Source organism: Mycobacterium sp. ABE4_509 (assembly GCF_056160785.1).
On the sequence record NZ_JBSWXU010000027.1, the window covers coordinates 1 to 46,292 of the forward strand.

The following is a 46,292-nucleotide window of genomic DNA, read 5'->3' on the forward strand; positions in this document are numbered from 1 at the left end:
GCCGGGAGCCGCGAACGAGCCGGCCCCCCATCTTGCCGCCGCCAACCTGGCTGCCGCCACGCTGGCCGCACCCGCCACAGCGGTCTCGCGCGCTTTCACCGAGGCGGCCCAGCTGGTGACCCCGTTTCTGCACGACATCGGTGTCGAACTGCTGGGCGTGCCGGCGCTACGCAGCGCGATCGCCGAAAGATACTGTGCGCGAGGCCTTCCCACCGAACCCGATGAGATCATGGTGACCAGCGGCGCACTGCAGGCCATCGGGTTGGTCCTGGCGACCTACACCCAGCCCGACGACCGGGTGCTCGTGGAACAGCCCACCTACCACGGCGCCCTGTCCCCCATGGCCACCCGGGGACTGCGCCCCGTACCGGTGGCGATGACCGCCGAAGGCTGGGAGATCGACACGCTGGAGGCTGCTGCCCGCCAACTGGCCCCCGGCCTGGCCTATCTGATCCCCGACAATCACAACCCGACCGGCCTGACGATGCCCGAGAGCGACCGCAGGCGCCTGGCGCGCGTCATCACCGAGACCCGCACCCGCACGATCGTCGACGAGACGATCACCGACATGTGGCTCGACGAACCGGTGCCGGCACCCTTCGCCACCGCGATGACCCGCCGCCATGACCTGGTACTCACCGTGGGCTCGATGTCGAAATCGTTCTGGGGCGGCCTGCGGATCGGCTGGATCCGGGCCGAGCGCAGCACCCTGGCCACCATGGCGGCCATGCGCCCGGCGATCGACATGGGCACCGCCATCCTCGAACAGGTGGCCGCGGCAAGGCTGCTCGCAGCCGAGTCAGAGCTCCTGCCGGAGCGTCGGGAGATCCTGCGGGCCCGGCGGGCACTGCTGCTCGAGCTGCTCGCCGAACAACTGCCGGACTGGCAACCCAGCCCCGGAAAGGGCGGCCTGTCGCTGTGGGTGCGGCTCCCGGCGCCGATGAGCTCCGCACTGTCAGCGGCCGCATCCCGGATCGGTCTGGAGATCCCGCCCGGGCCACGCTTCGGAGTCGACGGCACTCTGGAGCGGTTCATCCGGGTGCCGTTCACGCTGCCGGAACCACAGCTCGTCGAAGCGGTCGCACTGCTGACGCGCGCCTGGCGCAGCGTCACCGGACTGGCTGGACCGGAGCCCACGACCGTCGTCGTGTGACGGCTACTCGGGGATCTCCACCCGGCGCACCACCCCGTCGAGGGCGTCGGCGGCCTCGATCTCACCGCGGGTCACCCCCAGCACGAACAGCACGGTGTCCAGGTAGGGATGGCTCAGCGACGCGTCGGCCACCTCACGCAGCGCGGGCTTGGCGTTGAACGCCACCCCCAGGCCCGCGGCCGCAAGCATGTCGATGTCGTTGGCGCCGTCTCCGACGGCCACGGTCTGCTCCATCGGCACACCGGCCTGCTGGGCGAAGTCGCGCAACGCCTTGGCCTTGCCCGGCCGGTCCACGACGGCCCCGATCACCCGGCCGGTGAGCTTGCCGTCGACGATCTCCAGTTCGTTGGCCGCGACGAAGTCCATCATCAACTCATGCGCGAGCGGCTCGATGACCTGGCGGAACCCGCCCGAGACGATGCCGCAGTGGTAGCCCAGTCGCCGCAGGGTGCGCAGCGTGGTCCGCGCTCCGGGGGTGAGCTCGATCTGGTCGGCCACCTCGTCGAGCACCTCGGCCGGCAGACCGGCGAGCGTTTCCACCCGCCGGTGCAGGGACTCGGCGAAGTCGATCTCGCCCCGCATCGCGGCCTCGGTCACCTGTGCCACCGCCGCCTCCGCGCCGGCGTGCGCGGCGAGCATCTCGATGACCTCACCCTGGATCAACGTGGAGTCCACGTCGAAGACGATGAGCCGCTTGGCGCGTCGGGACAGGCTGTAGTCCTCGACCGCGATGTCGACGCTTTCGTCGACCGCGACCCGGGCCAGCACCGCCTGCAACCGGTCGTAGACGCCGGGCGGCACCGACACCCGCAGCTCGAGCCCGGTCACCGGATAGTCCGACACCCCCCGGATGAAGTCGATGTTCACCCCGAGAGCGGCCGCTTCGCGGGCGACCACGCCGAACGACTCCGCGGTGATCGGCCGTCCCAGGACCACGATGGTGTGGGTGGAGGGCTCCTGCATCACCGGCAGGCCGTCGCTGCGCTCGATGCTGACGTCGAGCCCCACCCCGTGGATCGCCGCCTCGACCTCGGCGGGGAATTCGGCGCCGGACGCGACCTCGTCGGCCGCGGCCACCAGGACACCGAGAGTCAGCCGCCCCCGGATGACGACCTGCTCGACGTTCAGCAGCTCGACCCGGTGCCGGGACAGCACCCCGAACAGTGCCGAGGTGACGCCCGGTTGATCATGGCCGGTGACCGTGATCAGTAGCGACGAGCGCTGGCGCGAGGAGCCGAACAGATCGGCTGAGTGCTCGCGCGCGGAGTCACCATTCCACTCTTGCGATGTGCTCACCTCTCCGGTGCCGCCGCGACGTCTACGCTGCGGCGGCTGCGTCGGGTGCGGACTAGGTACGGACGTTCTCTTCGTCGAGCCGGGTCACGTCGCCGTCATCGGGTCCGTGCGAACGCCCGACGTGGGCCTCGCGGCGCATCCGCTCGACCATGTGCGGGTAGTGCAGCTCGAAGGCCGGACGCTCGGAACGGATCCGCGGCAGCTCGGTGAAGTTGTGCCGCGGCGGCGGGCAGCTGGTGGCCCACTCCAGCGAGTTGCCGTAACCCCACGGGTCATCGACGGTCACCGGCTCGCCGTAACGCCAGCTCTTGAAGATGTTCCACAGGAACGGCAACGTCGAGGCGCCCAGGATGAACGCGCCGATCGTCGACACGATGTTCAGCGTCGTGAAGCCGTCGGTGGGCAGGTAGTCGGCGTAGCGGCGCGGCATGCCCTCGTTGCCCAGCCAGTGCTGCACCAGGAACGTGGTGTGGAACCCGATGAACGTCAGCCAGAAGTGCAGCTTGCCCAGGCGCTCGTCGAGCAACCGGCCGGTCATCTTCGGGAACCAGAAGTAGATCCCGGCATAGGTCGCGAACACGATAGTGCCGAACAGCACGTAATGGAAGTGCGCGATGACGAAGTAGCTGTCGGTGACGTGGAAGTCCAGCGGCGGGCTGGCCAGCAGCACGCCCGAGAGGCCGCCGAGCAGGAACGTCACGATGAAGCCCACGCTGAACAGCATCGGTGTCTCGAAGGTCAACTGCCCCTTCCACATGGTGCCTATCCAGTTGAAGAACTTGATCCCGGTCGGTACCGCGATCAGGAACGTCATGAACGAGAAGAACGGCAGCAGCACCGCACCGGTGGCGTACATGTGGTGGGCCCACACCGCCACCGACAGCGCGGCGATGCCCAGCGTCGCGTAGATCAGCGTGGTGTAGCCGAAGATCGGTTTGCGGCTGAACACCGGGAAGATCTCGCTGACGATGCCGAAGAACGGCAACGCGATGATGTACACCTCGGGGTGGCCGAAGAACCAGAACAGGTGCTGCCACAACAACACTCCGCCGTTGGCCGGGTCGTAGACGTGGGCGCCGAGGTGACGGTCGGCGGCCAGGCCGAACAGGGCGGCGGTCAGCAGCGGGAAGGCCAGCAGCACCAGGATCGAGGTCACCAGGATGTTCCAGGTGAAGATCGGCATCCGGAACATCGTCATGCCCGGCGCGCGCATGCAGACCACCGTGGTGATCATGTTGACGCCGCCCAGGATGGTGCCCAGACCGCCGACCGCCAGACCCATGATCCACAGGTCACCGCCGGCGCCCGGAGAATGGATGGCATCGGTCAGCGGCGAGTAGGCCGTCCAGCCGAAGTCGGCAGCACCGCCGGGGGTGATGAAGCCGGCGGTGGCGATCAGCGCGCCGAACAGGAACAGCCAGAACGAGAAGGCGTTGAGCCGGGGGAAGGCCACGTCCGGGGCGCCGATCTGCAGCGGCAGCACCAGGTTGGCGAACCCGAACACGATCGGAGTGGCGTAGAACAGCAGCATCACCGTGCCGTGCATGGTGAACAGCTGGTTGTACTGCTCGTTGGACAGGAACTGCAGGCCGGGCACCGCCAGCTCGGTGCGGATGAACAGCGCCATCAGCCCGCCGATGAGGAAGAAGGCGAAGCACGCGACGCAGTACATGATGCCGATCAGCTTGTGATCGGTGGTGGTGACCAGCTTGTAGATCAGGTTGCCCTTGGGACCCAGCCGCGCCGGGAACGGACGCCGCGACTCAAGTTCTCCGATTGGGGGCGCTTCGGCTACCAACAGATCCTCCAACCTTGCCGTGTAGTCCCGGGGCGGCATGACGGGCCAGCCGCCGGATCCCGGTGTTCGGTATGAATCCTAGCTCCCGAACCCCGGCGGGGTCGGGGTGGTCCTACAAACTGTCGTATTCGCCTCCCGTCCACTGCCGCGTCGCCCCGGCCGACAGCTCCGCACAGCGCCTGAGCTGTGTCGAATCCGCAGGGTGTTACCGTCGGCGACGTGCTGTTCAACCGAGCGCGGGCGGGCAGGCGGGTGGCGCTGTTCACGCTCGGGGCCCTCGCCGGTGTGTCGGTGCTGTCCGGTTGTGGTAGCGACGGGCCGCCGCCGGACGATTCCATCATCACCAGCACCACCAGGATCGCCGGCGCGGGTGTCCTGGGCAACGATCGCAGGCCCGACGAGTCGTGTGCCCCCGATCCGGCGCCACTCGACGAAGGCCCACCGGAACGCGAGGTCCGCAATGCGACCGCCCACGCCGTGGAGCCGCCGGTGCCGGAGACCACCCTGGTGCCGGCCGATCCGCAACGCATCGTGGTGCTCTCCGGGCCCGAACTCGACGGGCTGTGCGCCCTCGGGCTGCAGTCGCGGATCGTGGCCGCGGCGCTTCCGGACGGCTCGGCGGCGCAGCCGTCCTATCTGGGCACCGTCATCCACGAGCTGCCCGGGGCCGGCAGCCGCACCGACCCCGACTTCACGGCGATCCGGGACGCCGATCCCGACATGATCCTCGGTTCGTCGGCGCTGACCCCCTCCGACCATCCCGAATTGGCCGAGATCGCGCCGACGGTGTTCACCGGACCCGCCGGGGCGGCCTGGCAGGACACCCTGCGCACGGCGGGCGCCGCGACCGGGCGGCCCGGCGCAGCCGACGCGCTGATCGAGGACTTCGCCCGGGCGGCCGAGACCACCGGAGCCGAAAGCGACGCCCAGCACTTCCAGGCGTCGATCGTGCAGTTCACCGACTCCACGCTGCGGGTGTTCGGGGTGGACAACTTCGCCGGCAGCGTGCTCGCCCAGGTCGGTGTGGACCGGCCCGCGAGCCAGCGTTTCACCGACAAGCCCTACGAGGAGATCGGGATCTCCGAGGCCGACATGGCCGACGGTGCGGACCTGTCCAGCGTCGACGGTGACCTGGTGTACGTGTCGTTCGCCTCCGAGGAGGCCAAACAGCGCGGCGCCAAGGTCATGCGCAGCGACGCCTGGAAGCGGTTGTCGGCCGCCCAGGACGACCGGGTGTTCGCGGTGAACAACGCGGTGTGGCAGTCGGGCCAGGGCATCGTGGCGGCCCGCGGGATCCTCGCCGACCTGAAGTTGGTCAACGCACCGATCAACTGACGCGTCGAGCGTCACACCGCACTTCGGGACTAACCCCGCCCTCTCCTTCGTTGGCTCTGCATTGGGCCGCACCGTCGCGGCATCTTCCGTGCAACCGTGAGACGACAAGAGGACTTGATGAGCACCGTTTCCGCCTACGCCGCGACCTCTGCCACCGAACCGCTGACCAAGACGACCATCACCCGCCGCGCGGTGGGGCCGCACGACGTGGCCTTCGACATCCACTTCGCCGGGATCTGCCACTCCGACATCCACACCGTGCGCGGCGAGTGGGGCAAGGTGAGCTATCCCATGGTGCCGGGGCACGAGATCGCCGGTGTCGTGACCGAGGTCGGCTCCGAGGTGACGAAGTTCAGCGTCGGTGACCGTGTCGGGGTCGGCTGCTTCGTCGACTCGTGCCGCGAGTGTGAGTTCTGCCTGGCCGGCGAGGAGCAGTACTGCAACAACCCGGGCATGGTCGGCACCTACAACGGCGTCGGCGCCGACGGACAGCCCACCCAGGGCGGCTACAGCGGCGCCATCGTCGTCGACGAGAACTATGTGCTGCGCGTCCCCGACGCCATCGGCCTCGATGCGGCCGCTCCCCTGCTGTGCGCGGGCATCACCACCTACTCGCCGCTGCGGCACTGGAACGCCGGGCCGGGCACCCGCGTCGCCGTCATCGGTCTGGGCGGCCTGGGCCATCTCGCGGTCAAACTGGCCGTCGCGATGGGCGCCGAGGTCACCGTGCTCAGCCAATCGCTCAAGAAAATGGAGGACGGCCTGCGCCTCGGCGCCTCCGCGTACTACGCCACCAGCGACCGGAGCACCTTCAAGAAGCTCAGGGGCTCGTTCGATCTGATCGTCAACACCGTGTCGGCCAACCTCGACATGGGCGACTACCTCGGTCTGCTGACACTCGACGGCACGCTCGTCGAGCTCGGCATGCCCGAACGGCCGATGGAGGTGCCGCCGGGCGCGCTGATCTTCGGGCGGCGCCGGCTGGCCGGATCGTTGATCGGCGGTATCGCCGAAACCCAGGAGATGCTGGACTTCTGCGCCGAGCACGACGTCGCCCCCGAGATCGAGGTGATCGAGCCGGACTACGTCAACGAGGCCTACGAGCGGGTGATCGCCAGCGACGTGCGCTACCGGTTCGTCATCGACACGGCTTCGCTGCGGTAGCCGAACCTCGGGCCGGCGAGCCGACCCAGCGAGACATTTTGATCATGAAGAATGACGGTCTCAGTGTGCTCAGGGCCTGGGGTTGAGTAGGCCGGGGATGACGAACTCCCCAAGGACTGTCCTCCGATCGGCGGCCGTATCGTTCGCGCCTGTCATGTTTTCCATCAGCAGCATCTGCGCGATGCGCACCAACCAGTCAGCGGCGGCGTCGGGGTCGAGTTCTTCGCGTAGTTCGCCATTTTTCTTGGCGGTAATGGCATGTGGTCGCAACACGTCGCGGATTTGGTCTCGGAAGACACTCGATGCTGCTGCAGAGAACGTCATCTGCAGGCTTTCCGTAGAGAACAACACGCTCAGCCAACGAGACTGCTCGACCGTGTCCAGTGTGTCATCGAGAGCGTTGAGGAGTCGTTCACCGAATGGGCCGCTTTGAGCCAGTGCGGTTTCGGCGATGTCGATCACTGCGGTCGTTTCCCGCAGCATCACGAAGGCCAAGACGTCGTCGCGTGTTCCGAAGTAGCGGTACACCGTTGTTCGATGCACCATGGCTTCTTTGGCGATGTCGTCGACGGTGGTGCCCGCGACGCCGCGGCGCTCGTAGCACCTTTCAGCAGCATCGAGTAGACGTGTTCTCGCTTCATCGTCGTCGCGGGGCGGACGCTCACCCCACGGGGTTGGTCGCGATGGATTGTCGGTGAGCCGCGCCTTGCGTTGCGTCATTGCCACTGGCCCGGGGTGAATGTCACGTGGAGGGCAGTGGGTCCACGCAGGGTGGTACCGACTTGGCTGGTAATCATCGACAGATCAACGTGTTCGGGGTCCAAGGCGAGGTCGGGCAGCCGCGTGATCAGCGAATCGAGCGCAACAAGGAGTTCGGTATTGGCCAGCCAGTTGCCGATGCAGCTGTGAGGCCCCTGTCCGAACGAGAGCGGTGGCATCAGGTTTCGGGTGATGTCGAATTCGTCGGGCCTCGGGTATATCGCCGGGTCGCGGTGAGCGGCGTTGATGGCGAATATCATTGGTGTGAGAGCTGGGATGTGGATGCCGTGCCACGTGGTTTCGGTGGGGCACGCGCGTGGCAACAGTCCCACAGCTGGTTCCCAGCGGGCGCCCTCCCAGATGGCGGCCTGCAGGTATCGCTGTGGATCTGATTGCAGCAGCCTGAGTTGACCGGGATGGTTCAGCAGTGCCGACAGTACGTTGCCCAGAGCGTAGGTCGTCGTGTCCGCCCCGAGCGGGAAGAGCATGCGCAAGAACGTGAGAATCTCTTCGTCGTTGAGGAATTCACCGTCGTCGCCCAACTCGGTGACGAGCATCGAGATCATGTCACCACCTGGTTCGCGTCGCCGCTCGGCCAGCAGCGGCCTGACATACTCAGTGAACTCTTGTGCGCTGTCGATCGCCGCCGCCGGATTGAAGGCGTACTCGATCATTGCCTTGGCCCAGTGTTGGATTCGCGTTTCGTCGTCGACCGGAATGCCCAGCAGGCGGCTGATGATCAACAGTGAAAACCGTTGGGTGAATTCGACTACCAGATCAGCCGACCCTCGAGAGACAAACGCATCGATGAGCTCAGTGACCACCGGCTCGATCACCGGTTCCACACAAGCCTGCACCCGCCCACGGCGCAAAGGGGCCGATACCAACGCGCGGCTGGCCCGGTGCCGACTACCCGACATGTTCAGCACCGTCGTACCGAACACCGGCTCCGTCGTCATCGCGTAAACAGGCGCAGCGGGAAACGTCGTTTCGTCGCGGAATGCTGCACGAACCAGTTCATCGGTCAAGAGCAGGACGGCGCGAGTGCCGGCGAACGGCACTATCGCATACGGCTTACGTTCGCGAAGCCGGGCCAGCACAGCATGCAGATCCGGCAGATCGTCGAACGCGAAGTCGATTCCCTCGATATCCAACGAGCCCAGGGTCGTCATGCAGCCCGACGCTACGCCGCGGCACAACAAACTTCCAATATTGTCCTATGTTGCATCTGCTGCCATGTCAGCGCCCCGGCAGTCGATGTGGGCAGAAGTCTCAGTGAGCCTGCGACGGTCCCGACGGGATCGCTCGCGGTATCTGAGTCGTGGTTGTGCACACGGGTGCGGTCACTAGCGTAAAAAGGTGCGTGGGCTGGAATTTTTCAAAGCTGTTGATGCCCCTGGTGACTCCAAATACTCAGTACATTGTCGGCAAGAATGTGGGCACGATCGAGCCAGCCCCCTACGCGAGTGCCGCCGGCAGTTTCAGAAGTCCCAGTCCTCGTCTTCGGTGTTGACGGCCTTGCCGATGACGTAGCTCGACCCCGAGCCGGAGAAGAAGTCGTGGTTCTCGTCGGCGTTGGGGCTCAACGCCGACAGGATCGCCGGGTTGACGTCGGTCTCGTCGCGCGGGAACAGCGCCTCGTAGCCGAGGTTCATCAACGCCTTGTTGGCGTTGTAGCGCAGGAACTTCTTGACGTCCTCGGTCAGGCCGACCCCGTCGTAGAGGTCCTGGGTGTACTCGACCTCGTTGTCGTAGAGCTCGAAGAGCAGCTCGTAGGTGTAGTCCTTGAGTTCCTGGCGGGTCGCCTCGTCCGCCATCGCCAATCCGCGCTGATACTTGTAGCCGATGTAGTAGCCGTGCACCGCCTCGTCACGGATGATCAGCCGGATCACGTCGGCGGTGTTGGTCAGCTTGGCCCGGCTGCTCCAGTACATCGGCAGGTAGAACCCCGAGTAGAACAGGAAACTCTCCAGCAGCGTGGAGGCCACCTTGCGCTTGAGCGGTTCGTCGCCCTTGTAGTAGCGCATCACGATCTCGGCCTTGCGCTGCAGGTTCGGATTCTCCTCCGACCAGCGGAACGCCTCGTCGATCTCGACGGTGGAACACAGCGTCGAGAAGATCGAGCTGTAGCTCTTGGCGTGCACGGACTCCATGAACGCGATGTTGGTGTACACCGCCTCCTCGTGCGGGGTCAGCGCATCGGGAATCAGGCTGACCGCACCGACCGTGCCCTGGATGGTGTCCAACAGTGTGAGCCCGGTGAACACCCGCATCGTGAGTTCCTTCTCATGCGGAGTCAGCGTGTTCCAGGACGGGATGTCGTTGGACACCGGCACCTTCTCGGGCAGCCAGAAGTTACCGGTGAGGCGATCCCAGACCTCGCCGTCCTTGTCGTCCTGGAGGCGGTTCCAGTTGATCGCAGAGACGCGGTCGATCAGCTTAATTCCCTCGGACACCAGGACCTCATTTCGCCGGATTTTCGCCTGCTCTAGCTGTTGTACAGGCCGCCACCGACACTACAACTTGTGGTGGCTCACTAGGCATCACCACGCAACATCTTGTGTTGGCGTGTCGCGCGAGTTTTTCAGTCGAAGGCGTACTCGGAAGCCTTGAACCGCCGGGTCGCCAACCAGTACTGCCACGTCATCCCGCTCCACAGGGTCCGGTTGACACCGTGCTCGTCGAGATACCAGCTACGGCAGCCGCCGGTGCTCCACACTGTGCCACGCAGGTCGTGCTGAAGTTCGTCGTTGTAGCGGTCCTGAGCCTGGCGCGTCGGGGCCAGCGCCTGAGCACCGGCCCGGTCCACCGCCGCGATCGCCGCGGCGGCGTAGCGGATCTGCGATTCGATCATGAACACCACCGAGTTGTGCCCCAGCGCCGTGTTGGGACCGAGCAGGAAGAACAGGTTGGGCATGCCCGCCACGGTGATGCCCCGCAGCGCCTCGATCCCCTCGGAGTTCCAGCGGTCGACCAGGTCTTCACCGCCGGGACCCTTGATGTCGACGTAGGTGTAGGAGTCGGTGACGTGGAAGCCGGTCGCGAACACCACCACGTCGACGGGTCGCTCGCGGCCGTCGGCGGTGACGATGCCGGTCGGGGTGAACCGGGCGATGCCCTCGGTGATGACCTCGGTCCTCGGGTCGGCGATTCCGCGGTAGTAGGTGTCGGAGTTGAGGATTCGCTTGCAGCCGGCCCGGTAGTCCGGGGTGAGCTTGCGGCGCAGTTCGCGGTCCTTGATCGAGTGCCGGATGTTCCACCTTCCGAGCAGTTCGCCGATCTTGAGCAGCCGCGGCTGTTTGGTCATCGCGAACCCGACCACCTCGTGCACCCAGTAGATTCCGGCGCGCATCGCCGCGCGGGTGCCGGGCACGTTGCTGAACACCCGGCGCAGACCCTCGGGGATGGGATTGTTGGGCCGCGGCATCACCCACGCCGGGGTGCGCTGGTAGAGCTGCAGCGCGGCCACGTCGCCGACGATCTCGGGGACGATCTGGATGGCGCTGGCACCGGTGCCGATGACCGCGACCCGTTTCCCGGCGATGTCGACGCCGTGATCCCAACGCGCGGAGTGGAACGCCGCACCGTCGCCGGCGAGGTAGTCGTCGAGACCGTCGAACTCCGGGATCAGCGGGATATGCAGGCCACCGGCCCCTGAGATGAGGAACTGCGCGACGTACTCGCCGCCGTCGGTGGTGTAGACGTGCCAGCGCTGTTCGTCGTCGTCCCACTGGGCGCGTTCGACACAGGCGCCGAAACGGATGTGGTCGCGCAGACCGTACTTGTCGGTGACGCCGAGCAGGTAGTCCTGGATCTCGGGCTGGAAGGACCACATGTGGGTCCAGTCGGGCTTGGGCTCGAAGGAGAATGAGTACATGTGCGACGGGATGTCGCATGCGCATCCGGGATAGGTGTTATCGCGCCACGTGCCGCCGATCTCGTCGGCCTTCTCCAGGATCAGGAACTCCACGCCGCGACGCTGCAGCTCGATGCCCATCCCCAGCCCGGAGAACCCGGACCCGATGATCAGCGCGCGGGTCCGCACCGGGGTGCGGTCCCCGGCGTCGTGGGTCGCCGCAGCGTCGGCGGCCTGGTCAGCGAGGGTCATGCCTCCGACTGTACCTGGGAACGCCGGTACCGTTTAGTCCCGATTCCCGCCGAAACGGCATTCCAGCAGGCCCGCTCTCGCACTCCTGCTGCTGGAATGCGAGTTCGGCGCAAACGGGTCAGGCGACGTGCTCGTGCCGCCGGACGCCCTCGTGCAATGGCAGATCCGGGTCGATCTGGACACCGAGCACCTCACTGGTGCCGTTGATCGAGCCCATCATGATGGTCGTCAGATACTCGACGAACTTCTCCGACGGAAGCCGTCGCGGACTGTCCTGCTCGGAGCCCAGCCACCAGTCGGTCGCCGAGGCCGCCGCGCCGAACGTGGCGAACGCCGCCATCTCGAACGCCGCGCCGTCCAGCTCCATCTCCCGAAGCTCGTTGTTGAACATGTCCGCCATGGCCAGGGTGATGTCACGGCCCTCGTTCAGCGCCCGCATCGTGGACTCGCTCTGCTCGGCGAAGCGGCCCTGCATCAGGAAGCGCACCACGTTGGGGTGCTCGTCGACCAGCCGGACGTACTGCTCGACGGCGCGGTGGATGATCGCGCGGGCGGGGTCGTTGGCAACGTCGATCGCCGGGAAGATGGCGCTCCACAGCATGTCACGCATCCGCTGGCCGATCGCCTGGAACAGGTCCGACTTGTCGGTGAAGTGCCGGTAGATCTTCGGTTTGGCGGTACCCGCCTCCTCGGCGATCTCGCGCAGCGACACCTCGGGCCCCAGCCGGTCGATGGCCCGGAACGCGGCGTCGACGATCTCCGAACGCACCTTCTTGCGATGCTCGCGCCAGCGCTCGCTGCGGGCATCCACCTTGACACCCGATTCCTCCGCAGAGCCTCGACGCACCCGGCCACTGTACCTGTTCGGGCGCCGCTGACCTGGCCAGACCGCACCGGCGGGGCCCAACCCAGGGCCCTGAGCAGGCACGTTCGCCCACCGCGATGCCGTCGTGCACTTTGGGTACTATCTGCAGCGACAACCGCTCAAATGAGACGAGAGTTATGACGCAGCGATACGACCTGGTCATCGCAGGCGGCGGGCCTTCGGGTTCGGCCGCGGCATGGCAGGCCGCCCAGACCGGCGCCAAAGTGGTGGTCCTGGACAAAGCGCAGTTCCCCCGCGCCAAGCCGTGCGGAGACGGCCTGACCGCCCGCGCGGTCAGCTATCTGCAGAAGATGGGCCTGGCCGACGAGGTGGCCACCTTCCACCGGGTCGACCGGGTCACGGTGTTCAGCCCCAGCCGGTGGGAGTTGTCGTTCCCCAAGCGTCCGGGCATGCCCGACCACGGCCACACCGTCAGCCGTGAGCACCTGGACACCCTGCTGCTCAAACACGCCGAGTCCGCGGGCGCGGAAATCCGGCAGGGCGCCGAGGTCGCCGGACCGGAGCTCGACGCTGACGGTCGCGTGATCGGTGTGGTGCTCAAGAGCGGCGAGAAGGTCTACGGCGATGCGGTGATCGCCGCCGACGGCGCCTACTCCCCCATCAAGCGCGCCCTGAAGGTCGACTCGGAGTACAACGGCTACTCCGCGATCGCGATCCGATCGGAGATGCCGGCCAACCGCCCGGACTCCGACAGCCTGGACATCTACCTCAAGCTCGTCTTCGAAGGCGACCAACTGCCCGGATACGGCTGGGTTTTCCCGATGGGCAACGGCATCTTCAACATCGGGCTCGGCTACGTCAACAGCTACAAGAACTGGCAGTCGATCAACGCCACCCAGTTCCTGGGTGACTTCCTGCGCACGCTGCCGCGCGAGTGGGAACTGCCGGCGATCGAGGAACTCAAGAAGAACAAGAGCGTGCGGGCCTGGCGCCTGCCGATGGGTTTCACCGCGTGGCCGCCGTGGCGCCCGGGCGTGCTGTTCACCGGTGACTCGCTGGGCGCCGGAAAGCCCGCTTCCGGGGCCGGCATCTCCAAGGCGCTGGAGTCCGGCCTGGCCGCGGGCGAGTGCGCGATCGCCGCCCTCACCAACGGCGGGCCCGACGACTTCACCAACTACGCCCAGCGCATGGAGGCAGCCTGGGGTCGCGAGTACCAGCGCGGCCGCTACATGCACAAGCTGATCGGCCAGCCGAAGCTGGCCAACGCCGGCGTCAAGCTGATCGACAACGCCGCGTTCCGCGACCGGATGCTCAAGGCGCTGTACAAGAAGGCGCAGGGCCCACAGCACACCTTCTGAGCGCGACCGGCACTCAGGTCAGGGTGCGCCCCTGGTCGGCCCAGCGCCGCCCGGGGGCGGTGCGGCTCCGCCGCCGCTCGTACATCGCCAGGTCGGCGCGTTCGAGGACGGCGTCCACGCTTCGGCCGTCCCCGGGCCGGTGCGCGGCGAAGCCGATCGTCAGCGCGACCGGCACCTCGGCACCGTCGGTCAGCGTGATCGGGGTGCTGTCGAACTGACTGGTGATCCGGTTGGCCAGTTGCGCCAGCCCGTGGTCTTCCACCGATGTGGTGACCACCAGGAATTCGTCGCCGCCCCACCGGGAGACGAGGTCCTCCTTGCCGACGGCGGCCAGCAGACGCTCGGCCACCTCGACCAGAATGTGATCGCCGGCGTGGTGACCACGCCGGTCGTTGACGGATTTGAACCGCTCGATGTCGCAGAACAGGACGCCGTAGCCGTTGCCGTCGGCGTCGAGCTGTTCGAGCCGGCTCCACGCGGTCGACCGGTTGGCGATCGCGGTCAACGGGTCGGTGGCGGCCCGGCGCACCAGGTCGGCCTCACGCATGCGGTCCTCGGTCACATCCATGATCTGCGAGACGAAGCAGTGCGGCCGATCGTAGGGGGCACGCACCAGCACCACGGTGAGGGCGGCCCACACCACGCGGCCGTCGGCGGCGATGTAGCGCTTGTCGATCCGATAGGACCGGCGGCGCCCGTCGAGGCACTCTTGGAGCAACGCCACGTCGGCGTCCAGGTCTTCGGGATGGGTGATCTCCTGGAAGGTGAGCTCGGCCATCTCCAGCCTGCTGTAGCCGAGCATCGCCCGCAGCGCCCGATTGGTGCGCAGGAACCTGCCGTCGAGACCGACGACCGCCATGCCGATCGGCGAATGTGACAGCGCCAGCTCGAACCGGCGCTCCCCCAGTACGTCGAAGGCGCCGGCCAGCGGATCGGTCGGCGCCGCGGTGGCGGCGGCGCCGGCGAAACCGTGTTCGTGCGCCTTGGGGCGGCCGAGATAATAGCCCTGCGCCCAGGCGATCCCGGCAGCACCGACGGCGTCGAGTTCGCCCTGGGTCTCCACCCCCTCGGCGATCGCCGTCGCCCCGATCTGGCCGGCGAACTCCGCGATGGCCTGAGCAAGCCTGCGCCGGGCGTCGTCGCTGTCGATGTGCCGGATGATCGACTGGTCGATCTTGACGAAATCGGGGCCCAGTTCGAGCACGTGGGAGAACGACGAGAAACCCGCGCCGACGTCATCGACGGCCACCCGCATACCGCTGGCCCGGCAGCCCTCCAAGGCCTCCTCCAGCGCCCCGTAGTTCTGCACGGCGTCGTGCTCGGTGATCTCCAGCACGATGCGCGACGGGTCGACGTCGGCGAGCAACTCGGCCCACGGGGCGAGCAGCACCGCCGCCGGGGAGAGGTTGACCGACACGAACACGTCGCCGGGCAACTGCGGCACCAACGACAGCACCCGGGCGAGGATCGCCGTCTCCAGCTCGGTGTCCAGGCCCAGCGCTGCCGCCTGTTGGAAGAACGCGTCCGGCCGGAAGGGTTCGCAGGGGAAGCGCGCGAGCGCCTCGACGCCCATAACCCGTCCGGTTTCCACATCGTGGATCGCCTGGAAGACCACCTCGAAGTCCCGTTCGGCCACCACCCGCCGGATCGCCGAGCGCTGACCGGCCGGGCCGCCATCGCCGTGCTCCGGCGACTCGATGAGCACACCGATCAGGCCGGCGACGCGTTCGACGATGCGCAGGTCGACGTCGACGAGTTCGGGTCTGGCCTGCCTGCTGACCGCGCAGACCATGCCGACCGTGGTCCCGTCCACCCCGAGAACCGGCACGCCGACGTAGGCGCCCAGGCCCAGTTCACCGGTGACGGGCATCGCCGCGGTCGTCTCGTTGGCCGCGGTGTCGGGGATGACGGGAGGCAGGCGCCCATCGATGACCCGCACGCAGTACGAGCCCGGAAGCGATGCGGCGTCTCCGCAGGCCAGGCCCAACGCCTCGGGGTCACCGTCGAACACCTCGAACACCTGCACATCGTCGCCGAACGACGACAGCCATGCCGTGTCGAGTCCGAGCCGGTGCCGAAGTTCACTCAGCAGCGTGCGGACCAGGTCGACGGGCATTCCCGGATCGGTTGGAGCGGGGTCCACCTGGACCTCCTCGACCTGCATGGCAAACATGGTAGACGTGGCGATCGGTGAATGGCCACAAACTCCGATACCAGCCGGGGTACCGGCGATCGGCCCGCGCCGGCGCCCGCCATATGGGGTATCCGCCTGCGACAAGCTTGCGACGGATACTGCGCAGCCCTACCAGAACGCACCAGCCGGTGCCCATCCCCAGCCGACCAGGCGGCAAACATCCACCCGGGTTGTCACCGGTCGCACGTAGCCTCACCGCCATGGAGCAACGGGGATCGCGCTTGCGCTGTTCGGCCGCGACGACCTCGCCGCGGACGCCCGCCACCCGATCGACGGCCGGTTCAGCGGCATCACCGTCGCGATCAATCAACGCACCGAAGCCGACGTCGATGCGGTGCTCGGCCAAGCCGCTGCGGCCGGCGCCACCATCCTCAAGCCGGCCGAAAAGGTCTTCTGGGGCGGCTATTCGGGTTACTTCGCCGACCTCGACGGCCACGTGTGGGAGGTCGCGATGAACCCGTTCTGGACGATCAACGAGGACGGGACGCTGACGATTTGATCAGCTTCGTGCCACCACGGTGAGCAGCACCACCGAATCCGTCAGGGCTTGCAGATTGTGCCGTTCGTCGGGAATCGGCAGGTAATCACCTTCCGCGGCGGTCACCGCGCCAGCGGCACTGCCCAGCTCGACCTTACCGATGAGCACCAATAGCGTTGCTTCACCTGGGCTGTCGTGATCATCGAGCCGGTTGCCGGCGGCCAGCGCCAACACCGTCTGGCGCAGCGTGCGTCCGCGGCCGCCGTACACGGTCTGCGCAGACCGCCCAGCCGCCGCGCTGCGCGCGGCAGCCAACTGATCTTCACCCACGGTTCTCAACGACACCGGGTTCACATCAACCATCCTCTCCGAGGGTCTGAGACCTGCCATTCGGGCGCAGTACCACACCGACTTCGCAGGATCCCGCCACCGGGTCCGGAGTCACCGACACGTGATAGGTCTGGCCGAGCGATTTGGCGTTGCCGTCGATGACCTCCTGGATGAGGCCGCGCTGAATCCCACGGACCACTTCGGGGGCCGTCGCCGCCACTTCGGCGAGTGGACACGTGCACAACTGCACAGTCAGCTCTCCGAAGGACATCAGCACTGTGCGCACCTGAAAGCCCAGCGCGGTCAGCGTTTCCACGACCAGGTCGGCCACCGAGATCTCGGCACGCGGCCCGACGAGCCGCACCCGGTGCGCCAGATCCGCGCCGATGCGCTGGGCGCGTTCTTCGCGCTCCTGCGGTGTGCCACCGAGATGCACCGCGAACAGCGACACGATATCGGCGTAGTCGAGTCTGGGCGCCAGTTCGTAGGTGAGCCTGGGCCGACCCGCTCGCGGCGACCGGATGCTGCCCCGCCGGATGTAGCCCTGCTCCTCCAGTGTGCTCAGGTGGAACCGTGCGGTGGTGACGTGGACTGCAAGCGTGTCGGCCACGGATTGGACGTCGAGCGGCCCGGGGGCTTCCCGCAGGAGATCGAGCACCCTCTGCCGCTGCTGCCCGGCGACCCGTTGCGACCGGGATTGAAGGTCGTGGCGCTGCACAGGCACCTTCTGAGTCTGTCACGGCACGACGCCGACCAAGGCGACGGCGGTGAGCGAATGGCGATATCGGTGGAAAGTGCGGCGCATGCCGAGAACGCGGCGACGTGCCGCTGGACGCCTGATGAGGTTGCCAAGGATGCGCAGCGCACCGACGACGCCTTCATCGGCCAGCACGCGCGCCGGGTTGAGCAGGGCCATCGGCGCATGGTCGACGCCGACCACTTCGAACCCGGCGTCGTCGAGGAGTGCGGTCCACTCGGCGGTCGTCAACGGCCGTGCATTGACCTTGATCGCGCGGGCCATGTCCCGGCGGATCTCATCCTTGGCCTCCTGTGGCATGGTGTCGGGCTCGAGACCCAGTTCGTGGATCGCGTAGCGGCCGCCCGAGCGCAGCATCCGGAAGGCCTCGGCCACGATCGCACGTTTGGCTTTGTCTGACTGCATGGTCAGCATCGCCTCACCGACGACCACATCGGCGCAGCCGCTGGGTAATCCGGTCTGCGCCGCGTCCGCGACGACGACCGCGCCGTCAACCGGGGACACGATCGATCGAACCGCGTCGGTCGCCGCGGCCGTGTCATCGACGCCGACGTAGGAGCGCGGCGCGAGCGCGACGATGTCGCTGGCCGTGCGCCCCAGTCCAGGTCCGAGTTCGACGACATCCGCAGCGGCGATGCGCGCCGAGGACAACAGCCGACTTGTCAGCTCGAGACCGCCGGGCCGCAGCACCCGCTTGCCCAGCCTGGCCAACAACCAATGGCCGGGCAGGTCAGCCTCCGAACGATCCGGCAACGGAAGTGACTCGGCGCCTGTCGGTTTGGCATCAGCCATGTCGGAATGTCCTTTCGATTGTGGCAATCACGAAGATCACGCTGAACAGTGCGCAGACATAGATCAGCGCCGTGTTCTCGTTCCACGGCGGAACCAGGATCGCGTCCTGGCCGGTGGCATACACCGCGTTCATCGTCGGCATGAAGCGCTGCAGCCACGCCCCGCTCGGCAGATATCCGGCCGCGGACTCGAATGCGTACACCCAGAGCAGGATCAGACCGGCCGCGGCCAGTGGAGACTCGACGAGCGCGCCGATACCTGTCCCGGCACCAGCTGCGAAGAACGTCAGCACCGCCAGGCTCCAGACCAGGCGGATAGCCACCGCGTCGGTGGCCGACACCGCGCCGTAAACGTGTGGCGACACAACGGGAAGCGCGGCAAGCACCACCACCAACGTGGCGACGGCGACCGCCGTTCCCACCACCCCGTAGAAGATCCATCGACCGAGCAACACAGGCCAGGTCCGCGGCACCGACAGTCGCACGTGTTCGGCTGCGCAGTAGCGCTTTTCGGATCCCTGACCGTCAGCTGCAGCGACGGCCGTCACGACGACGGCGATGGTGATGACCCAGTAGCCGGCATTCGAGGTCGATACCTGCAGAACCGAGATCTGACCCGGAATGCGGGCGAATGACTCGGCCACCCCGGCAATCCCCAAGGTGATGACCGTCGGCAACACGACCGCGGCAGGCATCATCACGGTCCAGAGTCTGCTGAGCCCTCCGGCGCGGATCCGCTCGGCACGCACACTGCGAACCACGGCCTGCGCACTCACGCGCACTCCAGCAGCATCGATTCCAGCCAGGCGCGGGTGTCGGCGCCGGACGGTACAACGTCGGCGAGCGCACCCGCGGTGTTCAGCCTGCCACCCTGCAACACCATGATGCGATCTGCGCTCAGCGATACCTCGGCGAGCATGTGCGTGGCGACCACGACGGTGTTCCCCTCGGCGGCGAGCTTCCTGAGCAGGCCGCGGAACCAGACGATGCCGGGGACGTCGAGGCCGTTGAGTGGCTCGTCGAACAGCATCGCATGGGGTCGGCACAGAAGTGCTGCGGCGATCGCGACCCGTTGCCGCGCCCCCAGGGACAGTCCACCGATGCGTTCGTGCCGTTGTGGGCGCAACCCGGTTTCATCGAGCGCCGCACCGACCTCGGCGTCGTCGACGCCGGCCAGTGCTGCCAGCCAGCGCAGTTGGCGCCACACCGTGTGGCCGGGGTCCAGCGCCGACGGGCCCAGGTGGGCGCCGAGCAGCCGCGGGTCACCCGACGGGCGGCGGCCGAAGACGAGGACCTCGCCACGATCTGCGGAGTCGAGTCCGGCGATCATCCTCAGCAGCGTGGTCTTACCTGCCCCGTTGAGACCCAGCAGTGCCGTCACCGAGCCGGCGGGGAACGTCGTCGTCACGTCGTCGATCGCGGGGCTGGCGCCGAAGGTCTTCGTCAGACCATTGATCTCGATCATTCGAAATTGCACGGGATCGGCAGGCCAAGGGTCTTGATCCCGTTGCACAGCGACTTGCTGGCCAGCTTCCACTGCCCGTCGATGCGGCGCCATTCGGCGACGATCTGGACGGTCGGTGCGCCCTGGCGGCTGGCGTTGATCACTGCGGTGTGACGATCACCGTCGTGCGTCTCGGGGCCCGTGACCAGACTGGAGCCGCGCGGCGGCCGGAAGAAACCGATGCGGTAGACCATCTTCGGCACGACGACCGCCCGGTCGCCGCCCTCGAGTTGGGCCGCCTTGACCTCGTCCGGCGCCGGGGTTCCGACGAGGAGCCTGATCTGCGCGTCGAGTTCGGGCAGCGTGGGCACCTCGGAGGTGATCGCGAAGTTCTGCAGCTCGGCATGGGTTTCGGGATCGGCGTGGGCTGCCGGCGCTACCCCGCTGAGCATCGCGGCGACGAGTGCCATCACCGTTGCGGCCACAATTCGCGTCATCGACTTCCACCCTAAATAAACAGGAGAACTTTCCGGTTAATGTAGGAGTCGTTGGTCGATCAGGCAAGGCTTACCTCAATACAGCCGCGATGGCTGATAAGTCTCCTAGCTTGCTGACATGGGAGCCCGTCGGTGTCGGGTAGCGTCAAGGAGACGGGGTTTTGTCTGCTGGGGGGCGTGATGGCCAAGAATCTGGATGTCGACACCGGCGGTCTGAAGATTGCTGCGGCGAGTAGTGCTCAGTGCGCTGCTGAGGTGCTCGCCGGCGGTTCGGTCGGGCGCGTTGTGGGTGGGCGGCCCAGCGAGGCCGGTGTCGCAGCGCTCGACGCAGCAGCTGCGGCGCTGCGGGTCCGCCAGGCCGACCGCATCGCCGGTCAGGCCGGTGACATGTCGGCGGCCAGCGTCGGCTATGACGACACCGACGGGAGCAGCGCCGACGACATCTCGGTGACCATGTGAGCCCAGCCGCCGCAGCATCGGCGGTGCCGACCCGCTCGCAGGTGCAGAGCTGGGACACCACCGCCCTCGACGACGCCGCGCCGCGGTGGCGCGGGGCGGCCACTGCGGCGGAGACGGCTTTCGAGCAGCATCGGCAGAACATCGCCGCGCCCGGCGGCACCGAGTGGGAGGGCGACGCCAAAGACGCCGCACTGGACCGGGTGGCCGTCGACCTGGGTGTGGCGCGCCGCCAAGGCGATGTGCAGCGGGCCGCCGCCGATGTCGCCGCGCGGGGAAGCGCGGACATTCGTCTGCTCGGCGTGCCGTACTCGACGCCATCGCCGAGGCCGAGGCCGACGACTTCGCAGTCGGTGAGGACCTCTCGGTGACCGACACCCGCGACTACGACCCGGCCACGGCCGCCGCGCGGGCGACCGCGGCAGTCGAGCACGCCGAGTACATTCGTTGGCGCGCTGAACAACTCGTCGCCACCGATTCCCTGATCGGCCAACAACTGCAGGCCAAGGCGCTCGAATTGCAGGGGATCCAGTTCGAGGGCGAGGGCCGCGACGAGTCGATCCGGCTGGTGGACCACACGACCGACAGCGAGGGCGACAAATCCTGGCAGGACATGCTGCGCCCGCCGGGAACCTCGACCGACCAGGCTGGTGGCGCCGACACCGGCGAGACCGCCGAGGGTGTCGGTGGGGCACCGTCTTCTGCGTTGGACGACATGCTGGTCCCGGGGAAGGCGACCGACCCGGAACAACCTGCGAACCTCGACGACGCGCTGGACGAGGTCGCCGGAGAGCCGGTTCCCGCCGCCGCAGCGGCGCCGCGCCTGGATCCCGCCAAGGTCGACAAGTTCAAGGACCTGGCACGCAAGCTCATGCAGCAGGACGGCGTTCCGGCCGACCAGATCGAGCAGCGCCTCGACGACATCATCGCTGCGGCCCAGCAGCCGCTGGGCCCCTACACCCCGCCACAGGACCCGCCGCTGCCCCAACCCGGGTTCGGTGAAGGGTTCGGTGACGCGTGGCGCAGCATGGAAGACACCGTTCACCGGCTGACCGGACAAGACGGGCTGGAGAGCTTCAAAGACGCCTGGAGAGACCTCGGCGCCGGAGTCGTCGAGACGGTCAAGGATCCCTACACCGCCGCGGTCGGCGGTATCGGAGACGAGATCCAAGGCGCTGCCGACAACCCGGCCTACTGGGCCGGGCAGAGAGCATTCGACGCCACCGCCGGGGCCGCGACCCTCCCGTGGGGAGCAGAAGGAGCCTTCGCGCGCGGCGCACTCGACGACGTTGCCCGGCCGGGTGTCCCGCAGGAAGTTATCGACACCGCAGGCGCAGGACATACCCCCGCCCCTGTCGTCGATCAGCCCCTAGGCCTCCCTGACATGCCCGGCGAAAGCCTCACACCAGACCTGGTCGCCGCCCAGATCGGTGACGAAGTCGCGGCGATCCCACCCGGTGGCCCCTCCCAAACCCAAACATTGGCCGATCGGATCACGGCGCTGAACCTGAGCCAGCCCGAAGCTGCACAGGCAACCGACGTAGCATCCAAAACAGCCTTTGGCGCGACAGCCGGGATCATCGAGTTGCCCGACGGCTCCAAAATGGTCATGCCGGCCGACTACACAATGAGGATCGCGATGCAGGTCTCGGTGGACGGCTCGGTGTCCGTCTATCGAGGTGACCTAAGCCAGTTCTGGAAGTACCTACATCGATGAAGGAGCCGAGATGAACCCCGCCCCGAGCGCCTCCGTACTGGAATTCGAGGTCTACCTCCTGGCGACCATGAAATACGGAATGCTAGCTCGCGAAGCCGAACGCGAGGCCAAGCTTGCCGACTACGGGCTTTCGTTCGGCGACTCGGAGCGGATCCACCACCGGGTAGCCGAGTTGTTGGCGGACCGCTGCACCCAGTTCGATAACCTGCGAAGGCTAGTCGGAGCAGGATCACCCGGGAGTGATTCGATCGTGTTCAGCGGAATCCTCTGGCCGGAGTTCGATTTCACCGCATTCTCCGACTCCAGCGGGGCAATCAGCTCTGCACGCTACCGGCGCGCCAGGGGCCATGTATCGGGTGCGGTCTCTCCGCCCCAGCAGCCGCCCTGGAGCATGGATGTCCACGACTTCACCCGCCACTTTGGTCCGACCACGATTGGGTACCGCTCCGATTTGTTCGACGAAGTGCTCCCAGCCCACGAGGGACACGATTTCGACTGGGACGGAAGACCCTACCGTGCCGGGTTCAGCTGGGGACTATTCCTGTTCGCTTCACTGATGTGGACATGAAAACTGTGCCCGGCCAGCCCAAGCGCGACGCTCGAACCACATCCATTCCTACCTTTGCAGGCAGACTGCTACATTTGCCCGATCGTCGAAGCGGCCGCCAAAGCGATGGAGGCGCCGGGTGTTAATTGTGCTGCAAGGATTTCCGAGGCCATGAACGACAGTTCAATCTCTAGGGACTTGCACCGATTTTTCGTTGCATACTTTCACCAGGATTGGGATCTAGAAGCCGATGACTGGCGCGGCATTGTCGATGGCTATGCCGCCGACCACCCTTCGGTAGAACTTCTGCGTCGGCTAGCCCAGGAGATTGACAACCTGCGGCAGGCTCGACCCGAAGATGATCTAGAACAGTTCCTGGTATACACCGTCGGCGCCTACTACGAACCCAGCCCACTGACCTACAAGCAGTGGTTGAGACAGATCGCGGATCGGTTGCGTCAGGAAGCTAATTCAATCGATAGCAGCGGGGCGTCGTCATCGTGACACAGTCGACGCAGCGGAGGCGATCGACATGAGCGGTCGAGTCTCGTACGCAATGGAGCAGTTCTTCGGCGGAAACTTTCACCCGGATTGGGATCTCGAAGCATCGGACTGGCGTCAAATCGTGGATGGTTTCGCCGTCGGTGAGCAACCCGATCAATTGGAGGCTCTGGCCCGGGACATCGACGAGTTTCGTGAGAGCCGGTCAGACACCGACCTTCACGTTTCGGTGGTGAAGATGGGCGGTTCTTATGACCCGTGGCCGGAAAACACCTATTGCGACTGGCTGGGGCTGATCACCGACCGACTCCGTATGCACGCTGGTGCGAAGAACGACAGCTCTATCTCCTGGGATCTGGACCAATTCTTCGGCTCATACTTCCACCAAGACTGGGATCTCGAAGCCGATGACTGGGAAGGCGTCGTCGATGGCTATGCGGCCCGCCATCCCGTTGCCGACTTTCTGCGGACTCTCGCCGATGAGATCGACCGGCTGAGCGCGTCTCGCCAGGAACAGGTGCTCAAACACTTCCTCGAGCACACCGTGGGGGTCGACTACCTCCCTAACCCGCTGACCTACAAGCAGTGGTTGGGCCAGATCGCGGATCGGTTGCGCCAGCGAGCCAATGCGATCGACACCGGCTCGTCTTCGTTGTGAGCCCGCACGACCCGGCCCTTTTCTCCGACGCCTCATCGTCGCCATCCCGAGCGGTATCGACTCAGCGCCGTCCACGCCCCGGCCGGCGGGCGACCTTGCCCGCCGCGGCGCGGGCCGCCTGCTTGGCAAGCGTCTTCTCGCGCGCGGTGCGTTTCGGTGCAGGCTCGGCCTGACCCCGCGACGAGCTGGCTTTGCGGCCGCGCACGATCCCGACGAACTCCTCGACCAACTCGGCCTGCTCCCCCTGCGGGAATGCCAGCGCCACGGGGCAGGTGGGCGCATCGGTGATCGGGCGATAGGTGAGATCCTTGCGGTGGTGGAGCCGCGCCAGGGACTGCGGAACGATCAGCACACCGACGCCGGCGGCGACGAGTTCGATTGCATCCTGGGTAGTTTCGGGTCGGTGACCGACCAGGGCACCAGGCGCGTCCGCCCAGCCGACGACGTCGTCGAACGGGAGCAGTGTCGGTTCGTCGTCGAGGTCGGCAGCGGTGATCTCGTCGGCGGCGCTGAGGATGTGATCGGTCGGCACCACGGCCACCGTGGTCTCTTCGTAGAGCGGGATGACCGCCAGCCCGGAAGTGTCGGCGGGCGGTCGCAGGATCGCGATGTCGACGGCGCGGGCCCGCACGTCGGCGGCCGCGTCCGCCGCGGTGACGGCCCGCAACTCCAGCGGCACCTCCGGGTGACGCTGCGCCCAGGTCCGGGCCCACTTCGCCGGCGTCGCTCCCGGGACGTATCCCAGGGTGAGCGAGGTCCGGGTCACCACGCCAGGCTACCGATAGGCTCACACCATGAGCAGGCCCAACGCGCAGTCCATGAAGCCCGCGACAGCGGCCAAGAAGCTGGACGTGTACTTGCCCGCCACACCGCCGGAGTTTCAGCAGAACCCGATCACCCGCGACGAACTCGCCGCCCTGCAGGCGGATCCGCCGCAGTGGCTGAAGGACCTCCGCAAGAACGGCCCGCACCCGAAGAACCTGGTCGCGGCCAAGCTGGGCGTCTCGATCGCCGGCCTCGGGCGAGGCGGTGTCACCGAGGCGCTGACCACTGAGCAGATCGACGCGCTGCTGGCAGACAAACCCGACTGGCTGATCGCCGAGCGGGACAGCTACCAGAACGTGCTGGCCGAGGAGCGACGGCTGAAGGCTCAGCGCGCAAACCACCCGCGTGAGACCTGACGGACTGCCCGCCAAGCCTGGGCACCTGCGAGCAGGTTGGATGGACATCCGCCCCGAACCGACCTGGCACTGGCCTACGCTGCGGTGATGACGACGGCGTCCATCCCATGTGCCCTGACGACGATCGCGGTTCTGGCAACCGTCACGACCGGATGCGGCACCGGCGGCGACGGTTCTCAACCGGCCACGGCCACCGTCAACAGCACCAAGGTCCCATCGACCAACTCGCCCGCAACCTCCTCCCCTCTCGAGGATGCGCCGACATCCGCGAGCGCTGCGCCGGACGGGCCGCCAATCGGAACAGCGACCATGCAGATGCTCGGCACTGGCGCAGGGCCGGTGACCATTCGCTATCGCATCAACAACGGACCCGAGCAGGTCGACACCGATGTCGCGCTGCCCTGGACCATCGACTATCCCGTGTACGACGAACTCACTTCGTCAGTGTCTGCCGAAGGCGGCGGCGACACCGTGTTGACCTGCAGCATCATTATGGACGAGATGCTGTTGTCGTTCGTCAGTGAACCGAACCCCACGTGCAGCTTCGCGTACTGGGGTTGAGGGCGACCTGGCTGGACGATCGGAGTACGAAGTGGGAGTGAACCAGATTGCGGTCCCACGTCACCCGGCATTTGGACCCACCACGATCGGCACCACTCCAACTCTTTCGACGACGTGCTAGCCGCCCACGAGGGACGTACCGCGCCAGCCAGGGGAGACTGGAAACGATGAGTGACGCGCGGAGTCGTCGACAACTTCGCATTCGATGCACCCGCCGTCGAGCTTCGCACCCTCGGTAGCGATATCGACGACCTGCGGGAAGCACACCCCGAGGATGAGCTCGCGGTGCTCATGTCCGGATACGCCCAGTGCGCCTACAACCCTCGCCCCAGGCCTACGGGCAATGGCTGGGCCAGATCGCAGATCGGCTACGCGAGCACGCCGACGCCCAGTTCGGCGGGTTGAGCCGCTCGAGCGAGATGCAGGCCAGGGGCCCTGTCCCCGGCCCGCAATGTGATCGTGCGCGACGCGACTGTGCGGCCTCATACGCCGAACACGGCGATTCACGTATGAAACCGCACAGTCAGCGGCCGGTCAGAGCATGCAGGACACGCAGCCCTCGACTTCGGTTCCCTCCAAGGCCATCTGGCGCAGCCGGATGTAGTACAGCGTCTTGATGCCCTTACGCCAGGCGTAGATCTGCGCCCGGTTCACGTCGCGGGTGGTGGCGGTGTCCTTGAAGAACAGCGTCAGGCTCAACCCCTGGTCGACGTGCTGGGTGGCCGCGGCGTAGGTGTCGATGACCTTCTCGTAGCCGATCTCGTAGGCGTCCTGGAAGTACTCCAGGTTCTCGTTGGTCATGTACGGCGCCGGGTAGTAGACGCGGCCGATCTTGCCTTCCTTGCGGATCTCGACCTTGCTGGCGATCGGGTGGATCGAGCTGGTCGAGTGGTTGATGTAGCTGATCGACCCGGTCGGCGGAACTGCCTGCAGGTTCTGGTTGTAGATGCCGTGGGCCTGCACCGACTCCTTGAGCCGCTCCCAGTCCTGCTGATTGGGGATACGGATGCCGGCGTCGGCGAACAGCCCACGCACCTTGTCGGTCTTGGGCTCCCACACCTGGTGGATGTACTTATCGAAGAATTCACCGCTGGCGTACTTCGAGCGCTCGAAGCCCTTGAAGTGGGTGCCCCGCTCGATCGCGATGCGGTTCGATGCGCGCAGCGCGTGGTACAGCACCGTGTAGAAGTAGATGTTGGTGAAGTCCACACCTTCCTCGGAGCCGTAGAAGATGTGCTCACGGGCCAGGTAACCGTGCAGGTTCATCTGCCCGAGCCCGACGGCGTGGGAATCGTTGTTGCCCTGCTCGATCGAGGGCACCGAGTTGATGTGGGTCTGGTCGCTGACCGCGGTCAGCCCGCGGATGGCCACCTCGATGGTCTGCGCGAAATCGGGCGAGTCCATCGCCTTGGCGATGTTGAGCGAGCCCAGGTTGCACGAGATGTCCTTGCCCACCTTGGAGTAGGAAAGGTCGTCGTTGAACTCCGAGGCTGTGGAGACCTGCAGGATCTCCGAGCACAGGTTGGAGTGGGTGATCTTGCCGTCGACGGGGTTGGCACGGTTCACCGTGTCCTCGTACATGATGTACGGGTAGCCCGACTCGAACTGCAGCTCGGCCAGCGTCTGGAAGAACTCGCGGGCCTTGATCTTGGTCTTGCGGATGCGGCTGTCGTCGACCATCTCGTAGTACTTCTCGGTCACCGAGATGTCGGCGAACGGAGTGCCGTAGACCCGCTCGACGTCATAGGGCGAGAACAGGTACATGTCCTCGTTCTTCTTGGCCAGCTCGAAGGTGATGTCGGGGATCACGACGCCCAGGCTCAGCGTCTTGATCCGGATCTTCTCGTCGGCGTTCTCGCGCTTGGTGTCGAGGAAGCGGTAGATGTCGGGATGGTGGGCGTGCAGGTACACCGCGCCGGCACCCTGACGCGCACCGAGCTGGTTGGCGTAGGAGAACGAGTCCTCCAGCAGCTTCATGATCGGGATGACACCCGAGCTCTGGTTCTCGATGTTCTTGATCGGCGCACCGTGCTCGCGGATGTTGGTCAGCAGCAACGCGACTCCGCCACCACGCTTGGACAGCTGCAGCGCCGAGTTGATCGAGCGGCCGATCGACTCCATGTTGTCCTCGATGCGCAGCAGGAAGCAATTGTGCACGACCGTGCCACGAATCGTGTAGGTGTGTGTGCCCTCCACGTGGAGGTTGTACACATTCTCCGGAACATCAACCGTGTGCTTCAGTTCCCGAACTCCGTACACGTGGCGTCCATGCACAACCTGATGAGTCTTGCGCGACGTCCCCTTCTGTCCGACGTAATTGTGCAGGTTCTTACCGACCTCGAAAATGAAGTCCTCGTTGGCACCTGGCAACCCAGGCACAAGGACCTGCCCCGTCAGGTTACCGGCCTGGTTGGTGTACTGGCGCACCCTAGAGACGATGCCGACTCGGCGAAGTAGCAATTGCACCTGGTCGATGAGCTCCGGGTTCACCAGATCGAGCACCATCCCGCCCGTCGTCGAGCACCCGTCACCCCGGAACAACCCAGCCAGCAGGCCTCGCTGGAATTCATCGTCTGCAGTCAGAACGTCATGAGACAACCGCTTGTCGCGGTAGCCCGTGCCAACCATCGAGAGGAAAAGCTCAGCGACGACCTTACTGTTGCAGATCATGCGAACCGATTGGTCCGACACACTCTGGTTGATCGATAGATCCGCTGCGAACACTCGCTTGAACGCTGTTGTTAACTCCTGCTGATACTCGAGTTCATGTGAACCGACGGTGAAGTGGATCCCGTTCGGCAACTTCTGGCCGTCCGGCCCCACACGCTTCGAGACGTGCCCTTCGGCAACATACCAACCCAGAATCAGTCCGAGATCGTAGGACTCCTCGACGTAACGGTTCACCGACACGAACGTCATGCTGTGACGCTGCTTGTTGCGATGCTTCATGTCGCAATTGACCTTGCGAATGAGCCCATCGACCTCTTCGTAGGTGCCCGAGCCGACGTGTTCCATCAAGTCATGGACTCGCCGTTTACGGCCCTCGAGCGGCGCTGCTGTGACGATGAAGTCCGACGCGTGAATGTCTTCGGCGGCCAACCACACAAACCCGTTGAACGGGTCGGCACCGTCACCGTCGATGATCGTCTCCACGTCCCGCGTGGTCCATACCAGGATTGGATGCTCTGGCGTACACAGAACCGGCTCCTTGTGTCCAAAATGCGAGATCGATACCAGTGCCTGGTCATTCGGATTCTCGATGACGGACTCGACGAGGGAAAAAGAGCCGTCGTGAGAGAGCACGCGGTCGCCGGGTTGCAGGGTCTCGATCGCCCTAGGCCCTTCTGGGGTGTCGATCGGGGTGCCGGCCGGAAAGCAGCTCACCGGCTCGCCGCGCTGTTTCTTGCCCGCGTTGAGGAACGTCGGCGTCGCCGGCTGGAAGCGCCCGTCGATGATCTCGTCGACCAGTTGCTCGGCCAGCACGACGTCGCCGGCGGCCAGCGACAGGGCCACCATGACGACCCGGTCCTCGAAACGCTCGAGGTAGCGCTTCCCGTCGAAGGTCTTCAGCGTGTAGGACGTGTAGTACTTGAACGCCCCGAGGAACGTCGGGAACCGGAACTTCTTGGCGTACGCCCGATCCAGCAGTGTCTTGACGAAGTTGCGCGAGTACTGGTCGAGCACCTCGCGCTCGTAGTAGTTCTTCTGGATCAGGTAGTCGAGCTTTTCGTCCTGGTTGTGGAAGAACACGGTGTTCTGGTTGACGTGCTGCAGGAAGTACTCCCGGGCGGCGAGCACATCCTTGTCGAACTGGATCCTGCCGTCGGCGTCGTACAGGTTCAGCATCGCGTTGAGCGCGTGGTAATCCGTTTCGCCGGGCAGCGCATGCGCGCCGCCGGTGGTTACAGGCTCTGCAGCTGTGACGGTTGGTGGCACGTCTGTTCCTTCCAGAATTCTTCCAGCCCCTCGCGGACGGCTTCCACGTCGTCGGGGGTCCCCATGAGTTCGAAGCGATAGAGGTACGGCACGTTGCACTTGCGGGAGATCACGTTGCCCGCGTAGGCGAATTCCTCGCCGAAGTTGTTGTTGCCCCCGGCGATGACACCACGGAGCAACGACCGGTTGTGCTCGTTGTTGAGGAACGCGATGACCTGCTTGGGCACATAGCCACCGCTGTTGATGTCGGGGGTGGCCTTGCCACCGCCGTAGGTGGGCACCACCAGCACGTAGGGCTCATCGACCTCGATGCGCCCGTGCAGCGGAATCCTGTTGACCTGCTCGGCGGGCAGCCCCAGCTTCTCGACGAAGCGATGGGTGTTCTCGGACACGCTGGAGAAATAGACGAGGTTGCTCACTGTGTCTGCCTCCTGGGTCGGTTCCGTCGCCCGCTGGTCGGTGGGGCGGTCTCAGGCTGAGGTTGCGACCGCTCCGGCCAGCGCCTTGATCCGGTCGGGGCGGAATCCCGACCAGTGCACGTCGCCGGCGACCACCACGGGCGCCTGCAGGTGACCCAGCGCCATGACGTAGTCACGGGCCTCGTCGTCGAGGCTGATGTCGACCACCTCGTAGGCGATGCCCTGCTTGTCGAGGGCCTTGTAGGTGGCGTTGCACTGCACGCAGGCGGGCTTGGTGTACACGGTGACGGATGCGGGCTGGGTCATCTGCGGTACGGCTCCTGTCGAGATTGTCGAGATTGCGGCGAGGTCGAGAGGCTGGCACTGGCAACTGGTCGGACGGTCGATCCCGCTCTGGTTCAGCGGCCCGCGGGTCCTGGGAATTCCGGGCCGCCGGGGCCACATTTCACGAGGTCGGGGAAACGACTCCGTCGGATCTGGTGGCTCCGGCCGACCGCAATATCTTGGGGGTCCGTCGGTGCTCGGAACACTACACCTAGTGTCCGACATTGCGAAGGGATACCAGATGTTCTGAATGACATTTCTGAAATTCCCTGGTCGTAAGCCTGCTGACCTCGACACGAGCGGCGTGTCGCGTGTCACATCGGCGTGTCTGGACCCTCACCACGCCAGTGTCTCAGCGACCACCGACAAGAACGCCGCCACCGCCGCCCGGGTGTCACCCCGCCAGCAAACACGCCCGCATCCGCGACCCCGCCCGCCGGGGCCGGCTGCAGCGCGCCCGGCCCACTTCATCGCCCCGCGCGCCGACCGGGCCGCCACGACGACCAACGGCCTCGGCTACGCCGCGTCAGCTCACGTCGAACTTCCCGGGCGGTGTCGCACCCTGTTCCCCGGTCCGCACGACCGTCAGGAGATCTGGCCGGCCAACTTGCCGACGACCGCACGCAGATGGTCGCTGACCTGGGCGTTCTCCCGCGGATGCCGGCCGTCGAGCTCGGCGGTCGGCAGCGACAGGCTCAGGTCCTCGATCACCGTCGCACCGGCGATGCCGAACGACTTGCGGGTGTCGTCGTGCGCCCACACCCCGCCGTAGCGGCCGTGGGCCGCCCCGACCACCGCCAGCGGCTTGCCGCCCAGGGCCCCGGCGCCGAACGGCCGGGACAGCCAGTCGATCGCGTTCTTGAGCACACCCGGGATGCTGCCGTTGTATTCGGGAGTGACGACCAGCGCCGCATCCGCGCGTGCAGCGGCCTCCCGCAGCGCAACGACCGGCTGCGGCGCGTTGCCGTCGTCGATGTCCTCGTTGTAGAAGGGGACCTCGCCCAGCTGGTCGAACAGCTCCAGCTGCACGCCCTCCGGCGCCGCCTCGATCGCCAGTTCGGCCAGCTGGCGGTTCACCGACGCAGCGCGCAGGCTGCCCACCAGAACCAGCACGGTGTTCGTGGGACTCTCCGTCACGTCCAAGCCTCCGATCGGGTATGTCGACAGTCTCAACGCGGCCAACCGGACTCTGGTCCGATTTATTCCGGCTGGGTTAGAGTTGGCAGGTGCCTGTGTCCGACCGGTTGCCCGTGCTGCCGGTGAGCGAGCCCGGGCCGGCCGAGCGCGGTGACGCCGCGCGCAACCGTGCCCTGCTGCTCGAAGCCGCACGCCGCCTCGTCGACCAGCGCGGCGCCGACGCCGTGTCCACAGACGACATCGCCGCGGCCGCCGGGGTGGGCAAGGGAACCCTGTTCCGCAGGTTCGGCAGCCGCGCCGGGCTGATGGTGGTGCTGCTCGACGAGGACGAGAAGGCCCAGCAGCAGGCGTTCCTGTTCGGACCACCGCCACTGGGCCCCGGCGCCGCGCCGCTGCAGCGCCTGCTGGCCTACGGGCGGGAGCGGCTGAAGTTCGTCCAGGCCCACCACGGCCTGCTCTCCGATGTCAGCCGCGACCCGCAGATGCGCTTCAACGCACCCATGACGCTGCATCACCGCCACATCCGGCTGCTCCTCGAGAATGCCGGCACCTCAGGCGATCTCGATACCCAAGCCACCGCTCTGCTGACCCTGCTCGACGCCGACTACGTGCACCACGAGCTCACCGAGCGCGGCCGCAGCCTGGCCGAACTCAGCGACGCCTGGGAGACGGTGGCGCGCAAACTCTGCGGGACCTGACCGTGCCCGGCGGGCCCTGGATTCTGCACGTCGACGTGGATCAGTTCCTCGCCTCGGTCGAGCTGCAACGCCATCCCGAACTCGTCGGCCTTGCGGTGATCGTCGGCGGCAGCGGCGACCCGGACGAGCCCCGCAAGGTCGTCACCTGCGCGTCCTATGAAGCACGCGCGTTCGGCGTGCACGCCGGCATGCCGTTGCGCGCCGCGGCCCGCCGGTGCCCCGGCGCGACGTTCCTGCCCTCGGACCCGCCGGCCTACGACGCGGCCTCCGAACAGGTGATGGGGCTGCTGCGCGACCTCGGCCATCCGGTCGAGGTGTGGGGGTGGGACGAGGCCTACCTCGGTGGTGACATCGACGATCTCGGCGAGGCGTTCGCGCTCGCCGCCCGCGTGCAGCAGCTCGTGACCGCCGAGACCGGGCTGAGCTGCTCGGTGGGCATCAGCGACAACAAGCAGCGGGCCAAGGTCGCCACCGGCTTCGGCAAGCCGGCCGGAATCCACGCGCTGACCGAGCAGAACTGGATGTCGACGATGGGCGACCGCCCGGTCGACGCCCTGTGGGGCATCGGACCCAAGACCGCCAAGAAGCTGGCCGCGATCGGTATCACTAACGTCGCGGACCTGGCCGGCACCGACCCCACCGTGCTGACGGCCACCTTCGGGCCCACCACCGGCCTGTGGATCCTGCTGCTGGCCAAGGGCGGCGGCGACGAGACCGTCAGTGCGCAGCCCTGGGTCGCCCGCTCACGCAGCCATGTGGTCACGTTCCCGGCTGACCTGACCGACCGCGCCGAGATGGCGACCGCCGTCGGTGACCTCGCCCGCCGCACGCTGGCCGAGGTCGTCGAACAGGACCGAGTCGTCGCCCGCGTCGCCGTGACGGTGCGCACCGCGACGTTCCTGACCCGCACCAAGATCCGCAAACTCACCGCACCCAGCACCGACCCCGACGACGTCGTCGCCACCGCGCTGGATCTCCTCGGCTCCTTCGAACTGGACCGCCCGGTGCGGCTGCTGGGGGTGCGCCTCGAGCTGGTGATGCCCGAGGCACCCGCCGTCGCCGCCGATGTCACCGGCGGACGCTAACGTCGGCACCATGCTGGCGACGGTGGCGATCCGCGGCTACCGCTCGCTGCGCGAGATCGTGCTGCCGCTGCGCCGGCTGACGGTGGTGACCGGGGCGAACGGGACCGGCAAGTCGTCGCTCTACCGCGCGCTGCGGCTGCTCGCCGAGTGCGGCAGCGGCGAGGTGATCGGCTCGTTCGCCAGGGAAGGTGGAGTGGAATCGGCACTGTGGGCCGGACCTGAGCAACTCGGCGGCGCACGGCGCTCCGGTACCGCCCAGGGCGGTCCGCGCACCCGGCCGGTGTCCATCGAACTCGGTTATGCAGCCGACGATTTCGGCTATCTCGTCGACCTCGGGCTGCCACAGGCCAAGCGCACCGCCTTCGAGCGCGACCCCGAGGTCAAACGTGAGGTGGTGTTCACCGGGCCGGTGGCGCGGCCCGCGACCACGCTGGTTCGCCGGGTGCGTGGATACGTCGAGGTCGCCACGGACACCGGAAGCGGGTTCGACGAACTCGCCCGCAGCCTGCCCGCACACCGCAGCGTGCTGGCGGACTGGGCCGGGGCAGCCCCGGAGCTGACCCTGGTCCGGGAAAGGCTTCGTGACTGGCGCTTCTACGACGGATTCCGCGCCGACGCCCAGGCACCCTCGCGCCGCCCCCAGGTGGGCACCCGCACACCGGTCCTCGGCGACGACGGCGCCGACCTGGCCGCCGCGGTGCAGACCATCATCGAGACCGGCCGCGACGATCTGGCCCGCGCCGTCGCCGAGGCCTTCGACGGCGCAACGGTGTCGGTGGCGGTCAACGACGGACTCTTCGACCTGCAGCTGCACCAGCGGGGCATGTTACGGCCGCTGCGCAGTGCCGAGATCTCGGACGGCACTTTGCGATTCCTGCTGTGGGCCGCGGCGCTGCTGAGCCCGCAGCCGCCGTCACTGATGGTGCTCAACGAACCGGAGACCTCACTGCACCCCGACCTGATCCGCCCGCTGGCGGCGCTGATCGAAGCCGCGGCGGCACACACCCAGGTGATCGTCGTGACACATTCGCCGACGCTGCGCGAAAGTCTGCGCCTGGCGCCGCTGGGCTCCGAGGACAGCGACGCCTGGGAACTCGAGCTCTACAAGGACTGGGGCGAGACCAGGGTCGCCGAGCAGGGCCTGCTCACCACTCCCCCATGGGACTGGGGCTCGAGGTGAGCCTCAGCCCCGCTTCGACTTCGGCCGCAGCACCCGGGTGAACACCAGGTTCACCTGCTTCATCGCCAGGCTGTAGGGCCACCACATCGTTCGCTTGAACAGGTACAGCGCGCGGATGTCGGGCGAGGTGTACACGAGATACCGGTTCTTGACCACACCGCGCAGAATCCGCTCGGCGGCGTGCTCGGGTGACACCGCGTGCCCCGAGAACCGTCCGGTCCACTTGCGCACCCGCGGATCGTCGCGGTCCACCCCGGCGATGTGGACGGTCTCCACCAGGGGTGTCTGCACCGCTCCGGGCACCACCACCGAGACCCCGATGCGGTGCCGGGCCAGGTCGAAGCGCAACACCTCCGACAGGCCGCGCAGTCCGTACTTGCTCGCCGAGTACGCAGCGTGCCAGGGCAGCGCGACCAGCCCCGCCGCCGAAGAGACGTTGACCAGGTGCCCGCCCCGGCGCGCCTGGATCATCGGGGGCACGAAGCTCTCGATGACGTGGATGGGCCCCATCAGGTTGACGTCGATCATCGACTTCCACTGGTCGTGGGCCAGCCGGTCCACGGTGCCCCATGCCGAGACCCCCGCGATGTTCATCACGACGTCCATGGCGGGGTGACCGGCGTGGATGTCGGCGGCGAACGCCGCGACCTCGTCGTAGTCCGAGACGTCCAACACCCGGTGGGCGGCCACCACCGCACCCAGCGCACGCGCGTCGGCGACGGTGGCGGCGAGTCCGTCGGCATCTCGGTCGGTCAGGAACAGCTCGGCCCCCTGGGCGGCCAGCGCCAACGCCGTCGCGCGCCCGATACCGCTGGCGGCGCCGGTCAACAGGCACCGCTTCCCCGCGAAACCGTCACCGAAACCGGCACTCGAGCCACCCTGCTGCGCCATGACAGCCGACCCTACCGGCGCCGGTCCGGTCGTCCGGGGCGTCACTCGCCGGGCAGGTCGGCGCGCTCCCACAACCCGTACTGCCAGAGTCGCTCGACGATCGCGACCGCATCGGCGGGATCCTGCCCCCGCCCGACGAACGCGCTGTCGTGTGACAACGTCATCGACGTCACCGCGGTCAGGGTGCGCACCAGCGAGCGCAGATCCGGCGAGACCGGCCGGGCGCCGGAATCCTGGCTGATCAGGCCGACGATCTTGTCCACGACGGTGTCCTGGAAGTCGTCCATGATCTCGCGGATCTGGGCGTCGGTGGCCCTGGCCAGGTTGCAGGCGGCCATGATCGGGTTGTTGGACGCGTAGACGGCCGCGGCGTAGCCGACCATGCGCTTGGCGAAGTCCGTCGGCGACTCACCCGGCTCTCGCGGCGCGAAATCGTGGGTGAGCTGGGTGAGTTCGTCCATGGCATCGGCCACGATGACCGCCAGCACGGCGTACTTGGATTCGAAGTAGAAATAGAACCCGGATCGGGCGACCCCGGCGCGCTCGCTGATGGTGCTGACCGACAGCTCGGCGAAGGAACGCTCCTCGAGTAGCTCCCGAACCGCCCCGATGATGGCCTCACGCTGCCTGTCGCCGCGGCTACGGCGGTCCTCGGTGGGTTCGGCAGTCATGGCTAGACCTTCGCACCATGACTCGCCCCACTCCAAACTTGACAGCCGTCAAGTCGGCCCACGAGGATGGTGCGCACGTGACATCGACCACAGTTTGTCTGCTCAGGAGCGTGTGATGACGACGATCAGTAGCACTGATTACTGGATTGACCAGGCCAAACGGCGGCTCAAGCCGACCCCGGTGACCCTCCCCGGCATGGGTGCGGTGGAAAAGCGCCTGCTCGCGCACGACTTCAAGGAGATCACCCTGGCCGAGCCGCCGGCCGGCAGCGACCTCAAGGCGGTCAAGGGTGACCAGGGCCTGCCGATCCTGGCCCACATGATCGAGATGTTCCGCGGCGGCCCGGACTTCATCCTGCACCAGTACCGCCGGTGGGGTCCCATCTACTACTCGGGCTCGCAGGTGCTGCCCGCGGTGGCCGCCCTCGGACCCGACGCGACCCAGGCGGTGTTCACCAACCGCAACAAGGACTTCTCCCAGCGCGCCTGGGATCCGGTCATCGGGCCGTTCTTCGAGGGCGGGCTGATGCTGCGCGACTTCGACGACCATCTCTATCACCGGCGGATCATGCAGGAGGCGTTCACCCGCAGCCGGCTGACCGGGTACGTCGAGCACATCGACTCGGTGGCCTCGGCGGTGATCGCCCACGACTGGGTGGCCGACGATCCTCGCTTCCTGTTCTATCCGAGGGTCAAGGAGCTCACCCTCGACATCGCCTCGGTCGTGTTCATGGGTCACCAGGCCGGCACCGACAAGGAACTGGTGACCACCGTCAACGAGGCGTTCACCACCACCACCCGGGCCGGCAACGCGATCGTGCGCAAACCGGTTCCCCCGCTGAGCTGGTGGCGGGGCATCAAGGCCCGCCAGACCCTGGAGGACTACTTCAACGCCCGCATCGGGGAGAAACGCCGGTCGGAGAGCACCGACATGTTCAGCGTGCTGTGTCACGCCCAGGACGAGGACGGCCAGAGCTTCACCGACGAGGACGTCGTCAGCCACATGATCTTCCTGATGATGGCCGCCCACGACACCTCGACGTCGACGCTGACGACGATGGCCTACCACCTCGCCGCCAACCCGCAGTGGCAGGAGCGGTTACGCGAGGAGTCCGAGCGCATCGGCGACGGCCCGCTCGACATCGAGGCACTGGACAAGCTCGAGGCTTACGACCTGGTGATCAACGAGGCGCTGCGGATGCAGACTCCGCTGCCGTTCAACTTCCGGCAGGCCGTCCGGGACACCGACCTGCTGGGCTACTACATCCCCGAGGGCACCGCGATCATGACGTGGCCGGCGCTGAATCACCGGTTGCCCGAACTGTGGACCGATCCCGAGAAGTTCGATCCCGAACGGTTCGCCGAACCCCGCAACGAACACAAGAAGCACCGCTACGCGTTCGCCCCGTTCGGCGGCGGCGCCCACAAGTGCATCGGCATGGTGTTCGGCCAGCTCGAGATCAAGACCGTCATGCACCGGCTGCTGCGCCGCTACCGGCTGGAGCTGACCCATCCCGGCTACACGCCGCGCTACGACTACGGCGGCATGGCCGTCCCGATCGACGGCATGCCGATCGTGCTGCGCCCGCTGCACTGACCCCGATTCCGAGGCTCTCGGCCCGGGCTTGCGGCGCCGAACTGGCATTCCAGCAGCAAAAGTGCGAGAAGGACGCTGCTGGAATGCTATTTCGGCACGGGCTCAGGCAGGCGCGAGGAGCCGGTTGGCGCAGGCGATCACCGCGCGCAACGCCGACTGGGTGGGGTCCGGTGACCAGCCCATCGCCCACTCGCTTCTGGTTCCGTTGCAGCCGCGGATGAACGTCGCGGTGTGCTCACCGGCCGGCAGCTGATGAAACGCCGTCATCTCGACGGCGACACCGCGGTCGTAGAGCATCGCGGTCAGCGCGGCCACCGGCCCACTGGCCTGCGCGCTGGATGTGCCGATCGAATCCCCCACCGCCAGCGTGGCCTGGTAGCTGCGGGCCTGCGGGCCGAGCCGGCCGGACGGCCGATGCTCGTCGGCGCAGGACCACTGCCCCAGCCGCAACGGACCGGTGGCCGGCGCGTAGTGGTCGACGAACTCGTCGAAGGTCTTGGTGTCGGCGTGGTCGCGCAGTGCCTGCGGTATCGGGTGGTCCACATGGGTGGCGAACGACCTCGGCGAGGTGCTGCACGGAGTGGCGATCGGGGAGTTCATGTGCCGGCCTTCGGAATGAAGAGGAATTGACCGACGAAGTAGCGACGACCCACAGCGAGGGGTCGGTCAGGATCAGACCCCGCTGCGGGTTGCTACTACGAGTCGCTTCGGCACGGCTGCGATGCTACACCCCCGGGGCGTGGTGAGCGCAAACACATATCGGCGATGCGTGCCCGGCGCGGCTCGGGCGTCAGAATGTGCTGATGTCTTGGTCGCAGGCGGCGCTGCTGTTCGCGGCCGGAATCCTCGGCGGGCTCACCGGCAGCATCGCCGGCCTCGCCTCGGTGGCCACCTACCCCGCCCTGCTGGCCGTCGGGCTGCCACCGGTCACCGCCAACGTCACCAACACGGTGGCGCTGGTGTTCAACGGGATCGGATCGGTGATCGGGTCACGCCCGGAACTGGCCGGTCAGGGGGCGTGGCTGCGCCGCATCCTGCCGGTCGCCGCGCTCGGCGGGGTCGCCGGTGCGGTGCTGCTGCTGTCCACGCCGGCCGAGGGGTTCGAGCGTGCGGTGCCACTGCTGCTGGGCTTCGCCGCGCTGTCGATCCTGATCCCCGTCCGGCCCACCCGCGACTCCCGGGTGTCCAGCCACCACCGCCACACCCTCCGGACGATCGCCGAGGCGGCGGCGATCTTCGCGATCTGCATCTACGGCGGCTATTTCGGTGCCGCGGCCGGGGTGCTGCTGCTGGCGATGCTGCTGCGGGCCGGCCAGGCGACCCTCGCGCACGCCAACGCCGGCAAGAACGTCATCCTCGGCGTCGCCAACGGCGTCGCGGCCCTGATCTTCGCGCTCGCGGCACCGGTGCAGTGGGGCGCGGTCGGCGCGCTGGGAATCGGCTGCCTGCTGGGCGCACGGCTGGGCCCGGTCATCGTCCGGCATGCGCCCGCCGGGCCGCTGCGCCTCGCGATCGGGGTGGCCGGGCTGGGGCTGGCGGTCAAGCTGGGCATCGACGCGTACTGACGCCTACCGCTGAGGCTCACACGAACGGGTTGTCGCCCCCGGCCACCCGGGTGCCCAGGTCGATGAGATTGACCGCGGAGGCGTGCAGCCGCTCCCCCGCCTCGGAGGAGGCCTGCCCGGCCAGGTGGCGCGACCAGGTGCCCTCGATGACGATCGCGAGTTTGAAGCACGCCATCGCCAGGTACCAGTCCAGCCGGTCGGTGGGCCGTCCACCTGCGTCGCGGTAGGCCTCGAGCAGCTCGCTCCGCGACGCCAGCCCGCCGAGCGCCCCCAGCTCGGCGCCGGCGTTGATCGGGTTCGGGCCGTCGGGCCAGCAGATCAGGATCCAGCCCAGGTCCAGCAGTGGATCCCCGATCGTGCACATCTCCCAGTCGATGAACGCGGCAAGCTCCGGCACCTCGCGGCGCAGCAGCACGTTGTTCAGGTGCGCGTCGCCGTGCATGACGCCGGGCTCGCCGTCGGGGGGCCGGTTGGACTCCAGCCAGTCGGCGAGCGCGTGCACCGACGGGAACGACTCGGGCTGGTAGTGGTCGTGACGGTAGCTTTCGAGCAGCCGCATGAACTGCGGAACCTGGCGCGCCAGAAAGGATCCCGGCCGTTTGAGCTCCGCCAGCGGACTGCCCTGCCAGGGCACCGCACCCAGCTGGGCCAGGCTTGCGGCATAGGACAGCCCGACGCGGTGGCGCATCCCGGCGTCGTGGACGTAGGCCTCGTCGATCTCGTTGCCGGGGTTGAACCCGTCCACGGCCTGCATCAGGTAGAAGACCACGCCGAGCACGTCGAGGTCCTCGCAGCCGGCGATGAACTGCGGGTGCGGCACCGGCGACCCGGCCAGGGTGCGCAGCACCGCGATCTCGCGGCGCATCGTGTTGTCGCTCGTCGGCCGCGGATGTTCGGGCGGCCGGCGCAGCACCATCGGCCGGCCGTCGACGCAGACCCGCACGACGATGTTCTGCGAGCCGCCGGTCAGCGGCTCGATGTCGGTGACGGTGTCGCCCAATCCGGTGCGGCGGACCCAGCGCTGCAGCGCCGCGGTGTCGGTTTCGCTGAGCATCACGTCGACGGGCATGACGCCATCGTGTCAGCTCACCCTGCGATTTCGGCGTGGTTGTCGTCGATCAGCGGCGACAACCACGCCGAAATCACCGGACTACTTGGGGGCGAAGCGCTGTCCGGCGTCCAGCCGCAGGCACTGTCCGTTGAGCATCGGGTTCTCGACGATCGCCAGCGCCAGCTTGGCGTACTCCTCGGGCTTGCCGAGCCGCTTGGGGAACGCCGCGTCCTTGGTCAGCACGCTGGCGTACTCGTCCGGGATGCCCTGGGTCAGCCCGGTGGCGAACAGGCTGGGCGCGATCGCGAGCGCCCGGATGCCCAGGCTGCCCATGTCGCGCGCCATGGTCAGGCACATCCCGGCGATCGCCGCCTTCGACGCGGTGTAGGCCACCTGCCCGATCTGCCCCTCGAACGCCGCGATGGACGCGGTGTTGATGATGACGCCGCGCTCCTCTTTCTCGTCGTCGACGGGCTCGTTCTTGGACATGTGCCAGCCGGCCAGCCGGCTGATGTTGAAGGTGCCGATGAGGTTGAGGTCGATGCTCTTGCGGAAGGAATCCAGGCTGTGCGGCCCGTCCTTCTTGACGGTGCGCTCGGCGATCCCGCCGCCGGCGGTGGTGACGGCGATGTGCAGACCGCCCAGGGCGTCGACCACCTCGTTGATCACGGTCTCGGTGCCGTCGAAGTCGGTGACGTCGACCTCGTAGAACACGCCGCCGATCTCGGCCGCGACATCCTTACCGTTGGACTGCGGCCGGTCCAGCACCGCGACCGATGCGCCCCGCTTGGCGAGTGCTTCGGCGGTGGCCCGTCCGAACCCCGACGCGCCACCGATGACGACGGCCTTCTTGCCCTCGATCTCCATCTAGCTCCCTTTCAGCGATCTTTCTGGACTCTGCCAGACGTTGCAAAGTTCGGTCGAACTGTAAAGCAACCTAGCCGATGACATACTTCGGTAAGGCTTTCGGGTGCGTTGCGGCGGTAACTTGGCTTGCATGACCGCACCAGGCATGCGCGCGATGGGCGGTGTCGCCGCCGCAGCCGTCGCCGTGGGCGTGGCCCAACTGATCGGCGCGGCGTTCGGCCCGGAGGCCGACGTGCGCACCGCGGTCGGCTCCGCGGTGATCGACCTGACCCCGGGACCGGTCAAGGAATGGGCGATCCAGCTGTTCGGCACCGCCGACAAGCTGGTGCTGACGGTGTCGGTGCTGGTGGTGATCGCGCTGCTGGCCGCGGTCGCCGGCCTGGCCGAGACGAAACGCCGTCCCATCGGCAGCGTCATGATCGTGCTGGCCGGCGTCCTCGGCGCCGCGGCGCTGCTCACCCGCGAGCAGTCCACCGCCGTCGACGTCATCCCGACGGTGATCGGGGCGATCTGCGGCGTGGCGGTGTTGCGGCTGCTGGTGTCCGACCGGTTCGGCGCGGCCGACACCGGCTCGGACACCGCGCCGGACGGCTCCCCGGGGGACGACGGTTCGGTACCCGACCGGGCCAAACGCCGGTCCCTGGTCACGCTGGGCCTGCTCGGCGCGGGCGCGGTCAGCGGGGTGGCCGGCGTGGTGATCACCCGGTTGACGGCCTCGGTGTCCGGCGACCGGCAACAGTTCGCGCTGCCGCAGATCGACGTCCCCGCTGCCCCGATCCCGGACTCGGTGCAGCCGGCCGGGGTGGATCTGCCGTCGTTCGTCACCAGCAACGCCGACTTCTACCGCATCGACACCGCGCTGGTGGTGCCGCAGCTCAGCCGGGAGCTGTGGGAGCTGCGCATCCACGGGATGGTCGACCGGGAGGTCACCTTCAGCTGGGCGGACCTGGAGCGGTTCGAGGTCGTCGAACAGGCCGTCACCCTGACCTGCGTATCCAATCCGGTTGGTGGCGATCTCATTTCGAATGCCGTGTGGACCGGCTACCGGGTTCGCGACCTGCTCGCCGAAGCCGGCGTGCACTCCGATGCGGACATGGTGTTGTCCAAGTCGGTGGACGGGTGGACCGCCGGCACCCCGCTCGAGGTGCTGACCGCGCCGGAGCCGATGCTGGCGGTCGGCATGAACGGTCAGCCGCTGCCGGTCGAGCACGGGTACCCGGCCCGGCTGGTGGTGCCCGGGCTGTACGGCTACGTCTCGGCGACCAAGTGGGTGATCGATCTGGAGCTGACCCGCTTCGACCGGGCCGAGGCGTACTGGACCCGGCTGGGCTGGGCTGCGCGGGGCCCGATCAAGACCGAGTCCCGCATCGACGTGCCGCGCAGCGGCCAGGATGTGCCGGCCGGCCCGGTGCGGTTCGGCGGGGTGGCGTGGGCCCAGGACCGCGGGGTGCGCGCCGTGGAGGTCCGCATCGACGGCCCGGACGGCGAAGGGCAGTGGCAGCAGGCCACGCTGGGAGACGGCTACTCGGATGCCACCTGGCGGCTGTGGAGCGTGGACTGGGAGGCCGGCGCGCCGGGTCTGCACACGATCACGGTGCGGGCCACCGACAACAGCGGGTACACCCAGACCTCCGATCGTGCCGACGTCGTCCCCGACGGCGCGACGGGCTGGCATTCGGTCGACTTCGCCGTCACGTGAGGCCCGCCGCGCCGAACTCGCATTCCAGCAGGCCCGCACTCGCACTTTCGCTGCCGGAATGCCGTTTCGGCGCAGTGTCGGTGGGGCGTGTCAGGGTGATGACGTGCTGCTGGTAGACGTCGCCCGCGCCTCGGCCGATGTGGCCGGATCGTCGGCGCGGCTGGCGAAGGTCGCCCGTCTCGCCGACCTGCTGAGCGGGCCGGGGGCGGAATCCGACCCGGATCAGCTCGCCGTCGTGGTGTCCTGGCTGTCCGGCGAACTGACCCAACGCCAGATCGGGGTGGGCTGGGCCGCGCTGCGCACCGTCCCCGGACCCGCCGCCGAACCCGGTCTGACGGTGCGCGGGGTCGACGAGCGCTTCGGCACCATCGGCGCGACGTCCGGGAAGGGTTCCCAATCGCGCCGCGCCGAACTGCTGGGCGACCTGTTCGGTGCGGCCACCGACGTCGAGCAGGTCTTCCTGCGCCGGCTGCTCACCGGGGAGCTGCGCCAGGGCGCGCTGGTCGGTGTCATGGCCGACGCGGTGGCCCGGGCAGCCGGCGTACCGGCGCCGGCGGTGCGCCGGGCGGCGATGCTCAGCGGGGATCTGCCCGCGGTGGCCGCGGCCGCGATCACCGGCGGCGCCGCAGCTCTGGAGCGGTTCCGGCTCCGGGTCGGCACCCCGGTCGGCCCGATGCTGGCCCAGACCGCCGGTGGTGTCGGCGATGCACTCGAACGGCTCGGCGGCACAGCGATGTTCGAAGCGAAACTGGACGGCGCCCGGGTTCAGATCCACCGCGACGGCGACGCGGTGTCGGTCTTCACCCGCAGCCTCGACGACATCACCGCGCGCCTGCCCGAGGTCGTCACCGCGGTGCTCGCACTGCCGGTCTCGAACCTGATCGCCGACGCGGAGGCCATCGCGCTGCGCCCCGACGGCCGCCCGCACCGCTTTCAGGTCACCGCCTCGCGGTTCGGCCGCCGGGGCGGCGCCACCGCGGCCGACGCACAGCGGTTGTCGGTGTTCTTCTTCGACGTCCTGCGCATCGACGGACGCGATGTGCTCGATCTGCCCGCCGGCGAGCGTCTGGCGATGCTCGACGCCGCGGTGCCGCGGTACCAGCGCGTGGACCGGCTGCTGACCTCCGACCCCGACGCCGCGCAGCGGTTCCTCGATGCGACGCTGTCCGCCGGTCACGAAGGCGTGATGGCCAAGTCACCGGCCGCGCCGTACGAGGCCGGCCGGCGCGGTGCGGGCTGGCTGAAGGTCAAGCCGGTGCACACCGTCGACCTCGTCGTGCTGGCCGTGGAGTGGGGCTCCGGGCGCCGCACCGGCAAGCTGTCCAACATCCACCTCGGTGCCCTGGACCCAGCAACCGGCGGATTCGTGATGCTGGGCAAGACGTTCAAAGGCATGACCGACGAGATGTTGACGTGGCAGACCGCCCGCTTCCTGGAGCTGGCCGACGGACCCACCGACTCATATGTCGTCGGCGTGCGCCCCGAGCAGGTCGTCGAGATCGCGTTCGACGGGATCCAGACGTCGTCGCGCTATCCCGGCGGGATGGCATTGCGCTTCGCCCGGGTGCTGCGCTACCGCGACGACAAGAGCCCCGCCGAGGCCGACACGATCGACACGGTGCGCGCGATCTACGAACGAGGCCACTGAGCAAGTTTGCCGCTGGCATGATGTGCCTTTGCCGGAACACCTGGAGGTGCGGGGATGAGCGGTGCGGTCTCCGACGGCGGCGCCGTCGGACTCGTGGCCGGGGTGCCCCGCCGGCGCATAGTCCTGGCCTCGATGGTCGGCACCACCATCGAGTTCTACGACTTCTACATCTATGCCACGGCCGCCGTCTCGGTGTTCCCGCACCTGTTCTTTCCGAAGGGCGATCCGACGACGGCGCTGCTGGCGTCGCTGGCGACGTTCGGCCTGGCCTTCGTCGCCCGGCCGGTCGGCTCGGTCGTGTTCGGCCACTTCGGCGACCGGGCCGGGCGAAAGACCACGCTGGTGGCCTCGCTGCTTTTGATGGGCATCGCGACGTTCGCGATCGGGCTGCTGCCGACCTACACGCAGGTCGGAGTCCTCGCCCCGGCGCTGCTGGCCGTCATGAGGTTTGCCCAGGGGCTCGCGCTCGGCGGCGAGTGGAGCGGCGCAGCGCTGCTGGCCACCGAGACCGCCGCTCCCGGCAAGCGCGGCTGGGCGGCGATGTGGCCGCAATTGGGGGCACCGCTCGGTTTCCTGCTGGCCAACAGCCTGTTCGTCGGCTTGATCCTGGTGCTCGGCCACAGCAACATCGACCCCGACCCCGACGGCCCGTTCCTGACCTGGGGATGGCGGGTGCCGTTCCTGCTCAGCGCGGTGATGGTCGCCATCGGCCTCTACGTGCGGCTGCGCATTCTGGAGACCCCGGTGTTCACCCGCGCCGTCGAGCGCGGCGAGAAGGTGAAAGCACCTCTGACAGAGGTGTTCCGGACCAGTTGGCGGCAGCTGATCATCGGCACCTTCGTGATGCTGGCGACCTACACGCTGTTCTACATCGTGACCACCTGGGCGCTGAGCTTCGGCACCGCGGCGCCGCCACCGGACGGGACGGGGCTGGGGTTCGGGTATGTCGATTTCCTGGAGCTGCAGCTGGTCGCGGTGCTGTTCTTCGCCGCCACCCTGCCGGTGGCGGGGCTGCTCGCAGACCGTTTCGGCCGCCGGCGCACCCTGCTGGTGGTGACCGCCGCAATCATGGCCTACGCGGCACTGTTCGCGCCGATGCTCGGCTCGGGCACCACCTCGGCGGCGATGATGCTGGTGTTCCTGATCATCGGCATGACGCTGATGGGCCTGACGTTCGGCCCGATGAGCGCCGTGCTGCCCGAGCTGTTTCCGACCAACGTCCGCTACACCGGATCCGGGATCTCCTACAACGTGTCCAGCATCCTCGGGGCGGCGGTGGCACCGTTCATCGCGACCTGGCTGGCGACCAGCTACGGAGTCGGCTGGGTGGGCCTGTACCTGTTCGTCGCCGCGGCCCTGACCTTCGCGGCCCTGCTCATCATGCGAGAGACCAAGGATGCCTCGCTCGACTCGGCCGGCCCGGCAGATGCGGTGCGCTGAGGGTTTCATTGAGGCGCCCCGCCGGCCGCGCTAAACTGTTGGCCATACCGTAAGTGCCCACAGAACGGATCGGCCATGAACAAAGACGACATGATTTTGATCAGCGTGGATGATCACATCGTCGAGCCGCCGGATATGTTCGCCAATCATCTGCCGAAGAAGTATTTGGATGAGG

The 46,292-nt window shown here is 67.3% G+C and carries 45 protein-coding genes and 3 pseudogenes; 22 read left to right on the forward strand and 26 right to left on the reverse strand.

Translation table 11 applies throughout. From position 1 onward, the window contains the following. Positions 1 to 1,153: aminotransferase-like domain-containing protein (locus tag ACXAID_RS08595; RefSeq protein WP_475021780.1), on the forward strand; the 1,153-nt coding region annotated here is incomplete at its 5' end. A gap of 3 nt (positions 1,154 to 1,156) precedes the next feature. Here the strand turns inward: ACXAID_RS08595 and serB are convergent. After that, a complete protein-coding gene (gene serB, locus ACXAID_RS08600) occupies positions 1,157 to 2,395 on the reverse strand; it encodes a phosphoserine phosphatase SerB (RefSeq protein ID WP_475021820.1) in 1,239 nt (412 codons plus the stop codon). Between the two features lie 106 nt (positions 2,396 to 2,501). Next, positions 2,502 to 4,247 (reverse strand): aa3-type cytochrome oxidase subunit I, encoded by a 1,746-nt coding sequence (ctaD, locus tag ACXAID_RS08605; protein WP_475021821.1) that lies wholly within the window; start codon positions 4,245 to 4,247, stop codon positions 2,502 to 2,504. 219 nt (positions 4,248 to 4,466) lie between these two features. On the opposite strand from ctaD, the gene ACXAID_RS08610 reads away from it, so the two are divergent. Together ACXAID_RS08610 and ACXAID_RS08615 are read left to right on the forward strand one after the other, a co-directional pair. Beyond that, the gene (locus ACXAID_RS08610; protein ID WP_475021781.1) at positions 4,467 to 5,582 is read left to right on the forward strand and encodes an iron-siderophore ABC transporter substrate-binding protein; all 1,116 of its coding nucleotides are present in this window, start codon (positions 4,467 to 4,469) and stop codon (positions 5,580 to 5,582) included. A 117-nt stretch (positions 5,583 to 5,699) separates the two neighbouring features. After that, positions 5,700 to 6,746, forward strand: a complete 1,047-nt coding sequence (locus ACXAID_RS08615; RefSeq protein WP_475021782.1) for an NAD(P)-dependent alcohol dehydrogenase — start codon at positions 5,700 to 5,702, stop codon at positions 6,744 to 6,746. A gap of 69 nt (positions 6,747 to 6,815) precedes the next feature. On the opposite strand, the gene ACXAID_RS08620 is transcribed toward ACXAID_RS08615, so the two are convergent. The 5 genes from ACXAID_RS08620 to ACXAID_RS08640 form a co-directional block, all read right to left on the reverse strand. Beyond that, a complete protein-coding gene (locus tag ACXAID_RS08620; RefSeq protein ID WP_475021783.1) occupies positions 6,816 to 7,466 on the reverse strand; it encodes a TetR/AcrR family transcriptional regulator in 651 nt (216 codons plus the stop codon). Then, positions 7,463 to 8,677: a cytochrome P450 gene (locus ACXAID_RS08625; RefSeq protein ID WP_475021784.1), complete on the reverse strand. Its 1,215-nt coding sequence runs from the start codon at positions 8,675 to 8,677 to the stop codon at positions 7,463 to 7,465. Before ACXAID_RS08625 ends, ACXAID_RS08620 begins: the two co-directional genes overlap by 4 nt. A gap of 309 nt (positions 8,678 to 8,986) precedes the next feature. Continuing rightward, complete coding sequence (gene nrdF / locus ACXAID_RS08630) at positions 8,987 to 9,961, reverse strand: class 1b ribonucleoside-diphosphate reductase subunit beta (RefSeq protein WP_475021785.1); 975 nt, start codon at positions 9,959 to 9,961, stop codon at positions 8,987 to 8,989. A 128-nt stretch (positions 9,962 to 10,089) separates the two neighbouring features. Continuing rightward, positions 10,090 to 11,613 carry a flavin-containing monooxygenase gene (locus tag ACXAID_RS08635; protein WP_475021786.1) on the reverse strand — a complete coding sequence of 508 codons (1,524 nt, stop codon included), beginning with the start codon at positions 11,611 to 11,613 and terminating at the stop codon, positions 10,090 to 10,092. Between the two features lie 118 nt (positions 11,614 to 11,731). Beyond that, complete coding sequence (locus tag ACXAID_RS08640) at positions 11,732 to 12,460, reverse strand: TetR/AcrR family transcriptional regulator (RefSeq protein WP_475021787.1); 729 nt, start codon at positions 12,458 to 12,460, stop codon at positions 11,732 to 11,734. A gap of 155 nt (positions 12,461 to 12,615) precedes the next feature. Here ACXAID_RS08640 and ACXAID_RS08645 point away from each other — a divergent pair, with 155 nt between their 5' ends. Further along, positions 12,616 to 13,797: a geranylgeranyl reductase family protein gene (locus tag ACXAID_RS08645; RefSeq protein ID WP_475021788.1), complete on the forward strand. Its 1,182-nt coding sequence runs from the start codon at positions 12,616 to 12,618 to the stop codon at positions 13,795 to 13,797. Between the two features lie 13 nt (positions 13,798 to 13,810). On the opposite strand, the gene ACXAID_RS08650 is transcribed toward ACXAID_RS08645, so the two are convergent. Beyond that, a complete protein-coding gene (locus ACXAID_RS08650; RefSeq protein WP_475021789.1) occupies positions 13,811 to 15,961 on the reverse strand; it encodes an EAL domain-containing protein in 2,151 nt (716 codons plus the stop codon). Positions 15,962 to 16,259: 298 nt separating this feature from the next. Here ACXAID_RS08650 and ACXAID_RS08655 point away from each other — a divergent pair, with 298 nt between their 5' ends. Further along, on the forward strand, positions 16,260 to 16,490 hold the full coding sequence (locus ACXAID_RS08655) for a VOC family protein (RefSeq protein ID WP_475021822.1): 231 nt from the start codon (positions 16,260 to 16,262) through the stop codon (positions 16,488 to 16,490). Here the strand turns inward: ACXAID_RS08655 and ACXAID_RS08660 are convergent, their stop codons facing one another. From ACXAID_RS08660 to ACXAID_RS08685, 6 genes are read right to left on the reverse strand one after another with little or no spacing between them, the layout of a single operon-like run. Continuing rightward, positions 16,491 to 16,832, reverse strand: a complete 342-nt coding sequence (locus ACXAID_RS08660; protein WP_475021790.1) for a cupin domain-containing protein — start codon at positions 16,830 to 16,832, stop codon at positions 16,491 to 16,493. Continuing rightward, positions 16,825 to 17,517 carry a helix-turn-helix transcriptional regulator gene (locus ACXAID_RS08665; protein ID WP_475021823.1) on the reverse strand — a complete coding sequence of 231 codons (693 nt, stop codon included), beginning with the start codon at positions 17,515 to 17,517 and terminating at the stop codon, positions 16,825 to 16,827. Before ACXAID_RS08665 ends, ACXAID_RS08660 begins: the two co-directional genes overlap by 8 nt. Before the next feature lie 18 nt (positions 17,518 to 17,535). Then, positions 17,536 to 18,348, reverse strand: coding sequence for a methyltransferase domain-containing protein (locus tag ACXAID_RS08670; protein WP_475021791.1), 813 nt, complete (start codon positions 18,346 to 18,348; stop codon positions 17,536 to 17,538). After that, the gene (locus tag ACXAID_RS08675) at positions 18,341 to 19,123 is read right to left on the reverse strand and encodes an ABC transporter permease (RefSeq protein ID WP_475021792.1); all 783 of its coding nucleotides are present in this window, start codon (positions 19,121 to 19,123) and stop codon (positions 18,341 to 18,343) included. Before ACXAID_RS08675 ends, ACXAID_RS08670 begins: the two co-directional genes overlap by 8 nt. Beyond that, positions 19,120 to 19,812: an ABC transporter ATP-binding protein gene (locus ACXAID_RS08680; RefSeq protein ID WP_475021793.1), complete on the reverse strand. Its 693-nt coding sequence runs from the start codon at positions 19,810 to 19,812 to the stop codon at positions 19,120 to 19,122. Before ACXAID_RS08680 ends, ACXAID_RS08675 begins: the two co-directional genes overlap by 4 nt. Further along, positions 19,809 to 20,288, reverse strand: a complete 480-nt coding sequence (locus ACXAID_RS08685) for an MTB12 C-terminal domain-containing protein (protein WP_475021794.1) — start codon at positions 20,286 to 20,288, stop codon at positions 19,809 to 19,811. The genes ACXAID_RS08680 and ACXAID_RS08685 overlap by 4 nt, the downstream gene beginning before the upstream one ends. A gap of 132 nt (positions 20,289 to 20,420) precedes the next feature. On the opposite strand from ACXAID_RS08685, the gene ACXAID_RS08690 reads away from it, so the two are divergent. The 6 genes from ACXAID_RS08690 to ACXAID_RS08715 all read left to right on the forward strand — a co-directional run bounded on the left by ACXAID_RS08690 (position 20,421) and on the right by ACXAID_RS08715 (position 24,167). Further along, entirely contained in the window at positions 20,421 to 20,747 is a 327-nt protein-coding gene (locus ACXAID_RS08690; protein WP_475021795.1) for a hypothetical protein, read from the forward strand. Beyond that, the gene (locus ACXAID_RS08695) at positions 20,744 to 21,115 is read left to right on the forward strand and encodes a hypothetical protein (RefSeq protein WP_475021796.1); all 372 of its coding nucleotides are present in this window, start codon (positions 20,744 to 20,746) and stop codon (positions 21,113 to 21,115) included. Before ACXAID_RS08690 ends, ACXAID_RS08695 begins: the two co-directional genes overlap by 4 nt. Then, a complete protein-coding gene (locus tag ACXAID_RS08700) occupies positions 21,112 to 22,461 on the forward strand; it encodes a hypothetical protein (RefSeq protein ID WP_475021797.1) in 1,350 nt (449 codons plus the stop codon). The genes ACXAID_RS08695 and ACXAID_RS08700 overlap by 4 nt, the downstream gene beginning before the upstream one ends. Before the next feature lie 10 nt (positions 22,462 to 22,471). Continuing rightward, the gene (locus ACXAID_RS08705; protein WP_475021798.1) at positions 22,472 to 23,029 is read left to right on the forward strand and encodes a hypothetical protein; all 558 of its coding nucleotides are present in this window, start codon (positions 22,472 to 22,474) and stop codon (positions 23,027 to 23,029) included. A 150-nt stretch (positions 23,030 to 23,179) separates the two neighbouring features. Then, positions 23,180 to 23,512: a contact-dependent growth inhibition system immunity protein gene (locus ACXAID_RS08710; protein ID WP_475021799.1), complete on the forward strand. Its 333-nt coding sequence runs from the start codon at positions 23,180 to 23,182 to the stop codon at positions 23,510 to 23,512. 52 nt (positions 23,513 to 23,564) lie between these two features. After that, complete coding sequence (locus ACXAID_RS08715; RefSeq protein ID WP_475021800.1) at positions 23,565 to 24,167, forward strand: contact-dependent growth inhibition system immunity protein; 603 nt, start codon at positions 23,565 to 23,567, stop codon at positions 24,165 to 24,167. A gap of 61 nt (positions 24,168 to 24,228) precedes the next feature. Here the strand turns inward: ACXAID_RS08715 and ACXAID_RS08720 are convergent, their stop codons facing one another. Further along, the gene (locus ACXAID_RS08720; protein ID WP_475021801.1) at positions 24,229 to 24,933 is read right to left on the reverse strand and encodes a LysR family substrate-binding domain-containing protein; all 705 of its coding nucleotides are present in this window, start codon (positions 24,931 to 24,933) and stop codon (positions 24,229 to 24,231) included. A gap of 28 nt (positions 24,934 to 24,961) precedes the next feature. On the opposite strand from ACXAID_RS08720, the gene ACXAID_RS08725 reads away from it, so the two are divergent. The 3 genes from ACXAID_RS08725 to ACXAID_RS08735 all read left to right on the forward strand — a co-directional run bounded on the left by ACXAID_RS08725 (position 24,962) and on the right by ACXAID_RS08735 (position 26,314). After that, positions 24,962 to 25,348 (forward strand): DUF5997 family protein, encoded by a 387-nt coding sequence (locus ACXAID_RS08725; protein WP_475021802.1) that lies wholly within the window; start codon positions 24,962 to 24,964, stop codon positions 25,346 to 25,348. A gap of 87 nt (positions 25,349 to 25,435) precedes the next feature. After that, a complete protein-coding gene (locus ACXAID_RS08730; RefSeq protein ID WP_475021803.1) occupies positions 25,436 to 25,909 on the forward strand; it encodes a hypothetical protein in 474 nt (157 codons plus the stop codon). Positions 25,910 to 26,080: 171 nt separating this feature from the next. Beyond that, on the forward strand, positions 26,081 to 26,314 hold the full coding sequence (locus ACXAID_RS08735) for a hypothetical protein (protein WP_475021804.1): 234 nt from the start codon (positions 26,081 to 26,083) through the stop codon (positions 26,312 to 26,314). Between the two features lie 129 nt (positions 26,315 to 26,443). Here the strand turns inward: ACXAID_RS08735 and nrdE are convergent. The 6 genes and pseudogenes from nrdE to ACXAID_RS08765 form a co-directional block, all read right to left on the reverse strand. Beyond that, positions 26,444 to 28,060: pseudogene (nrdE, locus tag ACXAID_RS08740) on the reverse strand (class 1b ribonucleoside-diphosphate reductase subunit alpha); the annotation flags it as partial. 24 nt (positions 28,061 to 28,084) lie between these two features. Beyond that, positions 28,085 to 29,293: pseudogene (locus tag ACXAID_RS08745) on the reverse strand (LAGLIDADG family homing endonuclease); the annotation flags it as partial. Then, positions 29,282 to 29,845 (reverse strand): annotated as a pseudogene (locus ACXAID_RS08750) (ribonucleotide reductase N-terminal alpha domain-containing protein); the annotation flags it as partial. The pseudogenes ACXAID_RS08745 and ACXAID_RS08750, both read right to left, overlap by 12 nt. Next, positions 29,812 to 30,264, reverse strand: coding sequence for a class Ib ribonucleoside-diphosphate reductase assembly flavoprotein NrdI (nrdI, locus tag ACXAID_RS08755; RefSeq protein ID WP_475021805.1), 453 nt, complete (start codon positions 30,262 to 30,264; stop codon positions 29,812 to 29,814). The gene nrdI and the pseudogene ACXAID_RS08750, both read right to left, overlap by 34 nt. 51 nt (positions 30,265 to 30,315) lie before the next feature. After that, complete coding sequence (locus ACXAID_RS08760) at positions 30,316 to 30,570, reverse strand: redoxin NrdH (protein WP_475021806.1); 255 nt, start codon at positions 30,568 to 30,570, stop codon at positions 30,316 to 30,318. Positions 30,571 to 31,173: 603 nt separating this feature from the next. Next, a complete protein-coding gene (locus tag ACXAID_RS08765; protein WP_475021807.1) occupies positions 31,174 to 31,725 on the reverse strand; it encodes an NAD(P)H-dependent oxidoreductase in 552 nt (183 codons plus the stop codon). An 89-nt stretch (positions 31,726 to 31,814) separates the two neighbouring features. Here ACXAID_RS08765 and ACXAID_RS08770 point away from each other — a divergent pair, with 89 nt between their 5' ends. From ACXAID_RS08770 to ACXAID_RS08780, 3 genes are read left to right on the forward strand one after another with little or no spacing between them, the layout of a single operon-like run. After that, complete coding sequence (locus tag ACXAID_RS08770) at positions 31,815 to 32,423, forward strand: TetR/AcrR family transcriptional regulator (RefSeq protein ID WP_475021808.1); 609 nt, start codon at positions 31,815 to 31,817, stop codon at positions 32,421 to 32,423. Further along, complete coding sequence (locus ACXAID_RS08775; RefSeq protein ID WP_475021824.1) at positions 32,420 to 33,508, forward strand: DNA polymerase IV; 1,089 nt, start codon at positions 32,420 to 32,422, stop codon at positions 33,506 to 33,508. Before ACXAID_RS08770 ends, ACXAID_RS08775 begins: the two co-directional genes overlap by 4 nt. 10 nt (positions 33,509 to 33,518) lie before the next feature. Next, positions 33,519 to 34,688 carry an AAA family ATPase gene (locus ACXAID_RS08780; protein ID WP_475021809.1) on the forward strand — a complete coding sequence of 390 codons (1,170 nt, stop codon included), beginning with the start codon at positions 33,519 to 33,521 and terminating at the stop codon, positions 34,686 to 34,688. A 3-nt stretch (positions 34,689 to 34,691) separates the two neighbouring features. Here ACXAID_RS08780 and ACXAID_RS08785 read toward each other — a convergent pair whose 3' ends face one another. Both ACXAID_RS08785 and ACXAID_RS08790 read right to left on the reverse strand, forming a co-directional pair. Then, positions 34,692 to 35,579 carry an SDR family oxidoreductase gene (locus ACXAID_RS08785; RefSeq protein WP_475021810.1) on the reverse strand — a complete coding sequence of 296 codons (888 nt, stop codon included), beginning with the start codon at positions 35,577 to 35,579 and terminating at the stop codon, positions 34,692 to 34,694. A gap of 41 nt (positions 35,580 to 35,620) precedes the next feature. Further along, positions 35,621 to 36,250, reverse strand: a complete 630-nt coding sequence (locus ACXAID_RS08790) for a TetR/AcrR family transcriptional regulator (protein WP_475021811.1) — start codon at positions 36,248 to 36,250, stop codon at positions 35,621 to 35,623. Between the two features lie 115 nt (positions 36,251 to 36,365). Here ACXAID_RS08790 and ACXAID_RS08795 point away from each other — a divergent pair, with 115 nt between their 5' ends. After that, on the forward strand, positions 36,366 to 37,847 hold the full coding sequence (locus ACXAID_RS08795) for a cytochrome P450 (protein ID WP_475021812.1): 1,482 nt from the start codon (positions 36,366 to 36,368) through the stop codon (positions 37,845 to 37,847). A gap of 102 nt (positions 37,848 to 37,949) precedes the next feature. Here ACXAID_RS08795 and ACXAID_RS08800 read toward each other — a convergent pair whose 3' ends face one another. Beyond that, positions 37,950 to 38,447: a homocitrate synthase gene (locus ACXAID_RS08800; protein WP_475021813.1), complete on the reverse strand. Its 498-nt coding sequence runs from the start codon at positions 38,445 to 38,447 to the stop codon at positions 37,950 to 37,952. A 203-nt stretch (positions 38,448 to 38,650) separates the two neighbouring features. Here ACXAID_RS08800 and ACXAID_RS08805 point away from each other — a divergent pair, with 203 nt between their 5' ends. Then, positions 38,651 to 39,412: a sulfite exporter TauE/SafE family protein gene (locus tag ACXAID_RS08805; protein WP_475021814.1), complete on the forward strand. Its 762-nt coding sequence runs from the start codon at positions 38,651 to 38,653 to the stop codon at positions 39,410 to 39,412. Positions 39,413 to 39,428: 16 nt separating this feature from the next. Here ACXAID_RS08805 and ACXAID_RS08810 read toward each other — a convergent pair whose 3' ends face one another. Beyond that, on the reverse strand, positions 39,429 to 40,481 hold the full coding sequence (locus ACXAID_RS08810; protein ID WP_475021815.1) for a phosphotransferase family protein: 1,053 nt from the start codon (positions 40,479 to 40,481) through the stop codon (positions 39,429 to 39,431). 81 nt (positions 40,482 to 40,562) lie between these two features. After that, the gene (locus tag ACXAID_RS08815) at positions 40,563 to 41,330 is read right to left on the reverse strand and encodes an SDR family NAD(P)-dependent oxidoreductase (RefSeq protein ID WP_475021816.1); all 768 of its coding nucleotides are present in this window, start codon (positions 41,328 to 41,330) and stop codon (positions 40,563 to 40,565) included. 130 nt (positions 41,331 to 41,460) lie between these two features. On the opposite strand from ACXAID_RS08815, the gene ACXAID_RS08820 reads away from it, so the two are divergent. The 3 genes from ACXAID_RS08820 (at position 41,461) to ACXAID_RS08830 (ending at position 46,117) form a co-directional block, all read left to right on the forward strand. Beyond that, positions 41,461 to 43,029 (forward strand): molybdopterin-dependent oxidoreductase, encoded by a 1,569-nt coding sequence (locus tag ACXAID_RS08820; RefSeq protein ID WP_475021817.1) that lies wholly within the window; start codon positions 41,461 to 41,463, stop codon positions 43,027 to 43,029. 103 nt (positions 43,030 to 43,132) lie between these two features. Further along, positions 43,133 to 44,677, forward strand: coding sequence for an ATP-dependent DNA ligase (locus ACXAID_RS08825; protein ID WP_475021818.1), 1,545 nt, complete (start codon positions 43,133 to 43,135; stop codon positions 44,675 to 44,677). 54 nt (positions 44,678 to 44,731) lie between these two features. After that, complete coding sequence (locus tag ACXAID_RS08830) at positions 44,732 to 46,117, forward strand: MFS transporter (protein WP_475021819.1); 1,386 nt, start codon at positions 44,732 to 44,734, stop codon at positions 46,115 to 46,117. Positions 46,118 to 46,292 lie beyond the last annotated feature (175 nt).

Coding starts and splice junctions, on each gene's coding strand:
- ACXAID_RS08790 (WP_475021811.1), bottom strand. CDS start 36,250: ATGACTGCCGAACCCACCGAGGACCGCCGTAGCCGCGGCGACAGGCAG.
- ACXAID_RS08730 (WP_475021803.1), top strand. CDS start 25,436: ATGACGACGGCGTCCATCCCATGTGCCCTGACGACGATCGCGGTTCTG.
- ACXAID_RS08795 (WP_475021812.1), top strand. CDS start 36,366: ATGACGACGATCAGTAGCACTGATTACTGGATTGACCAGGCCAAACGG.
- ACXAID_RS08710 (WP_475021799.1), top strand. CDS start 23,180: ATGAACGACAGTTCAATCTCTAGGGACTTGCACCGATTTTTCGTTGCA.
- ACXAID_RS08620 (WP_475021783.1), bottom strand. CDS start 7,466: ATGACGCAACGCAAGGCGCGGCTCACCGACAATCCATCGCGACCAACC.
- ACXAID_RS08670 (WP_475021791.1), bottom strand. CDS start 18,348: ATGGCTGATGCCAAACCGACAGGCGCCGAGTCACTTCCGTTGCCGGAT.
- ACXAID_RS08800 (WP_475021813.1), bottom strand. CDS start 38,447: ATGAACTCCCCGATCGCCACTCCGTGCAGCACCTCGCCGAGGTCGTTC.
- ACXAID_RS08810 (WP_475021815.1), bottom strand. CDS start 40,481: ATGCCCGTCGACGTGATGCTCAGCGAAACCGACACCGCGGCGCTGCAG.
- ACXAID_RS08645 (WP_475021788.1), top strand. CDS start 12,616: ATGACGCAGCGATACGACCTGGTCATCGCAGGCGGCGGGCCTTCGGGT.
- ACXAID_RS08785 (WP_475021810.1), bottom strand. CDS start 35,579: ATGGCGCAGCAGGGTGGCTCGAGTGCCGGTTTCGGTGACGGTTTCGCG.
- ACXAID_RS08725 (WP_475021802.1), top strand. CDS start 24,962: ATGAGCAGGCCCAACGCGCAGTCCATGAAGCCCGCGACAGCGGCCAAG.
- ACXAID_RS08715 (WP_475021800.1), top strand. CDS start 23,565: ATGGAGCAGTTCTTCGGCGGAAACTTTCACCCGGATTGGGATCTCGAA.
- ACXAID_RS08635 (WP_475021786.1), bottom strand. CDS start 11,613: ATGACCCTCGCTGACCAGGCCGCCGACGCTGCGGCGACCCACGACGCC.
- ACXAID_RS08705 (WP_475021798.1), top strand. CDS start 22,472: ATGAACCCCGCCCCGAGCGCCTCCGTACTGGAATTCGAGGTCTACCTC.
- ACXAID_RS08805 (WP_475021814.1), top strand. CDS start 38,651: ATGTCTTGGTCGCAGGCGGCGCTGCTGTTCGCGGCCGGAATCCTCGGC.
- ACXAID_RS08780 (WP_475021809.1), top strand. CDS start 33,519: ATGCTGGCGACGGTGGCGATCCGCGGCTACCGCTCGCTGCGCGAGATC.
- ACXAID_RS08615 (WP_475021782.1), top strand. CDS start 5,700: ATGAGCACCGTTTCCGCCTACGCCGCGACCTCTGCCACCGAACCGCTG.
- ACXAID_RS08625 (WP_475021784.1), bottom strand. CDS start 8,677: ATGACGACCCTGGGCTCGTTGGATATCGAGGGAATCGACTTCGCGTTC.
- ACXAID_RS08650 (WP_475021789.1), bottom strand. CDS start 15,961: ATGCAGGTCGAGGAGGTCCAGGTGGACCCCGCTCCAACCGATCCGGGA.
- ACXAID_RS08830 (WP_475021819.1), top strand. CDS start 44,732: ATGAGCGGTGCGGTCTCCGACGGCGGCGCCGTCGGACTCGTGGCCGGG.
- ACXAID_RS08680 (WP_475021793.1), bottom strand. CDS start 19,812: ATGATCGAGATCAATGGTCTGACGAAGACCTTCGGCGCCAGCCCCGCG.
- ACXAID_RS08685 (WP_475021794.1), bottom strand. CDS start 20,288: ATGACGCGAATTGTGGCCGCAACGGTGATGGCACTCGTCGCCGCGATG.
- ACXAID_RS08820 (WP_475021817.1), top strand. CDS start 41,461: ATGACCGCACCAGGCATGCGCGCGATGGGCGGTGTCGCCGCCGCAGCC.
- ACXAID_RS08815 (WP_475021816.1), bottom strand. CDS start 41,330: ATGGAGATCGAGGGCAAGAAGGCCGTCGTCATCGGTGGCGCGTCGGGG.
- ACXAID_RS08660 (WP_475021790.1), bottom strand. CDS start 16,832: ATGGTTGATGTGAACCCGGTGTCGTTGAGAACCGTGGGTGAAGATCAG.
- ACXAID_RS08760 (WP_475021806.1), bottom strand. CDS start 30,570: ATGACCCAGCCCGCATCCGTCACCGTGTACACCAAGCCCGCCTGCGTG.